39 protein-coding genes and 1 pseudogene are annotated in these 40,480 nt (G+C 73.0%); 20 read left to right on the plus strand and 20 right to left on the minus strand.

Going from position 1 to position 40,480, the window contains the following annotated elements:
* Together E4P40_RS09355 and E4P40_RS09360 are read left to right on the plus strand one after the other, a co-directional pair.
* Positions 1–639 (plus strand): biotin/lipoyl-containing protein (locus E4P40_RS09355; RefSeq protein ID WP_348519640.1); only part of this gene is annotated, 639 nt, incomplete at its 5' end.
* Entirely contained in the window at positions 639–1,793 is a 1,155-nt protein-coding gene (locus E4P40_RS09360; RefSeq protein WP_135158405.1) for an acyl-CoA dehydrogenase family protein, read from the plus strand. The genes E4P40_RS09355 and E4P40_RS09360, both read left to right, overlap by 1 nt.
* Positions 1,794–1,852: 59 nt before the next feature.
* On the opposite strand, the gene E4P40_RS09365 is transcribed toward E4P40_RS09360, so the two are convergent.
* Positions 1,853–2,209 (minus strand): LuxR family transcriptional regulator, encoded by a 357-nt coding sequence (locus E4P40_RS09365; protein ID WP_135158406.1) that lies wholly within the window; start codon positions 2,207–2,209, stop codon positions 1,853–1,855.
* 22 nt (positions 2,210–2,231) lie between these two features.
* Complete coding sequence (locus E4P40_RS09370) at positions 2,232–3,245, minus strand: NADPH:quinone reductase (protein ID WP_135158407.1); 1,014 nt, start codon at positions 3,243–3,245, stop codon at positions 2,232–2,234.
* A gap of 53 nt (positions 3,246–3,298) precedes the next feature.
* Here E4P40_RS09370 and E4P40_RS09375 point away from each other — a divergent pair, with 53 nt between their 5' ends.
* Positions 3,299–3,583 carry a DUF1905 domain-containing protein gene (locus E4P40_RS09375; RefSeq protein WP_135158408.1) on the plus strand — a complete coding sequence of 95 codons (285 nt, stop codon included), beginning with the start codon at positions 3,299–3,301 and terminating at the stop codon, positions 3,581–3,583.
* Between the two features lie 7 nt (positions 3,584–3,590).
* On the opposite strand, the gene E4P40_RS09380 is transcribed toward E4P40_RS09375, so the two are convergent.
* On the minus strand, positions 3,591–4,007 hold the full coding sequence (locus E4P40_RS09380; protein WP_135158409.1) for a hypothetical protein: 417 nt from the start codon (positions 4,005–4,007) through the stop codon (positions 3,591–3,593).
* Between the two features lie 57 nt (positions 4,008–4,064).
* On the opposite strand from E4P40_RS09380, the gene E4P40_RS09385 reads away from it, so the two are divergent.
* Positions 4,065–4,676, plus strand: coding sequence for a LysE family translocator (locus E4P40_RS09385; protein ID WP_135158410.1), 612 nt, complete (start codon positions 4,065–4,067; stop codon positions 4,674–4,676).
* A gap of 4 nt (positions 4,677–4,680) precedes the next feature.
* Here E4P40_RS09385 and E4P40_RS09390 read toward each other — a convergent pair whose 3' ends face one another.
* The gene (locus E4P40_RS09390) at positions 4,681–5,316 is read right to left on the minus strand and encodes an HAD family hydrolase (RefSeq protein WP_135158411.1); all 636 of its coding nucleotides are present in this window, start codon (positions 5,314–5,316) and stop codon (positions 4,681–4,683) included.
* Between the two features lie 37 nt (positions 5,317–5,353).
* The gene (locus E4P40_RS09395) at positions 5,354–6,175 is read right to left on the minus strand and encodes a helix-turn-helix domain-containing protein (protein WP_135158412.1); all 822 of its coding nucleotides are present in this window, start codon (positions 6,173–6,175) and stop codon (positions 5,354–5,356) included.
* 82 nt (positions 6,176–6,257) lie between these two features.
* Here E4P40_RS09395 and E4P40_RS09400 point away from each other — a divergent pair, with 82 nt between their 5' ends.
* The 9 genes from E4P40_RS09400 to E4P40_RS09440 all read left to right on the plus strand — a co-directional run bounded on the left by E4P40_RS09400 (position 6,258) and on the right by E4P40_RS09440 (position 17,124).
* Positions 6,258–8,270, plus strand: a complete 2,013-nt coding sequence (locus tag E4P40_RS09400; RefSeq protein WP_135158413.1) for an acetoacetate--CoA ligase — start codon at positions 6,258–6,260, stop codon at positions 8,268–8,270.
* Positions 8,271–8,296: 26 nt separating this feature from the next.
* Positions 8,297–10,105 (plus strand): PEP-utilizing enzyme, encoded by a 1,809-nt coding sequence (locus tag E4P40_RS09405; protein ID WP_135158414.1) that lies wholly within the window; start codon positions 8,297–8,299, stop codon positions 10,103–10,105.
* Between the two features lie 11 nt (positions 10,106–10,116).
* Positions 10,117–11,217 carry a PEP/pyruvate-binding domain-containing protein gene (locus tag E4P40_RS09410; protein ID WP_245160229.1) on the plus strand — a complete coding sequence of 367 codons (1,101 nt, stop codon included), beginning with the start codon at positions 10,117–10,119 and terminating at the stop codon, positions 11,215–11,217.
* A 5-nt stretch (positions 11,218–11,222) separates the two neighbouring features.
* Entirely contained in the window at positions 11,223–11,711 is a 489-nt protein-coding gene (locus tag E4P40_RS09415) for a biotin/lipoyl-containing protein (RefSeq protein ID WP_209305240.1), read from the plus strand.
* On the plus strand, positions 11,704–13,077 hold the full coding sequence (locus E4P40_RS09420) for a biotin carboxylase N-terminal domain-containing protein (RefSeq protein ID WP_245160230.1): 1,374 nt from the start codon (positions 11,704–11,706) through the stop codon (positions 13,075–13,077). The genes E4P40_RS09415 and E4P40_RS09420 overlap by 8 nt, the downstream gene beginning before the upstream one ends.
* Complete coding sequence (locus E4P40_RS09425; protein WP_245160231.1) at positions 13,077–14,555, plus strand: biotin carboxyl carrier protein; 1,479 nt, start codon at positions 13,077–13,079, stop codon at positions 14,553–14,555. The genes E4P40_RS09420 and E4P40_RS09425 overlap by 1 nt, the downstream gene beginning before the upstream one ends.
* A complete protein-coding gene (locus tag E4P40_RS09430; protein ID WP_135158417.1) occupies positions 14,548–15,390 on the plus strand; it encodes an HAD hydrolase-like protein in 843 nt (280 codons plus the stop codon). The genes E4P40_RS09425 and E4P40_RS09430 overlap by 8 nt, the downstream gene beginning before the upstream one ends.
* A gap of 73 nt (positions 15,391–15,463) precedes the next feature.
* Positions 15,464–16,309, plus strand: coding sequence for a formate/nitrite transporter family protein (locus E4P40_RS09435; protein WP_135158418.1), 846 nt, complete (start codon positions 15,464–15,466; stop codon positions 16,307–16,309).
* Positions 16,306–17,124 (plus strand): alpha/beta fold hydrolase, encoded by an 819-nt coding sequence (locus tag E4P40_RS09440; protein ID WP_135158419.1) that lies wholly within the window; start codon positions 16,306–16,308, stop codon positions 17,122–17,124. Before E4P40_RS09435 ends, E4P40_RS09440 begins: the two co-directional genes overlap by 4 nt.
* Position 17,125: 1 nt before the next feature.
* Here E4P40_RS09440 and E4P40_RS09445 read toward each other — a convergent pair whose 3' ends face one another.
* Positions 17,126–17,569, minus strand: coding sequence for a cupin domain-containing protein (locus tag E4P40_RS09445; RefSeq protein WP_135158420.1), 444 nt, complete (start codon positions 17,567–17,569; stop codon positions 17,126–17,128).
* A gap of 204 nt (positions 17,570–17,773) precedes the next feature.
* Here E4P40_RS09445 and E4P40_RS09450 point away from each other — a divergent pair.
* Positions 17,774–19,960, plus strand: a pseudogene (locus E4P40_RS09450) (patatin-like protein); the annotation flags it as partial.
* Here E4P40_RS09450 and E4P40_RS28865 read toward each other — a convergent pair.
* On the minus strand, positions 19,924–22,707 hold the full coding sequence (locus tag E4P40_RS28865; RefSeq protein WP_135158422.1) for a patatin-like protein: 2,784 nt from the start codon (positions 22,705–22,707) through the stop codon (positions 19,924–19,926). The pseudogene E4P40_RS09450 and the gene E4P40_RS28865 overlap by 37 nt on opposite strands.
* A 204-nt stretch (positions 22,708–22,911) precedes the next feature.
* On the opposite strand from E4P40_RS28865, the gene E4P40_RS09460 reads away from it, so the two are divergent.
* Positions 22,912–23,355 (plus strand): cupin domain-containing protein, encoded by a 444-nt coding sequence (locus tag E4P40_RS09460; RefSeq protein WP_135158420.1) that lies wholly within the window; start codon positions 22,912–22,914, stop codon positions 23,353–23,355.
* A gap of 1 nt (position 23,356) precedes the next feature.
* Here the strand turns inward: E4P40_RS09460 and E4P40_RS09465 are convergent, their stop codons facing one another.
* The 9 genes from E4P40_RS09465 to E4P40_RS09505 all read right to left on the minus strand — a co-directional run bounded on the left by E4P40_RS09465 (position 23,357) and on the right by E4P40_RS09505 (position 34,223).
* Positions 23,357–24,175, minus strand: a complete 819-nt coding sequence (locus E4P40_RS09465; RefSeq protein ID WP_135158419.1) for an alpha/beta fold hydrolase — start codon at positions 24,173–24,175, stop codon at positions 23,357–23,359.
* Positions 24,172–25,017 (minus strand): formate/nitrite transporter family protein, encoded by an 846-nt coding sequence (locus E4P40_RS09470; protein WP_135158418.1) that lies wholly within the window; start codon positions 25,015–25,017, stop codon positions 24,172–24,174. The genes E4P40_RS09465 and E4P40_RS09470 overlap by 4 nt, the downstream gene beginning before the upstream one ends.
* 73 nt (positions 25,018–25,090) lie before the next feature.
* Complete coding sequence (locus E4P40_RS09475) at positions 25,091–25,933, minus strand: HAD hydrolase-like protein (RefSeq protein WP_135158417.1); 843 nt, start codon at positions 25,931–25,933, stop codon at positions 25,091–25,093.
* Positions 25,926–27,404, minus strand: coding sequence for a biotin carboxyl carrier protein (locus tag E4P40_RS09480; protein ID WP_245160231.1), 1,479 nt, complete (start codon positions 27,402–27,404; stop codon positions 25,926–25,928). Before E4P40_RS09480 ends, E4P40_RS09475 begins: the two co-directional genes overlap by 8 nt.
* Positions 27,404–28,777, minus strand: coding sequence for a biotin carboxylase N-terminal domain-containing protein (locus E4P40_RS09485; protein ID WP_245160230.1), 1,374 nt, complete (start codon positions 28,775–28,777; stop codon positions 27,404–27,406). Before E4P40_RS09485 ends, E4P40_RS09480 begins: the two co-directional genes overlap by 1 nt.
* Positions 28,770–29,258, minus strand: a complete 489-nt coding sequence (locus tag E4P40_RS09490) for a biotin/lipoyl-containing protein (RefSeq protein ID WP_209305240.1) — start codon at positions 29,256–29,258, stop codon at positions 28,770–28,772. The genes E4P40_RS09485 and E4P40_RS09490 overlap by 8 nt, the downstream gene beginning before the upstream one ends.
* Positions 29,259–29,263: 5 nt before the next feature.
* Entirely contained in the window at positions 29,264–30,364 is a 1,101-nt protein-coding gene (locus E4P40_RS09495) for a PEP/pyruvate-binding domain-containing protein (protein ID WP_245160229.1), read from the minus strand.
* A gap of 11 nt (positions 30,365–30,375) precedes the next feature.
* Positions 30,376–32,184 (minus strand): PEP-utilizing enzyme, encoded by a 1,809-nt coding sequence (locus E4P40_RS09500; protein WP_135158414.1) that lies wholly within the window; start codon positions 32,182–32,184, stop codon positions 30,376–30,378.
* Between the two features lie 26 nt (positions 32,185–32,210).
* Positions 32,211–34,223: an acetoacetate--CoA ligase gene (locus E4P40_RS09505; protein WP_135158413.1), complete on the minus strand. Its 2,013-nt coding sequence runs from the start codon at positions 34,221–34,223 to the stop codon at positions 32,211–32,213.
* A gap of 82 nt (positions 34,224–34,305) precedes the next feature.
* Between E4P40_RS09505 and E4P40_RS09510 the strand changes: the two genes are divergently transcribed.
* Both E4P40_RS09510 and E4P40_RS09515 read left to right on the plus strand, forming a co-directional pair.
* Positions 34,306–35,127: a helix-turn-helix domain-containing protein gene (locus E4P40_RS09510; RefSeq protein WP_135158412.1), complete on the plus strand. Its 822-nt coding sequence runs from the start codon at positions 34,306–34,308 to the stop codon at positions 35,125–35,127.
* Between the two features lie 37 nt (positions 35,128–35,164).
* Positions 35,165–35,800 (plus strand): HAD family hydrolase, encoded by a 636-nt coding sequence (locus E4P40_RS09515; RefSeq protein ID WP_135158411.1) that lies wholly within the window; start codon positions 35,165–35,167, stop codon positions 35,798–35,800.
* 4 nt (positions 35,801–35,804) lie between these two features.
* On the opposite strand, the gene E4P40_RS09520 is transcribed toward E4P40_RS09515, so the two are convergent.
* Positions 35,805–36,416 carry a LysE family translocator gene (locus E4P40_RS09520; RefSeq protein ID WP_135158410.1) on the minus strand — a complete coding sequence of 204 codons (612 nt, stop codon included), beginning with the start codon at positions 36,414–36,416 and terminating at the stop codon, positions 35,805–35,807.
* 57 nt (positions 36,417–36,473) lie between these two features.
* Between E4P40_RS09520 and E4P40_RS09525 the strand changes: the two genes are divergently transcribed.
* Positions 36,474–36,890, plus strand: coding sequence for a hypothetical protein (locus tag E4P40_RS09525; RefSeq protein ID WP_135158409.1), 417 nt, complete (start codon positions 36,474–36,476; stop codon positions 36,888–36,890).
* A 7-nt stretch (positions 36,891–36,897) separates the two neighbouring features.
* On the opposite strand, the gene E4P40_RS09530 is transcribed toward E4P40_RS09525, so the two are convergent.
* Positions 36,898–37,182: a DUF1905 domain-containing protein gene (locus E4P40_RS09530; RefSeq protein WP_135158408.1), complete on the minus strand. Its 285-nt coding sequence runs from the start codon at positions 37,180–37,182 to the stop codon at positions 36,898–36,900.
* Positions 37,183–37,235: 53 nt separating this feature from the next.
* Here E4P40_RS09530 and E4P40_RS09535 point away from each other — a divergent pair, with 53 nt between their 5' ends.
* Complete coding sequence (locus E4P40_RS09535) at positions 37,236–38,249, plus strand: NADPH:quinone reductase (RefSeq protein ID WP_135158407.1); 1,014 nt, start codon at positions 37,236–37,238, stop codon at positions 38,247–38,249.
* Between the two features lie 22 nt (positions 38,250–38,271).
* Positions 38,272–38,628: a LuxR family transcriptional regulator gene (locus E4P40_RS09540; RefSeq protein WP_135158406.1), complete on the plus strand. Its 357-nt coding sequence runs from the start codon at positions 38,272–38,274 to the stop codon at positions 38,626–38,628.
* A 59-nt stretch (positions 38,629–38,687) separates the two neighbouring features.
* On the opposite strand, the gene E4P40_RS09545 is transcribed toward E4P40_RS09540, so the two are convergent.
* Positions 38,688–39,842: an acyl-CoA dehydrogenase family protein gene (locus E4P40_RS09545; RefSeq protein ID WP_135158405.1), complete on the minus strand. Its 1,155-nt coding sequence runs from the start codon at positions 39,840–39,842 to the stop codon at positions 38,688–38,690.
* Positions 39,842–40,480: biotin/lipoyl-containing protein (locus E4P40_RS09550; RefSeq protein WP_348519640.1), on the minus strand; the 639-nt coding region annotated here is incomplete at its 5' end. The genes E4P40_RS09545 and E4P40_RS09550, both read right to left, overlap by 1 nt.

Here is a 40,480-nt window from a genome sequence, read left to right on the forward strand (position 1 = left end):
CCGCCGCCGCACGTCTATGCGGCCGCGGCGCTGGCGCTGCTGATCGAGGCGGAGCCGGCCGGTCCGGTGGTGGACCGGTGGGACGTGCCCGACGGATGGCGGCTCGGCGAGCCGGCGTGGACGGTCCGGCGCCTGCAGGCCACCGGTGGCGACGTCGTGGAGGTGCGGCTGCGCGGCCGGTCGCCGGCGGCGGAGGTGCGCGTCGGGGACGGCGAGCCGGTGGCGGCCCGGGCGACCCGGGACGGCGACCGCCTGACCGTGAGCCTCGACGGGCTGACCATGTCGTACTTCCTCCAGCACGAGGGCGGCACGGTCTGGCTGGCCGCCGACGGCCGGGTGACCGCACTGCGCGAGCAGGAGCGGCTCACCGCCCACGCCGAGGGGGCGACCGCCGGAGGGGTGGTCACCTCGCCGATGCCCGGCACGGTGACGGTGGTGCGCGCAGCAGTCGGCGACGAGGTCGAGGCGGGGACCCCGCTGCTCGTCGTCGAGGCGATGAAGATGGAGCACGTGCTGACCGCCCCCCTCGCGGGGACGGTCACCGAGCTCGGAGCGACAGCGGGCCAGACGGTCGCGCTGGACGAGCGGCTGGCCGTGGTGACCCCGTCGGCGACCGCTCCTGAGCAGACGGAGAACTGATGTTGGACTACCGGCTCGACGCCGAGACCGAGGCCCTGCGCAAGACCGTGCAGGAGTTCGCGCACGAGGTGATCGCCCCGCAGATCGGCGGGTTCTACGAGCGCGACGAGTTCCCGACCGCGATCGTGCGGCAGATGGGGGAGCTCGGCCTGTTCGGCCTGCCGTTCCCGGAGGAGTACGGCGGCGCCGGCGGGACGTACTTCGACCTGTGCGTCGTCCTCGAGGAACTGGCCCGCGTGGACAGCTCGATGGCCATCACGGTCGAGGCCGGAGTCTCCCTCGGGGCGATGCCGATCTTCCGTTTCGGCACCGAGGAACAGAAGCAGGAGTGGCTGCCGCGGCTGTGCTCGGGCGAGGCGCTCGGCGCGTTCGGGCTGACCGAGCCGGGCGGCGGCTCGGACGCCGGCGCGACGAAGACGACGGCCCGGCTCGAGGACGGGCACTGGGTCATCAACGGGTCGAAGGCCTTCATCACGAATGCCGGCACAGACCTGACCCGACTGGTCACCGTCACCGCGGTGACCGGCACGCGGCCGGACGGGCACAAGGAGATCTCGGCGATCATCGTCCCGTCGGGGACGCCGGGCTTCGCGGTCGGGCAGCGGTACTCGAAGGTCGGCTGGAACGCCTCGGACACCCGCGAGCTGTCGTTCACCGACGTCCGCGTGCCGGAGGAGAACCTGGTGGGGGAGCGGGGCCGCGGCTACGCGCAGTTCCTCTCGATCCTCGACGAGGGCCGGATCGCGATCTCGGCGCTGTCGGTCGGGCTGGCACAGGGCTGCGTCGACGAGTCGGTCAAGTACGCGGCGCAGCGGGAGGCGTTCGGGCAGCCGATCGGCCGCAACCAGGCGATCCAGTTCATGATCGCCGACATGGAGGTGCGGGCCTCCACCGCGCGGCTGGCGTACTACCGGGCCGCCGAGAAGATGCTGCGCGGCGAGCCGTTCAAGCGCGAGGCGTCGATCGCGAAGCTGTACAGCTCCGAGGTCGCCATGGACAACGCCCGCTACGCCACCCAGGTGCACGGTGGGTACGGCTTCATGAACGAGTTCCCGGTCGCGCGCTTCTACCGCGACGCGAAGATCCTGGAGATCGGCGAGGGCACCAGCGAGGTGCAGCGGATGCTGATCGCCCGCGACCTCGGCGTCGGCTGAGAAGGGACCCCCTGCCCCCCGCCACTCGCACGCTCGCGTCGGGACCCTGCAGGGGGCCGCTAGGTCAGGGGCGCGCGGTCCGAGACGGCGATGCTGAGCAGGACGACGCTGTCCTCGTCGGCGTGCAGGCTGTGCCGCCGGTCCGGGAGCGGGGCGAACTCGTGAGTCCCCAGGGCGAAGACCTCCTCGCCGGCGACCAGCCGGACGCGGCCGCGCAGGACGAGCAGGCTCGCGGGGCCGGGGCTCTCGTGCTCGCCCAGCGCCGCGCCACCGCGGAGGGCGACCACCGTCTGCCGCAGCCCGTCGACCGGGTGCGGCAGCGTCCGGGCGGCACGTCCCGAGCGTTCGGTGCCGGCCCGCTGCGTCAGCTCCTCCTCGAGCGCCTGCACGTCCACCACACCCGGGTCGGGGCTCATGGCCGCAGCCTAGGCACCTCGCTCAGGCGGTGACGTCGATCAGCACCTTGCCGACGGCGCCGTCCTGCACCGCCTGGTGAGCCTGCGCAGTCTGCTCCAGCGGGAACACGTGCAGCGGGAGTCCCGCCTCCCGGCCGACCCGGATCGCGCCGTCCAGGACGGCTGCATTGACGTCCTCGACGGCGATCTCCTTGGCCCTCGCCGGCTCGGTGTAGATCAGCACGAACTGCCAGCGGGCGTTCGCGGTCATCTGCAGCCGCACCGGCACCGTCACCTCGGCGCCGCCGTCGTCGGCGTACATCGCGACGGAGCCGTGCAGGGCGATCACCCGGGCATCGACCGCGGCGTTCACCGCAGCGGAGACCTCGACGATCGCGTCCACCCCCTGGGGCGCGATCTTGCCGACCTCGGTGACGACGTCCTGCTGCCGGTAGTTCACGACGTGGTCCGCGCCGGCGGCCGCGGCGAGCTGCGCCTTCGCCGGGCTGCTGACCGTGGCGATGACCGTCGCGTCGGCCCAGCGCGCGAGCTGGATGGCGGCGTTGCCGACCGCGCCGGCACCGCCCTGCACGAGGACGGTCCGTCCGTTCAGGGAGCCGGGTCCCATGCGGTCGGGCAGCGACTCGGCGACGGTCAGGCAGCGGTGCGCGGTCAGGAACGGGATGGGCAGCGCCGCGCCGAGCTCGAAGGACGCCTCGGGCCCCAGCAGCACGGTCTGCCGCGCGGGGACGACGGTGTACTCGGCTGCCGTGCCGAAGGGCCGCTGCCAGGCCGCCTCCCAGATCCAGACGCGCTCGCCCACCGGCACCGGGTCGACGCCCTGGCCGACGGCGTCGACGGTCCCGGCGCCGTCCTGGTTGGGGATCTGCCCGTCGGGTCCGGGCGGATTCCGGGTGCGCGACTTCCAGTCGGTCGGGTTGACCCCCGAGAAGGCGACGCGGACGCGGACCTCCCCGGGCCCCGGCTCCGGCACGGGGCGGTCGACCAGCTGCAGGACGTCGGGGCCGCCGGGCTCGCGGTAGGAGATGGCTCGCACCCGCTCGTTCTACCCCCGGCGATGAGAACCGGCAGGCGGGGAGTCATCCCGACGTGACCACCTCGCCCCAGCAGCTGGATCTGACGTTCACCGCGCCGATCGAGAAGGACGGCGCGTTCGCCACCTTCCTGACCGTTCCCGACTCCGCCGAGGTCCTGGGCACCCAACGGGCGGTGAAGGTGGGCGGCACGATCGACGGCCACGAGTTCGCCGCGACGCTCATGCCGTCCGGCGCCGGGCCGCACTGGCTGCCGCTGCGCGCGGCGATCTGCCGGGCCATCGGCAAGGGCCTGGCCGGGGACGAGGTGACCGTGCAGCTGCGGCAGCGGTTGTCCTGACCCCCGCTCAGCCGGCGGGAGCGTCGTCGTCGGTGGGCCACTCGAGCGCGGGCAGTCCGGCGAGCGCGAGCAGCTTGTCGACCGTCTCCTCGACGACCTCGTCCGTCGGCGGCGCGCCGTCCGCGGCGGCCATCAGCTCCTGCACCTCGGCCGGGTCGACGTCCGTCTCCTGCGCCTCGCGCGCCCACCGGGCGAAACCCTCGGCCTCGGCCCGGGTGTCGACGGGGTCGGCGCCGTCGGGCTCGTCGAAGTAGATCCTGGGTTCGTAGCCGAGGAAGAAGCGACCTCCCGAGGCGTCGGCGAGGCGGTAGTCGACCGTGGCGATGTCGCTGTCGTGCACGTCGAGCAGCAGGAACGGGACGGCGGTCGGGCCTCCGCGGCTCCACCGGCCGGCGCTGTACGCGAACTTCCCGAAGCGCCCCACGGAGGCAGGCTATCGACGCCGCGTCAGTACGCTGCGCCACCACCGAGGGAGGACACCGTGAGCGTCGAGTTCCTGGTGACCACGCTGGTCGTGGTCGCGACTCCGGGCACGGGTGTCCTCTACACGGTCGCGACCGGACTGGGCCGCGGTCGGCGGGCGAGCGTCGTCGCCGCCGTGGGCTGCACGCTGGGGATCGTGCCCCACATGGTTGCGGCGCTCACCGGCCTGGCGGCACTCCTGCACACCAGCGCCCTGGCGTTCCAGCTCCTCAAGTACGCGGGTGTGGGATACCTGATCTACATGGCGTGGAGCACGCTGCGGGACAGGGGCGCCCTTCCGGTCGAGGAGGAGGCAACGCAGCGCTCGGCCCGCCGGCTCGTCGTCTCCGGCGTCCTGGTGAACATCCTCAACCCCAAGCTGACGATCTTCTTCTTCGCGTTCCTGCCGCAGTTCGTCCCTGTCGATGAACCCGGCGTGCTGGGCCGGATGCTCCTGCTCAGCGCCGTGTTCATGTTCGCCACGCTCGTGGTCTTCGTCGGGTACGGACTCTGCGCCGCCGCCGTCCGCGACAAGGTCGTGTCCCGGCCCAGGGTGATGGACTGGATCAGGCGGGGTTTCGCCGGCGCGTTCGTGGCGCTCGGCGCGCGGCTGGCGCTGACCGACCGCTGAGCCGTCACCGCCAGGTGATCGTCTCGGGACGGCGGCCCAGCGCCCGCTCGACCTTCCGCGCCGCCTTATCGTCGGCGTTGACCAGCACCGGCCGGGGCGTGCCGGCGAAGAGGGGCAGGTCGGATGCGCTGTCGCTGTAGACCGCGGCCCACGGCGGGGGGTAGCCGCGCTCCTCGAGCAGCGACACCTTCGACTCCCCGAGCGCGTGCTGGGGCGGCATCGCCCTGGAGCCGATCACGTCGAGGTCGCCGAGGCCGATCGCGGCCAGGAAGCCGCGGGCGAGGGTCTCCTCGCAGCCGGTCGCGATCACGACGGTGTCGCCGTCCCGGCGGTGCCGGGCGACGGCGGCCATCGCCTCCGCGACCGCCGCCTCCGGCTTCCGCGTCAGGGCCTCGCCATAGGCCTCGGCCACCACCTCGACGTCGGACGCCGAGCGGCCACCCACCGCGATCCGGGTCATGATGCGCGCCCCCAGGGGGCGCAGCCGCGGGAAGGCGGCGAGGACGGCGAGCAGCGGCATCGCCAGCAGCAGCGGGATTCCGCGGGCCGGGGCCTTCCGGAGGCGGCCGTGGAGGAAGAGCGTGGAGGCGTCCCCGCCGAGCAGGACCCTGTCGAGGTCGAAGACCACCGTCGGCGCCATCCCGCCTACTTACCGGCGCAGGGGTCGGGCGGAAACCTCAGCCGTGCCCGAGCCCGGCCGCCCTGGCCCGCTCCTCGACGGTGGCGACGGCGGTCCGCAGGTCCTCGAGGTGGCGCTGCACCGCCGTCCGCACCGACAGCGCCTGCCGGCGCCAGGTGAGGTTGATGCAGCCCACGACCCGGCCGTCCACGCGGACCGGCATCGCGATGGACTCCCGTCCGTCGTCGGCCTCGGACCGGGGCCGGTCGTGGTCGCCGCCGAAGTCCGGTGCGCGCACGCTGTAGCCCCGGCGGCGGGTCGTCTCGACCATCCGCCGGACGGCGTCGTCGTCGTGGGCCAGCCGGAACGCGGGGTCCTTCTTCAGGCGCAGGCGGGCCAGCACGGCCTCGAGCTCCTGGTCCGGGCAGAACGCCAGGTAGGCCCGTCCGGACGCCGAACCGAGCATGTTCACCCGGAAGCCGTGCGGCCGCGGCGGCAGGGCGTCGAAGTAGGTGCGCGAGCTGTTGGTCTCGAGCGTCTCCATGTAGTCCAGTCGTGGCACCGAGAAGACCGAGGGCCACTGGAGGCGCTCGGACAGCTCGCCGAGCACCGGCGAGGCGATCTCGACCAGCCATTCGTCGTCGTCGGTCTCGACCCGCCGCTGCAGCGTGTGGCTCGGGAGGAAGGCGCCGTCGACCATCCGCTGCCAGACCAGTCCGTGCTGGTGCGCGGTGTACAGGATGCGGGTCAGCGTGGGCTTCGGGATGCCGGTGGCCAGGTGCAGGTCGTGCAGGCTGGCCGCGCGCACGTCCTGGAGGATCCGGAGGACGTCGAGCCCGCGCGCCAGGGACTCGATCGTCTTGACCCGGTAATCCCGCACACTGCCACCTGCCGCTTTTCACCCCGTGAAATCCGCCGCGAACAGTGTTGCTCGTCACACTCGCCCTGCGCCACTGTTCCCCATGGCCTCGTCGCTGGCGGACGGCACCGCGACCTCCGGGGCGGTGCGGGAGGGCGACCTGCTGTGGACCCCGTCCCCCGAGCGCGCGCGGCAGACCCGCCTGGCCGACTTCACCCGTTTCGCGGAGCAGCGCACCGGCCGGCCCTTCCCCGAGTACGCGGATCTGTGGGCCTGGTCGACCACCGAGCTCGAGGCCTTCTGGCAGGCGGTCTGGGACTACTTCGACGTGCGCTCGTCGGCCCCGCACACCGCCGTCCTGGCGGACCGCGCCATGCCTGGTGCCCGCTGGTTCCCCGGTGCCCGGCTGAACTTCGCCGAACACGTGCTCCGCCAGGAGCGGCCCGGTCAGCCGGCGCTGCTGGCGGTCGGCGAGGCGACGCCGCTGCGCGAGCTGCCGTGGGAGGAGTTCACCCGACAGGTCCGCGCCGTCGCCACCCACCTGCGCGAACAGGGCGTCCGACCGGGGGAGCGGGTCGTCGCCTACCTGCCGAACGTGCCGGAGGCGGTCGTCGCGATGGTGGCGACGGCGAGCGTGGGCGGCGTCTGGGCCAGCGTGTCGCCCGACTTCGGCTCCCGGGGGGCCCTGGACCGGCTGGGCCAGCTCGAGCCCGCCGTCCTGTTCACGGCCGACGGCTACCGCTACGGCGGCCGGGACTTCGACCGCCGCGGTGAGGCCGCCGAGCTCGTCGCCGGTCTGCCGAGCCTGCGGGAGGTCGTGCAGGTCCCGGTCCTGGGCCTCGAGGCGCCCGGGACACCGTGGGAGGACGTGCTGGCCGGGCCGTCGGTGCCGGCCGGGGAGTTCGTCTGCGAGCAGGTGCCCTTCGACCACCCGCTGTGGGTGCTGTTCTCCTCCGGCACGACGGGCCTGCCGAAGGCGATCGTGCACGGCCACGGCGGGATCCTGCTCGAGCAGTTCAAGCTGCAGGCGTTCCACCTCGACCTCCGCGAGGGAGACCGCGCGTTCTTCTTCACCACCACCGGCTGGATGATGTGGAACTTCTGCGTCAGCATGCTGCTGCTCGGCGTCGTCCCGGTGCTCTACGACGGCAATCCGAGCCACCCCGACGTCGACATCCTCTGGCGCACGGCGCAGGACAGCCGCGCCCGCCTGTTCGGTGCGAGTCCCACCTTCGTCGAGCTGATGCAGAAGGCCGGCGTCGTGCCGAGGGAACGCTTCGACCTCGCCGCGCTGGAGATCGTCATGCCGGCCGGGTCGCCGGTCTCGCCGGCGATCACGACATGGTTCTACGACGACGTCAAGGCCGACCTCTGGATCGCCACCGGGAGCGGCGGCACCGACTGCTGCACCGGCTTCGTCGGCGGCGTGCCGACGCTGCCGGTCCGCGCCGGGGAGATCCAGGCCCGCTCGCTCGGCGTCGCTGCCGAGGCCTGGGACGACGCAGGGCAGCCCGTCGTCGGCCAGGTGGGTGAACTGGTGATCACCCAGCCGATGCCGTCGATGCCCCTGTTCTTCTGGGGGGACGACGACGGCTCGCGGTACCGCGGCAGCTACTTCGAGACCTTCCCGGGCGTCTGGCGGCACGGGGACTTCTTCGAGCTCAACGAGCGCGGCGGCTGCTTCGTGCGCGGCCGGTCCGACGCCGTGCTGAACCGGCAGGGCGTGCGGATCGGCACGGCGGAGATCTACCGCGTCGTCGAGGACGACCCCGCCGTCCTCGGCGCACTGATCGTCAACCTCGACCTGCCCGGCGGCGGCTTCTTCATGCCGCTGTTCGTCTCCCTCGCCCCGGGCGCGGTGCTGGACGAGGAGCTGACGGCGCGACTGCGCCGCAGGCTCCGGGAGGAGTACACGCCGCGGCACGTGCCCGACCGGATCGTCGCCGTCGGCAGCATCCCGCTGACCCGGAGCGGAAAGAAGATGGAGATCCCGGTCCGCCGGCTCCTGCTCGGCGCCGACCCCGCGGCCGTCGCCGATCCCAACGCCATGGCAGACCCCGCGGCGCTGGCCGACTTCGTCGAGTACGCCCGCACGCAGTCCGACTACACCCTCTGAGCTCCACCTCACCGTCGAGGAGAACCATGACCGACCGCTCGTTCCCCCTGCCGTCCCAGATCGAGCCCGTCCCCGGCGCCGAGGACTGGGAGGCGATGTACCCGTACTTCTCCCGCTTCCAGCCCGAGGACGACCAGCGCTTCTGGTTCTACAACTCGATGCACTTCCCGGAGGTCATCCCGGCCTTCGACGGCGTCACCTCCGAGATCCCCTACACCGCGATCGGCGCCAACACCGCGCGGCTGTTCTCGTTCCCGACGACCATGGGCATCGAGTACCGCATCCTCAACGGGCGGGTCTACATCACCGCCAACCCGGTGCTCGACGAGGCGGAGCAGGGGAAGCGGTTCGCGGCCTTCCAGGAGCGGGCCGGTCACTACTACGGGAACTGGGACCGGATCTACGGCGAGTGGCAGCAGCGCATCGAGGCGCTCATCGCCGACATCGAGGCCGTCGAGGTGCCCGAGCTCGGTGAGCTCGATCCCCTCGAGGTGGTCACCGGCGGGCGCGGGATCGCCTCCAACCACTACGTCCGCGAGAACTTCCACCGCTGCATCGACCTCTACTCGAAGATGTGGCACCACCACACCGAGCTCCTGATGCTCGGCTACGGCGCGTACGTCGTCTTCTTCGAGTTCTGCAAGCAGGCCTTCCCGGAGATGGGCGACCAGATGGTGGCCCGGATGGTCGCCGGCATGGACGTGACCATGTACCGGCCGGACGACGAGTTGAAGAAGCTCGCGGCGCTGGCCGTCGAGCTCGACCTCGCCGACCTGTTCGTCGAGGGCGCCGACCCGACCAAGGTGCTCTCCTCGCTCGGCGAGCGCGGTGCCGCCGGCGCCCGCTGGCTGGCCGCGCTCGAGGCGGCCAAGGACCCGTGGTTCAACGTCTCGGTCGGCGACGGCTTCTACCACCACCACCTGTCCTGGGCCGACGACCTGACCGTGCCCTTCGCGGCGCTGCCGCGCTACGTCGAGCAGATCGCGGCCGGCGAGGACCTCACCCGCCCGACCGAACGGCTGGCCGAGGAGCGCGACCGCATCGCCACCGAGTACCGGGGGCTGCTCGACACCGAGGACGAGCGGGCCGCGTTCGACCAGATGCTCGGCGTCTGCCGGATGGTCTTCCCCTACATCGAGTCGCACAAGTTCTACTGCGAGCACTGGTTCACCACCCGGTTCTTCCAGAAGATCCGCGCGTTCGGGGCGCTGCTGGCCGAGCGCGGCGTCCTGCTCGAGGCCGACGACGTCTTCCACCTGCGACACGTGGAGGTCGAGGACGCACTCGCCGACGTGATGCTGGCCTGGGCCTCTGGTGGCACCGAGCTCGGCGCCCGGCACTGGCAGCCGATCGTCGCCGAGCGCAAGCGGATCGTGGAGGCGCTGTCGGGCTGGTCGCCGCCGCCCGCGCTGGGCGCGGTCCCCGAGGCCCTCAACGACCCCGCGGTGAAGATGCTCTGGGGCATCACGCAGGAGACGATCGAGACGTGGCTCGGCGGTGAGGACGACGACGAGTCCACCGTGCGCGGCTACGCGGCCTCCCCCGGGGTGGTCGAGGGTGTGGCGCGGGTGCTGCTCAACGTCAACGACATCGGCCAGATCCGCGAGGGCGAGGTCCTGGTCTGCCCGGTCACCGCGCCCAGCTGGGGGCCGGTGTTCGGCAAGATCGCCGCGGCCGTCTCCGACATCGGCGGAACCATGTCGCACGCGGCGATCGTGGCCCGCGAGTACGGCATGCCGGCCGTCGTCGGCACCGGCATGGCCACCGCCCGGATCAAGACCGGTGACCGGGTCCGTGTCGACGGCGACCGCGGCGTCGTCACCGTGCTGAGCTGATGGGAACGCTCATGGCCACCCGCTCGGTCCTGCACTTCCGCGACGTCGGCCTGGGCGACGTCGCGACCGTCGGCGGGAAGGGAGCCAGCCTCGGCGAGCTCATGCGCGCCGGCATCCGCGTGCCGACGGGCTTCGCGGTGACGACGGCGGCCTTCCGGCAGACCGTCGAGCACCTGACCGTCGACGGCGAGCCGATCCCGGCCCGGGTGGCCGCGCTCGATCCGGCGGACGCCGACGGGCTGGCCGCCGCGACGGCGGAGATCCGGGCGGTCCTGGAGTCCGCGCCGCCGCCGGACGAGGTCGCGGAGGCCGTCGCGGCGGCGTATGCCGCGCTGTGCGACGAGTGCGGCGACCGCACCCTGCCGGTCGCCGTCCGCTCGAGCGCCACCAGCGAGGACAGCGCGGAGGCCAGCTTCGCCGGGCTCCAGGACACCTACCTGTGGGTGCGCGGCGCCGACTCGGTGCTGGAGCACGTGCGCCGGTGCTGGGCGAGCCTCTACAGCGTCGAGTCGGTGACCTACCGGCTGCGTCGCGGCATCCCGGAGACCGATCTCGGGATGGCCGTCGTCGTCCAGCGGATGGTGGGCGCCCGCAGCTCGGGGGTCATGTTCACCCGCAGCCCGTCGAGCGGTGACAAGTCCGTGGTCGCGATCGACGCCAGCTGGGGCCTGGGCTCGGCCGTCGTCAGCGGCGACGTCACGCCGGACTCGTTCGTGGTCAGCAAGGTGACCGGCGAGATCAAGCGGACCGTGGCGACGAAGACCCGCTGGCACCGGCCGGACCCGTCCGGCCACGGCGTGGTGGAGACGGACGTGCCGGGGGAGTTGCGGGACCAGCCCTCGATTTCCGACGAGGAGATCGCCGAGCTCGTCGCGGTCGCCCGGCAGGTCGAGTCGCACTACGGCTGCCCGCAGGACATCGAGTGGGCGGTTGCGGAGACCGCACCGGCCGGCGAGAACGTCTTCCTGCTGCAGAGCCGGCCGGAGACGGTCTGGGGGGAGAAGGAGGCAGCCGACAGGGACAAGGCCCGCACGGCCGCCCCGGCCGCGCGCCCGTTCGACCACGTGTTCAACCTGCTGGGTGGCAAGCGCCCGGGCGTCTCCGGGAGCTGAGCGGGATGGAGCTGACCCCCGACGACGTCCGCGACGTCCTGCGGGTCCTCGACTCCAGCGGCCTGGCCGAGCTGCACCTGGAGCTCGCGGACCTGACCCTCACCGTCCGCCGGGAGGGCGCCGCCGGATGGACCGCCGAGCAGCAGGTGCGGCGGGCGCCGCACGTGGAGCAGGCGGCGGCGCCTGCGGTGGCCGGGGAGGCTCCTGCTGCGGTCGCCGAGGTCGGCGAGGGGCTCGTCGCGGTGCACCCGCCCCTGCTCGGCACGTTCTACCGGGCGCCGCAGCCCGGTGCTCCGCCGTTCGTGGACGTCGGGGACCGGGTGGACGCCGAGACCGTCGTCGGGATCGTCGAGACCATGAAGATGATGACGCCCGTGCACGCAGGCGTCCGGGGCACCGTGGTGGAGTTCCGCCTCGGCAACGGCGAGTTCGCCGAGGCCGATGCGGTGCTGCTGGTCGTGGAGCCGGTCGGGGGTGGTGGGGCGGGTGGCTAGCAGGGTGCGGCGCATCCGGCGGCTGCTGATCGCCAACCGGGGCGAGATCGCCGCCCGGATCATCCGCACGTGCACGCGGCTGGGTGTCGAGTCGGTGCTGGCCGCCTCCGACGCCGACCTCGACTCGCTGCCCGCGCGACTGGCCGACCGGGTCGTCCGGCTCGGCCCGGCCGCCGCGGCGCAGAGCTACCTCGATCCGGCCGCCGTCGTGCGGGCGGCGCAGGCCGTGGACGCCGACGCCGTGCACCCCGGGTACGGCTTCCTCTCGGAGAACCCGTCGCTGGCGCGCGCGTGCGCCGCGGCGGGGATCGTCTTCGTGGGCCCGTCGCCGGAGTCGCTGGAGGCGGTGGGGGACAAGCTGACCGCCCGGTCGCACGCCCTGGCCGCCGGGCTGCCCGTCGTCCCCGGCGGCGAGGCGGCGGACCTCGCGCAGGCGCGGGCGGTGGCGGGCGAGGTCGGGTATCCACTGCTGGTGAAGGCCGTCGGCGGCGGTGGCGGCCGCGGCATGAAGCTGGTGCACGGGCCCGACGACCTCGCCCACACCCTCGACCTGGCCGTCTCCGAGGCCGCCGCCGCGTTCGGCGACCCCCGGGTCTACCTGGAGCGCTTCGTGTCGTCAGGTCGACATGTCGAGGTGCAGGTGCTGGGCGACGGCTCGCAGGCAGTCGCGCTCGGGGACCGCGACTGCTCCGTCCAGCGCCGGTACCAGAAGCTGTTCGAGGAGGCGCCGGCGCCGCTGCTGCCCGACCCGCTGCGTGCCGACATGGCCGCCGCGGCCCTCGCCCTCGCGGAGCACCTGCACTACCGCGGGCTGGGCACCGTCGAACTGCTGGTCGACCGCGAGCGGGGCACCTTCTACTTCCTGGAGATGAACGCCCGCATCCAGGTCGAGCACCCGGTCACCGAGCTGGTCACCGGCCTCGACCTGGTGGCCGAGCAGCTCGCCGTCGCCGAGGGGCTGCCGCTGCGGATACGGCAGGAGCACGTCGTCCTCACGGGGCACGCGGTGGAGTGCCGGATCAACGCCGAGGACTGGGCGCACGGCTTCCGGCCGTCCCCGGGCCGGATCGACCGCGTCGTCCTGCCGGTGGGCGAGGGCCTGCGCGTGGACACCCACGTGCAGGGCGGCTCCGTCGTCCCGCCCTACTACGACTCGCTGCTGGCGAAGCTGATCGTGCACGGCCGCGACCGGGACGACGCCCTGGCCCGCGCCCGCGCCGCTCTCGAGCTGCTGCGCATCGACGGGGTGACGACGACCGTGCCGGTGCACCAGGCGCTGCTGGCCGATCCGGAGTTCGCCGCCGGGGGAGTGGACACCGCGTTCTTCGAGCGGTTCCTCGAGGGCCGTCTCGTGGGGGTCTCCTGATGGACGTCGGACTGGTCGACGTCTCGCTGCGCGACGGCAACCAGAGCCTGTGGGGTGCCACCGGCCTGCGGACGGCGCACGTCGCGCAGGTCGCCCCGCTGCTGGAGCGCGTCGGCTTCCGCGCGCTGGACTACAGCTCGAGCACCGCGATGGGCGTCGCCGTCCGGAACCACCGCGAGGACCCGTGGGAACGGCTGCGGCTGACCCGGGCCGTGATGCCGACGACGAAGCTGCAGTTCATCGGCACCGGCTTCCGGTTCATCAGCTGGCAGAACTCCCACCCGGACACGATGCAGCTGGTCTACGACCGGCTGGTCGACAACGGCATCGACCGCGTCGTCGTCCTGGACCCCATGCACGACATGGACGCCGCCCGCGAGACCGCCCGGCGGCTGAAGCAGGCCGGCGTCGAGGAGGTCATCGGCGCGATGACCTTCACGATCAGCGTGGTGCACGACGACCCGTTCTACGCCGACCTCGCCCGGCAGATGGCGGAGTGGCCGCACTTCGACCGGGCCTACGTGAAGGACCCCGCGGGCATCCTCACCGCCGAGCGGGCCCGGACGCTGCTGCCGGCCATCGTCGCGCAGCTGGGCGGGAAGCCCCTGGAGCTCCACTCGCACGCGACCATCGGGCTCTCGCCCCTCACCTACTGCATCGCACCCGAACTGGGCGTCGAGGTCGTGCAGGTCGGCAGCGGTGCCCTGGGGAACGGCTCGTCGCTGCCGGAGGCGCGGCGGACGGTGGCCAACCTGCGGGAGATGGGGCACCGCGTCGACGTCGACGACCGCGCACTGGGCCTGGTCTGCGACTTCTTCGACGGGCTGGCAGCGGCCGACGAGCTGCCGGTGGGCCGGCCGCAGGACTTCGACGCCGCCTTCCTGCACCACCAGATCGCCGGCGGGGTCATGACGACCACCCGCCGGCAGCTGCAGGAGATCGGGATGGAGCACCGGTTCGACGCGCTGGTCGAGGAGGTCGGCGTCGTCCGGGCGGAGATGGGCCACCCGATCATGGTCACGCCGTTCCCGCAGATGGTGGTCTCGCAGGCGCTGTTCAACGTGATCGGCGAGCGGTACGCCACCGTGCCCGACCAGGTCATCCGGTACGTCCTGGGCAGCTTCGGCCGCCCCACCGCCCCGATCGACCCGACCGTGAAGGACCGCATCCTCGACCGGCCGCGGGCGCGGGAACTGGCCGCCGAACCGCCTCCGCCGTCGCCGGCCGAGCTGCGCACGCGGTTCCCGAGGGGGATCAGCGACGAGGAACTGCTGTTGCGGGCGCACATGCCGGAGGAGCAGGTCGACGCCATGCTGGCTGCCGGTCCCGCGCCGCGGCACTTCAACCCTGCGCTCGCCCCCGTGCTGACGCTGCTCGGGGAGCTGGGCTCCCGGCGCTCCGTGCACGACCTCGCCGTCACCAAGGCGGATCTGAGGATCACCGTCCGCCGCGCCGCCGAAGGGACCTCCGTTGCCTGACCCCGCCGTCGTCGACCGGCTGCATCGAGTGCGCGGATTCGTCCTCGACATGGACGGGACGCTGGTGCTGGGCGATCGCAACAACCAGGGGCTGAGACCGCTGCCGGGTGCGCTGGACCTCGTGCAGACGCTGCACGAGCGCTCGATCGCGTTCTGCGTCTTCACCAACGGCACGGTGAAGACGCCGGCACAGTGCGCGGACGCCCTGCAGCAGCTGGGCCTGCCGGTCCTCACCGACGACGCGCTGACGCCGGCGTCCAGCGCGGTGGACGTCTTCCTCGAGCGCGGTCACCGGCGGGTGATGGTCCTGGGCGGCAGGGGGATCACCGAGCCCCTCGAGGCGGCGGGCATCGAGACGCTGCCGCCGGTCCGCGGCGTCCGGTGCGACGCGGTGATGGCCGGCTGGTACCGGCAGGAGCTGACCTTCGAGGCACTGGAGGCCGCGGTGTTCGCGGTCCTCGACGGGGCGCAGTTCTACAGCGCCTCGCAGTCGCTGTTCTTCGCGACCGCGGAGGGGAGGTCGCTGGGCACGTCGCGGGCGATCAGCGCCGTCGTCCGCGACATCACCGGGTGCGAGGTGACCGTCGTCGGCAAGCCGTCGCTGAGCGCGCTGCAGACAGCGGGACGGCGGCTGGGAGTGCCGTCCGCGGAGCTGGCGGTGGTCGGCGACGACCCCGAGCTCGAGGTACCGATGGCGCACGCGGGCGGCGCGTTCGCCGTGGCCGTGCACACCGGCATCGGGCACGCGGAGTCCTACACCGACCTGCCGGCCGAGGTGCGCCCGCACCTGGACCTGCCCGACGTGGGCGAGCTGGCCCGGCTGCTCCGGAGCTGAAATCCCGGGCGTGGACCGGTCGCCTTGCGGGCACTACCGCCCTCGACCGTCAGTCCGACCCGGGGAGGACGCCGTGTCCGCACGTGAACCAGCAGAGATGGCCCAGGTCGCCGCCGAGACCGGGGCGAAGAAGACCCATCGCACCTGGGACCGGGTGCTGGTCAGCTCCTTCCTCGCCGGCGCCTACATCTCGTTCGGCGCCCTGGTGGCCATCACGGTGTCGTCGGGGCTGGACCCGGACACCTGGGGGACGTTGCCGACGCTCTTCATGGGGGCGGCGTTCACCCTCGGCCTGGTGCTCGTGCTGATCGCGGGTTCCGACCTCGCGACGGGCAACATGATGCTCGTACCCCTGAGCGCCATGCGCGGCAAGATCGACGTCGGCGACGTCGCCAAGAACCTGACGCTGGTCCTGCTGGGCAATCTCGTCGGCGCACTGTTCGTCGCCTTCTTCCTGGCCGTGCAGACCGACGTGATCGGCGACGCGGCGTCGGAAGGCAGCTCCCTGCTCACCTACGAGCGCCTGGTGTCGATCGACGAGGGCAAGACCGGCCACTCCGCGTGGGAGACGTTCCTGCGCGGCGTCGGCTGCAACTGGCTGGTCTGCCTGGCGGTGTGGATGTCGCTGGCGGCGACCACGGTGTCGGGGAAGATCCTGGCGGTCTTCTTCCCGGTGATGGCGTTCGTGGCGATGGGCTTCGACCACGTCGTCGCGAACATGTTCTTCATCCCGGCCGGCATCTGGGCCGGTGCGCCGGGCGTGGGCTGGGACGACGCCCTCGTGAACTGGCTGCTCGCCGGGGCCGGCAACCTGGTCGGGGCGGTCGTCTTCGTGGCGACGTCCTACTGGTACCTGTTCCTCAGGGACCAGCCGGATACGACTGCCGCGCCGGCCAAGGAGCCTGCCGAGCGCGCATGACCCGAACGGTGCTGAGGACGGCGGGGATCGTCCTCCTGCTGTTCGCTGTCCTCGTGGGTCTCCTGTGGGCGTTCCAACGCCGCCTGATCTACCTGCCCGACGCCGGTCCTCGAGCGACCGCGGACGCCGTTCTGCCGGGGGCGCGAGAGGTCACGCTCGAGACCGAGGACGGTCTGCGGCTCGCGGCCTGGTACCTGCCGGGCGCGGGCCCTGACGCCGCCGGAGTGCTGGTCGCCAACGGCAACGGCGGCCACCGCGGCATGCGCGTGCCGTTGGCCCGGTCGCTCGGCGAGGAAGGGCTCGCCGTGCTCCTCTTCGACTACCGCGGCTACGCCGGCAACCCCGGCGATCCGAGCGAGGACGGATTGGCGCTGGACGTCCGCGCGGCCCGGACCTTCCTCCTCGAGGAGGCCGGAGTCCCCGCCGATCGCCTCGTCTACTTCGGGGAGAGCCTGGGAGCGGCAGTGGTCACCGAGCTGGCGACGGAGCACCCGCCCGCCGGGATGGTGCTGCGGTCACCGTTCGTCGACCTCGCGTCGGTCGCGGAGGTGCACTACCCCTTCCTGCCGGTGCGGGCCCTGCTCCGCGAGCGGTACCCGGTGGCGGAGCACGTCGCCCGCGTGCGGGTGCCGACGACGGTCGTGTACGGCGGCCGGGACTCCATCGTCCCGCCGGAGCAGAGTCGCGCGGTCGCCGCCGCGGCCGCCGGCCTGCACGGGCTGGTCGAGGTGCCCGGAGCCGACCACAACGACGCGGTCCTGCTCGACGGCGAGGCCGTGGTCGCCGCGGTCGTCGAGCTGGCCCAACGGCCCTGAGTCAGGCCTGGTCGGTCAGCGACCCGGGCGGCAGGTTGACGACGATCGCCTCCTGGCTGCTGCGCGCGAGGACGACCACGGCCTCGTCGCTCCCGGGGTTCTCCTCCCGGTGCGGCGTCCAGGGCGGCACGAAGATGTAGTCGCCGGGCTCGGGGGTCAGGCGCACCTCCTGCCCGTCCTGCGCGAAGACGAAGACGGGATGCCCCGAGACGACGTAGATGGCCGTCTCGGAGTCGCCGTGGTGGTGGTTGCCGGAGTTCGTCCCGGGGCCGACGTGCGCCTGGCCCATCCACACCTTCTCCGAGCCGACGGTCTTCCCCGACACCGCCTCGAGACGTCGCATGCCGCTGCTCTGGGTGGTGTTCCCCGACAGGTCGGCGGCCGGGACGTGCCGCAGGGGCCGGTGCCATGCGTCGTGCTGGACCTCGGCGCCGTGCTCGGCCATGACTCTCCTCCACGACGGGACAGGATCGAAGGCTAGCGCTGGGGCCCCCCGGGCGTAGCCCGCAGCGGAACGGGTTACGTCGCCGCGCATTCAGGCGGACACTCCGCGCCACGGCTGCCTCCGCGCCGTGCGCGACGCCCTGACGGCAAGCCGCACCGTCCCCGTTGCGTCGTGCGAGCAGGGGCAGCTCCCAGGGGGACCGTCATGACCGAGCCGGTGACCAGCGCGCCGTCCCAGCCCGCTCCACCGGTCGGGCAGACCACCGCTGCCCGGGGGAGCCTCACGCACGAGCCGGTCGTGGTGCCGCCGGTGCGCGGGGAGCTGGTCGCGGAGGTCGACCACAAGCCGCCCGACCCGCGCCCCCGCACTCTGGCGACGCAGGAGGTGCGGCTGGCCCTCGCCTTCACCGGAGGGGTGAGCCTCGCGGTGTGGATGGGCGGCGTCGCCCGCGAGCTCAACCTCCTGGCCCAGGCCAGCGAGCGGCGCCGGACGCTCTCCGACGCGGCGGACCCGACCACCCCGGACCACGACCCGCTGCGCCGGAGCTACCGCCGGCTGCTCGACCTGGTCGACGCGGAGGTCGCCATCGACGTCCTCGCCGGCACGAGTGCCGGTGGGATCAACGCCGCCCTCCTGGGCCTGGCGAACGCGCGGAACCTCGACCTCGGTCCGCTGCGCGACATCTGGCTCACCGCCGGGGAGCTCGGTTCGCTTCTGCGCGATCCGGCGGAGCAGTCCCCGCCGTCGCTGCTCAAGGGCGACGGGCGGATGCTCGTCGCGCTCAACGAGGGGATCACCAGACTTCTCGGCTCCACGCCGTCGCCCGCACCCCCCCGGGCCACCGACGTCTTCATCACCACGACCCTGCTCTCGCCGGAGACCAGCCGGTTCACCGACGACTACGGCACCGAGATCGCCGACACCGATCACCAGGGGTTGTTCCACTTCGCGACCGGCGACCTCACCAGTGACGGTGCCGTCGCGCAGCTCTCCCTGGCGGCGCGCAGCAGCGCCTCCTTCCCCGGCGCGTTCGAACCCGCCTTCCTGCCCTTCGGTGCCGATGCCGGAGCCGACGGCCGGCACCCCGACATGGCGCCGTTCACGAACGCCACCTGCGCGCACTGGGCCGCCGACGGCGGACTGCTCGCCAACCGGCCGATCGCCCCGCTGCTGCAGCGCATCTTCGACCGCTCCTCGGACCGCGAGGTGCGCCGGGCACTGCTCTACATCGTGCCCTCGACCGGCGCGTCGACGGCAGCGGGCACGGACGACCTGGCCGTCCCGATGGGGCTGGCCGACGCGCTGAGGCTCGACCTGGGCGCCGCGCTGAACCAGTCCATCGCCGCGGACCTCGCCGCGATCAAGGAGCACAACGACCGGATCGAGTCGGTGGCCGACACCGGCCTCCGCATGGCCGCCCTCGGCAACCGGCTCCCGTCGGGCGAGTGGCTGGCCGACGCGGCCGCCTGGCGCGACTACCGGGCCCGGCAGGGCGACTGGCTGGTCGCGCCCCTGGTCACGGAGGTCGCCCGGCAGCTGACGACCCGTGGCGGGCAGCTGCCGGCCGACTGGGCTTCGGCCGGTGAGGACCGGGACGTCGCCCTGCGACTGGCTGCCCGCGACGTCGTGACGAAGGACTGGCCCACCGCGCCACCGGCTCCCGAGGCCGTCCTCGAGGCGGCCGTCTCCCTCGGCCGCCCGGCGTACGACAGCGCGAAGGCGACCCTGCTGCGCCTGCTCCGTCACGGTCGTGTGCTGGCCACCACCCTGGACCAGCGCAACTTCCTCGCCGAGCGCGGGCGGTATGCCACCCGTCCGCTGAGCGACACGGGCCGCAGTCCGCTGCGGTCCCTGGTCGGAGGCGGCCTCGACGACGCACTGCAGAAGGGCGCCGTCCCGCCGAGGGAGTTCCCGGAGCTGGTGACCGTCGTCCGCGCCCTGGCCAGGGAGTACGCGGACGCCCAGGGCGACGAGCAACAGCTGGCCGAGGCGTGGACGTCCCTCGCGGAGACGTACCGGAGGTCGGCCGGCCTGCTCCGCGAGCTGGTCGCCGCCTGCCCTGCGCCGACCGCGACCGAGCCGCGCCGGCAGCGCCGCCTCCCGCTGCGGGAGCGCCGGGCGCTCGTCGCCGCAGACGTGGGGGCCTACCTCGACTTCCTGGACGACGGCGACACCGTCGCCCGGTTCCTCGACCTCCACGTGGCCGTGCGCTCCGTGTTGCCGGTGCTGACCCAGGTGGCCCAGCCGGTCGAGCTGATCCAGGTCAGCGCCGACACCCGCAGCCTCCTCGCGCCGCACCACGGCACCGCGCTCACCAAGCTGACGGGGATGCAGGTGCACCACTTCGGTGCCTTCTACAAGCCGTCCTGGCGGGCCAACGACTGGATGTGGGGCCGGCTGGACGGCTGTGGCTGGCTGGTGCACGTGCTCCTCGACCCGCGCCGCATCCTCAGCGTCCTGGAGAACGACGGCGTGGCACCGGGTTCGCGGGCCGCGACGTTCGCCGACCTGCTCGGGGAGGCGGTCGAGCGCCCGGTGCCGCCGGGGTTCCTCGGTGACCTCGCCTTCCTCGACCGGGAGGACCTGCGTGTGCCCGTGAGCCTGCCGTCCACTGGTGCCCTCGGTCGCCTGGCGCCGCCGTCCCCCTGCCCGGCGCGGACGAGGCCGGCCACCACGGGCAGCTCCTCGTCGACGACGTGCCGCTGCAGGACCGCGGCGACCCACAGCGCCAGGTCCGGCAGGCTCACGGGCACACGCAGGTCCTCCCGGTCGAGGAAGGCGAGGTCACCGAGGAACCCCGGCGGCACCGGGCGCTCGACCGCCTCCCCGAGCAGGTCGGCGAACGTCGCGGCCCGCGAACCCGGTGCCACGCCGTCGTTCTCCAGGACGCTGAGGATGCGGCGCGGGTCGAGGAGCACGTGCACCAGCCAGCCACAGCCGTCCAGCCGGCCCCACATCCAGTCGTTGGCCCGCCAGGACGGCTTGTAGAAGGCACCGAAGTGGTGCACCTGCATCCCCGTCAGCTTGGTGAGCGCGGTGCCGTGGTGCGGCGCGAGGAGGCTGCGGGTGTCGGCGCTGACCTGGATCAGCTCGACCGGCTGGGCCACCTGGGTCAGCACCGGCAACACGGAGCGCACGGCCACGTGGAGGTCGAGGAACCGGGCGACGGTGTCGCCGTCGTCCAGGAAGTCGAGGTAGGCCCCCACGTCTGCGGCGACGAGCGCCCGGCGCTCCCGCAGCGGGAGGCGGCGCTGCCGGCGCGGCTCGGTCGCGGTCGGCGCAGGGCAGGCGGCGACCAGCTCGCGGAGCAGGCCGGCCGACCTCCGGTACGTCTCCGCGAGGGACGTCCACGCCTCGGCCAGCTGTTGCTCGTCGCCCTGGGCGTCCGCGTACTCCCTGGCCAGGGCGCGGACGACGGTCACCAGCTCCGGGAACTCCCTCGGCGGGACGGCGCCCTTCTGCAGTGCGTCGTCGAGGCCGCCTCCGACCAGGGACCGCAGCGGACTGCGGCCCGTGTCGCTCAGCGGACGGGTGGCATACCGCCCGCGCTCGGCGAGGAAGTTGCGCTGGTCCAGGGTGGTGGCCAGCACACGACCGTGACGGAGCAGGCGCAGCAGGGTCGCCTTCGCGCTGTCGTACGCCGGGCGGCCGAGGGAGACGGCCGCCTCGAGGACGGCCTCGGGAGCCGGTGGCGCGGTGGGCCAGTCCTTCGTCACGACGTCGCGGGCAGCCAGTCGCAGGGCGACGTCCCGGTCCTCACCGGCCGAAGCCCAGTCGGCCGGCAGCTGCCCGCCACGGGTCGTCAGCTGCCGGGCGACCTCCGTGACCAGGGGCGCGACCAGCCAGTCGCCCTGCCGGGCCCGGTAGTCGCGCCAGGCGGCCGCGTCGGCCAGCCACTCGCCCGACGGGAGCCGGTTGCCGAGGGCGGCCATGCGGAGGCCGGTGTCGGCCACCGACTCGATCCGGTCGTTGTGCTCCTTGATCGCGGCGAGGTCCGCGGCGATGGACTGGTTCAGCGCGGCGCCCAGGTCGAGCCTCAGCGCGTCGGCCAGCCCCATCGGGACGGCCAGGTCGTCCGTGCCCGCTGCCGTCGACGCGCCGGTCGAGGGCACGATGTAGAGCAGTGCCCGGCGCACCTCGCGGTCCGAGGAGCGGTCGAAGATGCGCTGCAGCAGCGGGGCGATCGGCCGGTTGGCGAGCAGTCCGCCGTCGGCGGCCCAGTGCGCGCAGGTGGCGTTCGTGAACGGCGCCATGTCGGGGTGCCGGCCGTCGGCTCCGGCATCGGCACCGAAGGGCAGGAAGGCGGGTTCGAACGCGCCGGGGAAGGAGGCGCTGCTGCGCGCCGCCAGGGAGAGCTGCGCGACGGCACCGTCACTGGTGAGGTCGCCGGTCGCGAAGTGGAACAACCCCTGGTGATCGGTGTCGGCGATCTCGGTGCCGTAGTCGTCGGTGAACCGGCTGGTCTCCGGCGAGAGCAGGGTCGTGGTGATGAAGACGTCGGTGGCCCGGGGGGGTGCGGGCGACGGCGTGGAGCCGAGAAGTCTGGTGATCCCCTCGTTGAGCGCGACGAGCATCCGCCCGTCGCCCTTGAGCAGCGACGGCGGGGACTGCTCCGCCGGATCGCGCAGAAGCGAACCGAGCTCCCCGGCGGTGAGCCAGATGTCGCGCAGCGGACCGAGGTCGAGGTTCCGCGCGTTCGCCAGGCCCAGGAGGGCGGCGTTGATCCCACCGGCACTCGTGCCGGCGAGGACGTCGATGGCGACCTCCGCGTCGACCAGGTCGAGCAGCCGGCGGTAGCTCCGGCGCAGCGGGTCGTGGTCCGGGGTGGTCGGGTCCGCCGCGTCGGAGAGCGTCCGGCGCCGCTCGCTGGCCTGGGCCAGGAGGTTGAGCTCGCGGGCGACGCCGCCCATCCACACCGCGAGGCTCACCCCTCCGGTGAAGGCGAGGGCCAGCCGCACCTCCTGCGTCGCCAGAGTGCGGGGGCGCGGGTCGGGCGGCTTGTGGTCGACCTCCGCGACCAGCTCCCCGCGCACCGGCGGCACCACGACCGGCTCGTGCGTGAGGCTCCCCCGGGCAGCGGTGGTCTGCCCGACCGGTGGAGCGGGCTGGGACGGCGCGCTGGTCACCGGCTCGGTCATGACGGTCCCCCTGGGAGCTGCCCCTGCTCGCACGACGCAACGGGGACGGTGCGGCTTGCCGTCAGGGCGTCGCGCACGGCGCGGAGGCAGCCGTGGCGCGGAGTGTCCGCCTGAATGCGCGGCGACGTAACCCGTTCCGCTGCGGGCTACGCCCGGGGGGCCCCAGCGCTAGCCTTCGATCCTGTCCCGTCGTGGAGGAGAGTCATGGCCGAGCACGGCGCCGAGGTCCAGCACGACGCATGGCACCGGCCCCTGCGGCACGTCCCGGCCGCCGACCTGTCGGGGAACACCACCCAGAGCAGCGGCATGCGACGTCTCGAGGCGGTGTCGGGGAAGACCGTCGGCTCGGAGAAGGTGTGGATGGGCCAGGCGCACGTCGGCCCCGGGACGAACTCCGGCAACCACCACCACGGCGACTCCGAGACGGCCATCTACGTCGTCTCGGGGCATCCCGTCTTCGTCTTCGCGCAGGACGGGCAGGAGGTGCGCCTGACCCCCGAGCCCGGCGACTACATCTTCGTGCCGCCCTGGACGCCGCACCGGGAGGAGAACCCCGGGAGCGACGAGGCCGTGGTCGTCCTCGCGCGCAGCAGCCAGGAGGCGATCGTCGTCAACCTGCCGCCCGGGTCGCTGACCGACCAGGCCTGACTCAGGGCCGTTGGGCCAGCTCGACGACCGCGGCGACCACGGCCTCGCCGTCGAGCAGGACCGCGTCGTTGTGGTCGGCTCCGGGCACCTCGACCAGCCCGTGCAGGCCGGCGGCCGCGGCGGCGACCGCGCGACTCTGCTCCGGCGGGACGATGGAGTCCCGGCCGCCGTACACGACCGTCGTCGGCACCCGCACGCGGGCGACGTGCTCCGCCACCGGGTACCGCTCGCGGAGCAGGGCCCGCACCGGCAGGAAGGGGTAGTGCACCTCCGCGACCGACGCGAGGTCGACGAACGGTGACCGCAGCACCATCCCGGCGGGCGGGTGCTCCGTCGCCAGCTCGGTGACCACTGCCGCTCCCAGGCTCTCCCCGAAGTAGACGAGGCGATCGGCGGGGACTCCGGCCTCCTCGAGGAGGAAGGTCCGGGCCGCGCGGACGTCCAGCGCCAATCCGTCCTCGCTCGGATCGCCGGGGTTGCCGGCGTAGCCGCGGTAGTCGAAGAGGAGCACGGCGAGCCCTTCCTCGCCGAGCGACCGGGCCAACGGCACGCGCATGCCGCGGTGGCCGCCGTTGCCGTTGGCGACCAGCACTCCGGCGGCGTCAGGGCCCGCGCCCGGCAGGTACCAGGCCGCGAGCCGCAGACCGTCCTCGGTCTCGAGCGTGACCTCTCGCGCCCCCGGCAGAACGGCGTCCGCGGTCGCTCGAGGACCGGCGTCGGGCAGGTAGATCAGGCGGCGTTGGAACGCCCACAGGAGACCCACGAGGACAGCGAACAGCAGGAGGACGATCCCCGCCGTCCTCAGCACCGTTCGGGTCATGCGCGCTCGGCAGGCTCCTTGGCCGGCGCGGCAGTCGTATCCGGCTGGTCCCTGAGGAACAGGTACCAGTAGGACGTCGCCACGAAGACGACCGCCCCGACCAGGTTGCCGGCCCCGGCGAGCAGCCAGTTCACGAGGGCGTCGTCCCAGCCCACGCCCGGCGCACCGGCCCAGATGCCGGCCGGGATGAAGAACATGTTCGCGACGACGTGGTCGAAGCCCATCGCCACGAACGCCATCACCGGGAAGAAGACCGCCAGGATCTTCCCCGACACCGTGGTCGCCGCCAGCGACATCCACACCGCCAGGCAGACCAGCCAGTTGCAGCCGACGCCGCGCAGGAACGTCTCCCACGCGGAGTGGCCGGTCTTGCCCTCGTCGATCGACACCAGGCGCTCGTAGGTGAGCAGGGAGCTGCCTTCCGACGCCGCGTCGCCGATCACGTCGGTCTGCACGGCCAGGAAGAAGGCGACGAACAGTGCGCCGACGAGATTGCCCAGCAGGACCAGCGTCAGGTTCTTGGCGACGTCGCCGACGTCGATCTTGCCGCGCATGGCGCTCAGGGGTACGAGCATCATGTTGCCCGTCGCGAGGTCGGAACCCGCGATCAGCACGAGCACCAGGCCGAGGGTGAACGCCGCCCCCATGAAGAGCGTCGGCAACGTCCCCCAGGTGTCCGGGTCCAGCCCCGACGACACCGTGATGGCCACCAGGGCGCCGAACGAGATGTAGGCGCCGGCGAGGAAGGAGCTGACCAGCACCCGGTCCCAGGTGCGATGGGTCTTCTTCGCCCCGGTCTCGGCGGCGACCTGGGCCATCTCTGCTGGTTCACGTGCGGACACGGCGTCCTCCCCGGGTCGGACTGACGGTCGAGGGCGGTAGTGCCCGCAAGGCGACCGGTCCACGCCCGGGATTTCAGCTCCGGAGCAGCCGGGCCAGCTCGCCCACGTCGGGCAGGTCCAGGTGCGGGCGCACCTCGGCCGGCAGGTCGGTGTAGGACTCCGCGTGCCCGATGCCGGTGTGCACGGCCACGGCGAACGCGCCGCCCGCGTGCGCCATCGGTACCTCGAGCTCGGGGTCGTCGCCGACCACCGCCAGCTCCGCGGACGGCACTCCCAGCCGCCGTCCCGCTGTCTGCAGCGCGCTCAGCGACGGCTTGCCGACGACGGTCACCTCGCACCCGGTGATGTCGCGGACGACGGCGCTGATCGCCCGCGACGTGCCCAGCGACCTCCCCTCCGCGGTCGCGAAGAACAGCGACTGCGAGGCGCTGTAGAACTGCGCCCCGTCGAGGACCGCGAACACCGCGGCCTCCAGTGCCTCGAAGGTCAGCTCCTGCCGGTACCAGCCGGCCATCACCGCGTCGCACCGGACGCCGCGGACCGGCGGCAGCGTCTCGATGCCCGCCGCCTCGAGGGGCTCGGTGATCCCCCTGCCGCCCAGGACCATCACCCGCCGGTGACCGCGCTCGAGGAAGACGTCCACCGCGCTGGACGCCGGCGTCAGCGCGTCGTCGGTGAGGACCGGCAGGCCCAGCTGCTGCAGGGCGTCCGCGCACTGTGCCGGCGTCTTCACCGTGCCGTTGGTGAAGACGCAGAACGCGATCGAGCGCTCGTGCAGCGTCTGCACGAGGTCCAGCGCACCCGGCAGCGGTCTCAGCCCCTGGTTGTTGCGATCGCCCAGCACCAGCGTCCCGTCCATGTCGAGGACGAATCCGCGCACTCGATGCAGCCGGTCGACGACGGCGGGGTCAGGCAACGGAGGTCCCTTCGGCGGCGCGGCGGACGGTGATCCTCAGATCCGCCTTGGTGACGGCGAGGTCGTGCACGGAGCGCCGGGAGCCCAGCTCCCCGAGCAGCGTCAGCACGGGGGCGAGCGCAGGGTTGAAGTGCCGCGGCGCGGGACCGGCAGCCAGCATGGCGTCGACCTGCTCCTCCGGCATGTGCGCCCGCAACAGCAGTTCCTCGTCGCTGATCCCCCTCGGGAACCGCGTGCGCAGCTCGGCCGGCGACGGCGGAGGCGGTTCGGCGGCCAGTTCCCGCGCCCGCGGCCGGTCGAGGATGCGGTCCTTCACGGTCGGGTCGATCGGGGCGGTGGGGCGGCCGAAGCTGCCCAGGACGTACCGGATGACCTGGTCGGGCACGGTGGCGTACCGCTCGCCGATCACGTTGAACAGCGCCTGCGAGACCACCATCTGCGGGAACGGCGTGACCATGATCGGGTGGCCCATCTCCGCCCGGACGACGCCGACCTCCTCGACCAGCGCGTCGAACCGGTGCTCCATCCCGATCTCCTGCAGCTGCCGGCGGGTGGTCGTCATGACCCCGCCGGCGATCTGGTGGTGCAGGAAGGCGGCGTCGAAGTCCTGCGGCCGGCCCACCGGCAGCTCGTCGGCCGCTGCCAGCCCGTCGAAGAAGTCGCAGACCAGGCCCAGTGCGCGGTCGTCGACGTCGACGCGGTGCCCCATCTCCCGCAGGTTGGCCACCGTCCGCCGCGCCTCCGGCAGCGACGAGCCGTTCCCCAGGGCACCGCTGCCGACCTGCACGACCTCGACGCCCAGTTCGGGTGCGATGCAGTAGGTGAGGGGCGAGAGCCCGATGGTCGCGTGCGAGTGGAGCTCCAGGGGCTTCCCGCCCAGCTGCGCGACGATGGCCGGCAGCAGCGTCCGGGCCCGCTCGGCGGTGAGGATGCCCGCGGGGTCCTTCACGTAGGCCCGGTCGAAGTGCGGCCACTCCGCCATCTGCCGGGCGAGGTCGGCGTAGAACGGGTCGTCGTGCACCACGCTGATCGTGAAGGTCATCGCGCCGATGACCTCCTCGACGCCGGCCTGCTTCAGCCGCCGGGCGGTCTCGCGGGCGGCGTCCATGTCGTGCATGGGGTCCAGGACGACGACGCGGTCGATGCCGTTGTCGACCAGCCGGTCGTAGACCAGCTGCATCGTGTCCGGGTGGGAGTTCTGCCAGCTGATGAACCGGAAGCCGGTGCCGATGAACTGCAGCTTCGTCGTCGGCATCACGGCCCGGGTCAGCCGCAGCCGTTCCCACGGGTCCTCGCGGTGGTTCCGGACGGCGACGCCCATCGCGGTGCTCGAGCTGTAGTCCAGCGCGCGGAAGCCGACGCGCTCCAGCAGCGGGGCGACCTGCGCGACGTGCGCCGTCCGCAGGCCGGTGGCACCCCACAGGCTCTGGTTGCCGTCGCGCAGCGAGACGTCGACCAGTCCGACGTCCATCAGGAGACCCCCACGAGACGGCCCTCGAGGAACCGCTCGAAGAACGCGGTGTCCACTCCCCCGGCGGCGAACTCCGGATCGGCCAGCAGCGCCTGGTGCACCGGCACGGTCGTCGTCACCCCGTCGATGCGCAGCAGCTCGAGAGCGGCGCGGGCGCGGGCCAGGGCGTCGTCCCGGTCGCGGCCGTGCACGATCAGCTTCGCCAGCAGCGAGTCGTAGTAGGGCGGGACGACGGAGCCGCCCTGCACGTGGGTGTCCACGCGCAGGCCCTCGCCCACCGGCAGGACGACGCGGTCGATCCGGCCCGGGGACGGCCGGAAGCCGTGCGCCCAGTCCTCGGCGTTGATCCGGCACTCCACCGCGTGCCCCGTGAGGACGACGTGCTCCTGCCGTATCCGCAGCGGCAGCCCCTCGGCGACGGCGAGCTGCTCGGCCACCAGGTCGAGGCCGGTGACCAGCTCGGTGACCGGGTGCTCGACCTGGATGCGGGCGTTCATCTCCAGGAAGTAGAAGGTGCCCCGCTCGCGGTCGACCAGCAGTTCGACGGTGCCCAGCCCGCGGTAGTGCAGGTGCTCCGCGAGGGCGAGGGCCGCGGCGGCCATGTCGGCACGCAGCGGGTCGGGCAGCAGCGGCGCCGGCGCCTCCTCGAACAGCTTCTGGTACCGGCGCTGGACGGAGCAGTCGCGGTCCCCGAGCGCGACTGCCTGCGAGCCGTCGCCCAGCACCTGCACCTCGACATGTCGACCTGACGACACGAAGCGCTCCAGGTAGACCCGGGGGTCGCCGAACGCGGCGGCGGCCTCGGAGACGGCCAGGTCGAGGGTGTGGGCGAGGTCGTCGGGCCCGTGCACCAGCTTCATGCCGCGGCCGCCACCGCCGCCGACGGCCTTCACCAGCAGTGGATACCCGACCTCGCCCGCCACCGCCCGCGCCTGCGCGAGGTCCGCCGCCTCGCCGCCGGGGACGACGGGCAGCCCGGCGGCCAGGGCGTGCGACCGGGCGGTCAGCTTGTCCCCCACCGCCTCCAGCGACTCCGGCGACGGGCCCACGAAGACGATCCCCGCCGCGGCGCACGCGCGCGCCAGCGACGGGTTCTCCGAGAGGAAGCCGTACCCGGGGTGCACGGCGTCGGCGTCCACGGCCTGCGCCGCCCGCACGACGGCGGCCGGATCGAGGTAGCTCTGCGCCGCGGCGGCCGGGCCGAGCCGGACGACCCGGTCGGCCAGTCGCGCGGGCAGCGAGTCGAGGTCGGCGTCGGAGGCGGCCAGCACCGACTCGACACCCAGCCGCGTGCACGTGCGGATGATCCGGGCGGCGATCTCGCCCCGGTTGGCGATCAGCAGCCGCCGGATGCGCCGCACCCTGCTAGCCACCCGCCCCACCACCCCCGACCGGCTCCACGACCAGCAGCACCGCATCGGCCTCGGCGAACTCGCCGTTGCCGAGGCGGAACTCCACCACGGTGCCCCGGACGCCTGCGTGCACGGGCGTCATCATCTTCATGGTCTCGACGATCCCGACGACGGTCTCGGCGTCCACCCGGTCCCCGACGTCCACGAACGGCGGAGCACCGGGCTGCGGCGCCCGGTAGAACGTGCCGAGCAGGGGCGGGTGCACCGCGACGAGCCCCTCGCCGACCTCGGCGACCGCAGCAGGAGCCTCCCCGGCCACCGCAGGCGCCGCCGCCTGCTCCACGTGCGGCGCCCGCCGCACCTGCTGCTCGGCGGTCCATCCGGCGGCGCCCTCCCGGCGGACGGTGAGGGTCAGGTCCGCGAGCTCCAGGTGCAGCTCGGCCAGGCCGCTGGAGTCGAGGACCCGCAGGACGTCGCGGACGTCGTCGGGGGTCAGCTCCATCCCGCTCAGCTCCCGGAGACGCCCGGGCGCTTGCCACCCAGCAGGTTGAACACGTGGTCGAACGGGCGCGCGGCCGGGGCGGCCGTGCGGGCCTTGTCCCTGTCGGCTGCCTCCTTCTCCCCCCAGACCGTCTCCGGCCGGCTCTGCAGCAGGAAGACGTTCTCGCCGGCCGGTGCGGTCTCCGCAACCGCCCACTCGATGTCCTGCGGGCAGCCGTAGTGCGACTCGACCTGCCGGGCGACCGCGACGAGCTCGGCGATCTCCTCGTCGGAAATCGAGGGCTGGTCCCGCAACTCCCCCGGCACGTCCGTCTCCACCACGCCGTGGCCGGACGGGTCCGGCCGGTGCCAGCGGGTCTTCGTCGCCACGGTCCGCTTGATCTCGCCGGTCACCTTGCTGACCACGAACGAGTCCGGCGTGACGTCGCCGCTGACGACGGCCGAGCCCAGGCCCCAGCTGGCGTCGATCGCGACCACGGACTTGTCACCGCTCGACGGGCTGCGGGTGAACATGACCCCCGAGCTGCGGGCGCCCACCATCCGCTGGACGACGACGGCCATCCCGAGATCGGTCTCCGGGATGCCGCGACGCAGCCGGTAGGTCACCGACTCGACGCTGTAGAGGCTCGCCCAGCACCGGCGCACGTGCTCCAGCACCGAGTCGGCGCCGCGCACCCACAGGTAGGTGTCCTGGAGCCCGGCGAAGCTGGCCTCCGCGCTGTCCTCGCTGGTGGCGCTCGAGCGGACGGCGACCGGCAGGGTGCGGTCGCCGCACTCGTCGCACAGCGCGGCATACGCCGCCGCGACGGCCTCCGCGACCTCGTCCGGCGGCGGCGCGGACTCCAGGACCGCCCGGATCTCCGCCGTCGCGGCGGCCAGCCCGTCGGCGTCCGCCGGATCGAGCGCGGCCACCCGGGCCGGGATCGGCTCGCCGTCGACGGTCAGGTGCTCGACGGTCTGCCGGAAGGCCGCCGTCGTCACCGCGAAGCCCGTCGGCACGCGGATGCCGGCGCGCATGAGCTCGCCGAGGCTGGCTCCCTTCCCGCCGACGGTCGCGACGTCGCCCAGGCCGACGTCGCGGAAGTGCAGGACCGAGCGGGTGGCCATGAGCGTTCCCATCAGCTCAGCACGGTGACGACGCCGCGGTCGCCGTCGACACGGACCCGGTCACCGGTCTTGATCCGGGCGGTGGCCATGCCGGTGCCGACGACGGCCGGCATGCCGTACTCGCGGGCCACGATCGCCGCGTGCGACATGGTTCCGCCGATGTCGGAGACGGCCGCGGCGATCTTGCCGAACACCGGCCCCCAGCTGGGCGCGGTGACCGGGCAGACCAGGACCTCGCCCTCGCGGATCTGGCCGATGTCGTTGACGTTGAGCAGCACCCGCGCCACACCCTCGACCACCCCGGGGGAGGCCGCGTAGCCGCGCACGGTGGACTCGTCGTCGTCCTCACCGCCGAGCCACGTCTCGATCGTCTCCTGCGTGATGCCCCAGAGCATCTTCACCGCGGGGTCGTTGAGGGCCTCGGGGACCGCGCCCAGCGCGGGCGGCGGCGACCAGCCCGACAGCGCCTCCACGATCCGCTTGCGCTCGGCGACGATCGGCTGCCAGTGCCGGGCGCCGAGCTCGGTGCCACCAGAGGCCCAGGCCAGCATCACGTCGGCGAGTGCGTCCTCGACCTCCACGTGTCGCAGGTGGAAGACGTCGTCGGCCTCGAGCAGGACGCCGCGCTCGGCCAGCAGCGCCCCGAACGCGCGGATCTTCTGGAAGAACCGGGTGGTGAACCAGTGCTCGCAGTAGAACTTGTGCGACTCGATGTAGGGGAAGACCATCCGGCAGACGCCGAGCATCTGGTCGAACGCGGCCCGCTCGTCCTCGGTGTCGAGCAGCCCCCGGTACTCGGTGGCGATGCGGTCGCGCTCCTCGGCCAGCCGTTCGGTCGGGCGGGTGAGGTCCTCGCCGGCCGCGATCTGCTCGACGTAGCGCGGCAGCGCCGCGAAGGGCACGGTCAGGTCGTCGGCCCAGGACAGGTGGTGGTGGTAGAAGCCGTCGCCGACCGAGACGTTGAACCACGGGTCCTTGGCCGCCTCGAGCGCGGCCAGCCAGCGGGCGCCGGCGGCACCGCGCTCGCCGAGCGAGGAGAGCACCTTGGTCGGGTCGGCGCCCTCGACGAACAGGTCGGCGAGGTCGAGCTCGACGGCCAGCGCCGCGAGCTTCTTCAACTCGTCGTCCGGCCGGTACATGGTCACGTCCATGCCGGCGACCATCCGGGCCACCATCTGGTCGCCCATCTCCGGGAAGGCCTGCTTGCAGAACTCGAAGAAGACGACGTACGCGCCGTAGCCGAGCATCAGGAGCTCGGTGTGGTGGTGCCACATCTTCGAGTAGAGGTCGATGCAGCGGTGGAAGTTCTCGCGGACGTAGTGGTTGGAGGCGATCCCGCGCCCGCCGGTGACCACCTCGAGGGGATCGAGCTCACCGAGCTCGGGCACCTCGACGGCCTCGATGTCGGCGATGAGCGCCTCGATGCGCTGCTGCCACTCGCCGTAGATCCGGTCCCAGTTCCCGTAGTAGTGACCGGCCCGCTCCTGGAAGGCCGCGAACCGCTTCCCCTGCTCCGCCTCGTCGAGCACCGGGTTGGCGGTGATGTAGACCCGCCCGTTGAGGATGCGGTACTCGATGCCCATGGTCGTCGGGAACGAGAACAGCCGCGCGGTGTTGGCGCCGATCGCGGTGTAGGGGATCTCGGAGGTGACGCCGTCGAAGGCCGGGATGACCTCCGGGAAGTGCATCGAGTTGTAGAACCAGAAGCGCTGGTCGTCCTCGGGCTGGAAGCGGGAGAAGTACGGGTACATCGCCTCCCAGTCCTCGGCGCCGGGGACGGGCTCGATCTGGGACGGCAGGGGGAACGAGCGGTCGGTCATGGTTCTCCTCGACGGTGAGGTGGAGCTCAGAGGGTGTAGTCGGACTGCGTGCGGGCGTACTCGACGAAGTCGGCCAGCGCCGCGGGGTCTGCCATGGCGTTGGGATCGGCGACGGCCGCGGGGTCGGCGCCGAGCAGGAGCCGGCGGACCGGGATCTCCATCTTCTTTCCGCTCCGGGTCAGCGGGATGCTGCCGACGGCGACGATCCGGTCGGGCACGTGCCGCGGCGTGTACTCCTCCCGGAGCCTGCGGCGCAGTCGCGCCGTCAGCTCCTCGTCCAGCACCGCGCCCGGGGCGAGGGAGACGAACAGCGGCATGAAGAAGCCGCCGCCGGGCAGGTCGAGGTTGACGATCAGTGCGCCGAGGACGGCGGGGTCGTCCTCGACGACGCGGTAGATCTCCGCCGTGCCGATCCGCACGCCCTGCCGGTTCAGCACGGCGTCGGACCGGCCGCGCACGAAGCAGCCGCCGCGCTCGTTGAGCTCGAAGAAGTCCCCGTGCCGCCAGACGCCCGGGAAGGTCTCGAAGTAGCTGCCGCGGTACCGCGAGCCGTCGTCGTCCCCCCAGAAGAACAGGGGCATCGACGGCATCGGCTGGGTGATCACCAGTTCACCCACCTGGCCGACGACGGGCTGCCCTGCGTCGTCCCAGGCCTCGGCAGCGACGCCGAGCGAGCGGGCCTGGATCTCCCCGGCGCGGACCGGCAGCGTCGGCACGCCGCCGACGAAGCCGGTGCAGCAGTCGGTGCCGCCGCTCCCGGTGGCGATCCAGAGGTCGGCCTTGACGTCGTCGTAGAACCATGTCGTGATCGCCGGCGAGACCGGCGACCCGGCCGGCATGACGATCTCCAGCGCGGCGAGGTCGAAGCGTTCCCTCGGCACGACGCCGGCCTTCTGCATCAGCTCGACGAAGGTGGGACTCGCACCGAACAGGCGGGCGCGGCTGTCCTGCGCCGTGCGCCAGAGGATGTCGACGTCGGGGTGGCTCGGATTGCCGTCGTAGAGCACCGGGACGACGCCGAGCAGCAGCATGCTGACGCAGAAGTTCCACATCATCCAGCCGGTGGTGGTGAAGAAGAACGCGCGGTCTCCCTCGCGGAGGTCGAGGTGGAACGCCTGCAGCTTGAACTGCTCGAGCAGGATCCCGCCGTGGCCGTGCACGATCGCCTTCGGCAGGCCCGTCGTGCCGGAGGAGAACAGCACCCACAGCGGGTGGTCGAAGGGCACCTGCTCGCAGACGAACTCCCCGGCCGGCACCGACGGCCCGGCCAGCACGTCCTCCCACGGTGTCCCGGGCGCCTCGAGGCCCAGGACCGGGACCTGCACGACCTCCCGCAGGCTCGGCAGACCGGCGACGAGCTCGGCGGCCTCACCGCGGCGGTCGAAGTCCCGGCCGCCGTAGCGGTAGCCGTCGGCCGTGAACAGGACGGCGGGCTCGAGCTGGCCCAGCCGGTCCAGGGCCCCCCGGGAGCCGAAGTCGGGCGACACGCTGGCCCAGACGCCGCCCACGCTCGCCGTCGCCACCATCGCGACGACCGCCTCCGGCACGTTCGGCAGGTAGGCGACGACCCGCTCCCCCGGTCGGACGCCCTGTTCGCGCAGGTGGGTGGCGACGGCGCGGACCTGTCGGGTGAACTCCTCCCACGGCAGCTCGCGCAGCGGCGTCGCCTCGCCGACCGCCAGCAGCGCCGGCTGACCGGGCCGCTCCTGGCGGAGCACGTGTTCGGCGAAGTTCAGCCGGGCACCGGGGAACCAGCGGGCACCAGGCATGGCGCGGTCCGCCAGGACGGCGGTGTGCGGGGCCGACGAGCGCACGTCGAAGTAGTCCCAGACCGCCTGCCAGAAGGCCTCGAGCTCGGTGGTCGACCAGGCCCACAGATCCGCGTACTCGGGGAAGGGCCGGCCGGTGCGCTGCTCCGCGAAACGGGTGAAGTCGGCCAGGCGGGTCTGCCGCGCGCGCTCGGGGGACGGGGTCCACAGCAGGTCGCCCTCCCGCACCGCCCCGGAGGTCGCGGTGCCGTCCGCCAGCGACGAGGCCATGGGGAACAGTGGCGCAGGGCGAGTGTGACGAGCAACACTGTTCGCGGCGGATTTCACGGGGTGAAAAGCGGCAGGTGGCAGTGTGCGGGATTACCGGGTCAAGACGATCGAGTCCCTGGCGCGCGGGCTCGACGTCCTCCGGATCCTCCAGGACGTGCGCGCGGCCAGCCTGCACGACCTGCACCTGGCCACCGGCATCCCGAAGCCCACGCTGACCCGCATCCTGTACACCGCGCACCAGCACGGACTGGTCTGGCAGCGGATGGTCGACGGCGCCTTCCTCCCGAGCCACACGCTGCAGCGGCGGGTCGAGACCGACGACGACGAATGGCTGGTCGAGATCGCCTCGCCGGTGCTCGGCGAGCTGTCCGAGCGCCTCCAGTGGCCCTCGGTCTTCTCGGTGCCACGACTGGACTACATGGAGACGCTCGAGACCAACAGCTCGCGCACCTACTTCGACGCCCTGCCGCCGCGGCCGCACGGCTTCCGGGTGAACATGCTCGGTTCGGCGTCCGGACGGGCCTACCTGGCGTTCTGCCCGGACCAGGAGCTCGAGGCCGTGCTGGCCCGCCTGCGCCTGAAGAAGGACCCCGCGTTCCGGCTGGCCCACGACGACGACGCCGTCCGGCGGATGGTCGAGACGACCCGCCGCCGGGGCTACAGCGTGCGCGCACCGGACTTCGGCGGCGACCACGACCGGCCCCGGTCCGAGGCCGACGACGGACGGGAGTCCATCGCGATGCCGGTCCGCGTGGACGGCCGGGTCGTGGGCTGCATCAACCTCACCTGGCGCCGGCAGGCGCTGTCGGTGCGGACGGCGGTGCAGCGCCACCTCGAGGACCTGCGGACCGCCGTCGCCACCGTCGAGGAGCGGGCCAGGGCGGCCGGGCTCGGGCACGGCTGAGGTTTCCGCCCGACCCCTGCGCCGGTAAGTAGGCGGGATGGCGCCGACGGTGGTCTTCGACCTCGACAGGGTCCTGCTCGGCGGGGACGCCTCCACGCTCTTCCTCCACGGCCGCCTCCGGAAGGCCCCGGCCCGCGGAATCCCGCTGCTGCTGGCGATGCCGCTGCTCGCCGTCCTCGCCGCCTTCCCGCGGCTGCGCCCCCTGGGGGCGCGCATCATGACCCGGATCGCGGTGGGTGGCCGCTCGGCGTCCGACGTCGAGGTGGTGGCCGAGGCCTATGGCGAGGCCCTGACGCGGAAGCCGGAGGCGGCGGTCGCGGAGGCGATGGCCGCCGTCGCCCGGCACCGCCGGGACGGCGACACCGTCGTGATCGCGACCGGCTGCGAGGAGACCCTCGCCCGCGGCTTCCTGGCCGCGATCGGCCTCGGCGACCTCGACGTGATCGGCTCCAGGGCGATGCCGCCCCAGCACGCGCTCGGGGAGTCGAAGGTGTCGCTGCTCGAGGAGCGCGGCTACCCCCCGCCGTGGGCCGCGGTCTACAGCGACAGCGCATCCGACCTGCCCCTCTTCGCCGGCACGCCCCGGCCGGTGCTGGTCAACGCCGACGATAAGGCGGCGCGGAAGGTCGAGCGGGCGCTGGGCCGCCGTCCCGAGACGATCACCTGGCGGTGACGGCTCAGCGGTCGGTCAGCGCCAGCCGCGCGCCGAGCGCCACGAACGCGCCGGCGAAACCCCGCCTGATCCAGTCCATCACCCTGGGCCGGGACACGACCTTGTCGCGGACGGCGGCGGCGCAGAGTCCGTACCCGACGAAGACCACGAGCGTGGCGAACATGAACACGGCGCTGAGCAGGAGCATCCGGCCCAGCACGCCGGGTTCATCGACAGGGACGAACTGCGGCAGGAACGCGAAGAAGAAGATCGTCAGCTTGGGGTTGAGGATGTTCACCAGGACGCCGGAGACGACGAGCCGGCGGGCCGAGCGCTGCGTTGCCTCCTCCTCGACCGGAAGGGCGCCCCTGTCCCGCAGCGTGCTCCACGCCATGTAGATCAGGTATCCCACACCCGCGTACTTGAGGAGCTGGAACGCCAGGGCGCTGGTGTGCAGGAGTGCCGCCAGGCCGGTGAGCGCCGCAACCATGTGGGGCACGATCCCCAGCGTGCAGCCCACGGCGGCGACGACGCTCGCCCGCCGACCGCGGCCCAGTCCGGTCGCGACCGTGTAGAGGACACCCGTGCCCGGAGTCGCGACCACGACCAGCGTGGTCACCAGGAACTCGACGCTCACGGTGTCCTCCCTCGGTGGTGGCGCAGCGTACTGACGCGGCGTCGATAGCCTGCCTCCGTGGGGCGCTTCGGGAAGTTCGCGTACAGCGCCGGCCGGTGGAGCCGCGGAGGCCCGACCGCCGTCCCGTTCCTGCTGCTCGACGTGCACGACAGCGACATCGCCACGGTCGACTACCGCCTCGCCGACGCCTCGGGAGGTCGCTTCTTCCTCGGCTACGAACCCAGGATCTACTTCGACGAGCCCGACGGCGCCGACCCCGTCGACACCCGGGCCGAGGCCGAGGGTTTCGCCCGGTGGGCGCGCGAGGCGCAGGAGACGGACGTCGACCCGGCCGAGGTGCAGGAGCTGATGGCCGCCGCGGACGGCGCGCCGCCGACGGACGAGGTCGTCGAGGAGACGGTCGACAAGCTGCTCGCGCTCGCCGGACTGCCCGCGCTCGAGTGGCCCACCGACGACGACGCTCCCGCCGGCTGAGCGGGGGTCAGGACAACCGCTGCCGCAGCTGCACGGTCACCTCGTCCCCGGCCAGGCCCTTGCCGATGGCCCGGCAGATCGCCGCGCGCAGCGGCAGCCAGTGCGGCCCGGCGCCGGACGGCATGAGCGTCGCGGCGAACTCGTGGCCGTCGATCGTGCCGCCCACCTTCACCGCCCGTTGGGTGCCCAGGACCTCGGCGGAGTCGGGAACGGTCAGGAAGGTGGCGAACGCGCCGTCCTTCTCGATCGGCGCGGTGAACGTCAGATCCAGCTGCTGGGGCGAGGTGGTCACGTCGGGATGACTCCCCGCCTGCCGGTTCTCATCGCCGGGGGTAGAACGAGCGGGTGCGAGCCATCTCCTACCGCGAGCCCGGCGGCCCCGACGTCCTGCAGCTGGTCGACCGCCCCGTGCCGGAGCCGGGGCCCGGGGAGGTCCGCGTCCGCGTCGCCTTCTCGGGGGTCAACCCGACCGACTGGAAGTCGCGCACCCGGAATCCGCCCGGACCCGACGGGCAGATCCCCAACCAGGACGGCGCCGGGACCGTCGACGCCGTCGGCCAGGGCGTCGACCCGGTGCCGGTGGGCGAGCGCGTCTGGATCTGGGAGGCGGCCTGGCAGCGGCCCTTCGGCACGGCAGCCGAGTACACCGTCGTCCCCGCGCGGCAGACCGTGCTGCTGGGGCCCGAGGCGTCCTTCGAGCTCGGCGCGGCGCTGCCCATCCCGTTCCTGACCGCGCACCGCTGCCTGACCGTCGCCGAGTCGCTGCCCGACCGCATGGGACCCGGCTCCCTGAACGGACGGACCGTCCTCGTGCAGGGCGGTGCCGGCGCGGTCGGCAACGCCGCCATCCAGCTCGCGCGCTGGGCCGACGCGACGGTCATCGCCACGGTCAGCAGCCCGGCGAAGGCGCAGCTCGCCGCGGCCGCCGGCGCGGACCACGTCGTGAACTACCGGCAGCAGGACGTCGTCACCGAGGTCGGCAAGATCGCGCCCCAGGGGGTGGACGCGATCGTCGAGGTCTCCGCTGCGGTGAACGCCGCGGTCGATGCCCGGGTGATCGCCCTGCACGGCTCCGTCGCGATGTACGCCGACGACGGCGGCGCCGAGGTGACGGTGCCGGTGCGGCTGCAGATGACCGCGAACGCCCGCTGGCAGTTCGTGCTGATCTACACCGAGCCGGCGAGGGCCAAGGAGATCGCCGTCGAGGACGTCAATGCAGCCGTCCTGGACGGCGCGATCCGGGTCGGCCGGGAGGCGGGACTCCCGCTGCACGTGTTCCCGCTGGAGCAGACTGCGCAGGCTCACCAGGCGGTGCAGGACGGCGCCGTCGGCAAGGTGCTGATCGACGTCACCGCCTGAGCGAGGTGCCTAGGCTGCGGCCATGAGCCCCGACCCGGGTGTGGTGGACGTGCAGGCGCTCGAGGAGGAGCTGACGCAGCGGGCCGGCACCGAACGCTCGGGACGTGCCGCCCGGACGCTGCCGCACCCGGTCGACGGGCTGCGGCAGACGGTGGTCGCCCTCCGCGGTGGCGCGGCGCTGGGCGAGCACGAGAGCCCCGGCCCCGCGAGCCTGCTCGTCCTGCGCGGCCGCGTCCGGCTGGTCGCCGGCGAGGAGGTCTTCGCCCTGGGGACTCACGAGTTCGCCCCGCTCCCGGACCGGCGGCACAGCCTGCACGCCGACGAGGACAGCGTCGTCCTGCTCAGCATCGCCGTCTCGGACCGCGCGCCCCTGACCTAGCGGCCCCCTGCAGGGTCCCGACGCGAGCGTGCGAGTGGCGGGGGGCAGGGGGTCCCTTCTCAGCCGACGCCGAGGTCGCGGGCGATCAGCATCCGCTGCACCTCGCTGGTGCCCTCGCCGATCTCCAGGATCTTCGCGTCGCGGTAGAAGCGCGCGACCGGGAACTCGTTCATGAAGCCGTACCCACCGTGCACCTGGGTGGCGTAGCGGGCGTTGTCCATGGCGACCTCGGAGCTGTACAGCTTCGCGATCGACGCCTCGCGCTTGAACGGCTCGCCGCGCAGCATCTTCTCGGCGGCCCGGTAGTACGCCAGCCGCGCGGTGGAGGCCCGCACCTCCATGTCGGCGATCATGAACTGGATCGCCTGGTTGCGGCCGATCGGCTGCCCGAACGCCTCCCGCTGCGCCGCGTACTTGACCGACTCGTCGACGCAGCCCTGTGCCAGCCCGACCGACAGCGCCGAGATCGCGATCCGGCCCTCGTCGAGGATCGAGAGGAACTGCGCGTAGCCGCGGCCCCGCTCCCCCACCAGGTTCTCCTCCGGCACGCGGACGTCGGTGAACGACAGCTCGCGGGTGTCCGAGGCGTTCCAGCCGACCTTCGAGTACCGCTGCCCGACCGCGAAGCCCGGCGTCCCCGACGGGACGATGATCGCCGAGATCTCCTTGTGCCCGTCCGGCCGCGTGCCGGTCACCGCGGTGACGGTGACCAGTCGGGTCAGGTCTGTGCCGGCATTCGTGATGAAGGCCTTCGACCCGTTGATGACCCAGTGCCCGTCCTCGAGCCGGGCCGTCGTCTTCGTCGCGCCGGCGTCCGAGCCGCCGCCCGGCTCGGTCAGCCCGAACGCGCCGAGCGCCTCGCCCGAGCACAGCCGCGGCAGCCACTCCTGCTTCTGTTCCTCGGTGCCGAAACGGAAGATCGGCATCGCCCCGAGGGAGACTCCGGCCTCGACCGTGATGGCCATCGAGCTGTCCACGCGGGCCAGTTCCTCGAGGACGACGCACAGGTCGAAGTACGTCCCGCCGGCGCCGCCGTACTCCTCCGGGAACGGCAGGCCGAACAGGCCGAGCTCCCCCATCTGCCGCACGATCGCGGTCGGGAACTCGTCGCGCTCGTAGAACCCGCCGATCTGCGGGGCGATCACCTCGTGCGCGAACTCCTGCACGGTCTTGCGCAGGGCCTCGGTCTCGGCGTCGAGCCGGTAGTCCAACATCAGTTCTCCGTCTGCTCAGGAGCGGTCGCCGACGGGGTCACCACGGCCAGCCGCTCGTCCAGCGCGACCGTCTGGCCCGCTGTCGCTCCGAGCTCGGTGACCGTCCCCGCGAGGGGGGCGGTCAGCACGTGCTCCATCTTCATCGCCTCGACGACGAGCAGCGGGGTCCCCGCCTCGACCTCGTCGCCGACTGCTGCGCGCACCACCGTCACCGTGCCGGGCATCGGCGAGGTGACCACCCCTCCGGCGGTCGCCCCCTCGGCGTGGGCGGTGAGCCGCTCCTGCTCGCGCAGTGCGGTCACCCGGCCGTCGGCGGCCAGCCAGACCGTGCCGCCCTCGTGCTGGAGGAAGTACGACATGGTCAGCCCGTCGAGGCTCACGGTCAGGCGGTCGCCGTCCCGGGTCGCCCGGGCCGCCACCGGCTCGCCGTCCCCGACGCGCACCTCCGCCGCCGGCGACCGGCCGCGCAGCCGCACCTCCACGACGTCGCCACCGGTGGCCTGCAGGCGCCGGACCGTCCACGCCGGCTCGCCGAGCCGCCATCCGTCGGGCACGTCCCACCGGTCCACCACCGGACCGGCCGGCTCCGCCTCGATCAGCAGCGCCAGCGCCGCGGCCGCATAGACGTGCGGCGGCGG

It is taken from the genome of Blastococcus sp. CT_GayMR20 (assembly GCF_004570345.1).

Excerpts from the sequence above, each read along its gene's own strand:
- E4P40_RS09505 (WP_135158413.1), bottom strand. The coding sequence starts at position 34,223 with ATGGCCTCGTCGCTGGCGGACGGCACCGCGACCTCCGGGGCGGTGCGG.
- E4P40_RS09500 (WP_135158414.1), bottom strand. The coding sequence starts at position 32,184 with ATGACCGACCGCTCGTTCCCCCTGCCGTCCCAGATCGAGCCCGTCCCC.
- E4P40_RS09405 (WP_135158414.1), top strand. The coding sequence starts at position 8,297 with ATGACCGACCGCTCGTTCCCCCTGCCGTCCCAGATCGAGCCCGTCCCC.
- E4P40_RS09495 (WP_245160229.1), bottom strand. The coding sequence starts at position 30,364 with ATGGCCACCCGCTCGGTCCTGCACTTCCGCGACGTCGGCCTGGGCGAC.
- E4P40_RS09545 (WP_135158405.1), bottom strand. The coding sequence starts at position 39,842 with ATGTTGGACTACCGGCTCGACGCCGAGACCGAGGCCCTGCGCAAGACC.
- E4P40_RS09390 (WP_135158411.1), bottom strand. The coding sequence starts at position 5,316 with ATGGCGCCGACGGTGGTCTTCGACCTCGACAGGGTCCTGCTCGGCGGG.
- E4P40_RS09515 (WP_135158411.1), top strand. The coding sequence starts at position 35,165 with ATGGCGCCGACGGTGGTCTTCGACCTCGACAGGGTCCTGCTCGGCGGG.
- E4P40_RS09425 (WP_245160231.1), top strand. The coding sequence starts at position 13,077 with ATGGACGTCGGACTGGTCGACGTCTCGCTGCGCGACGGCAACCAGAGC.
- E4P40_RS09480 (WP_245160231.1), bottom strand. The coding sequence starts at position 27,404 with ATGGACGTCGGACTGGTCGACGTCTCGCTGCGCGACGGCAACCAGAGC.
- E4P40_RS09360 (WP_135158405.1), top strand. The coding sequence starts at position 639 with ATGTTGGACTACCGGCTCGACGCCGAGACCGAGGCCCTGCGCAAGACC.
- E4P40_RS09540 (WP_135158406.1), top strand. The coding sequence starts at position 38,272 with ATGAGCCCCGACCCGGGTGTGGTGGACGTGCAGGCGCTCGAGGAGGAG.
- E4P40_RS09460 (WP_135158420.1), top strand. The coding sequence starts at position 22,912 with ATGGCCGAGCACGGCGCCGAGGTCCAGCACGACGCATGGCACCGGCCC.
- E4P40_RS09465 (WP_135158419.1), bottom strand. The coding sequence starts at position 24,175 with ATGACCCGAACGGTGCTGAGGACGGCGGGGATCGTCCTCCTGCTGTTC.
- E4P40_RS09445 (WP_135158420.1), bottom strand. The coding sequence starts at position 17,569 with ATGGCCGAGCACGGCGCCGAGGTCCAGCACGACGCATGGCACCGGCCC.
- E4P40_RS28865 (WP_135158422.1), bottom strand. The coding sequence starts at position 22,707 with ATGACCGAGCCGGTGACCAGCGCGCCGTCCCAGCCCGCTCCACCGGTC.
- E4P40_RS09410 (WP_245160229.1), top strand. The coding sequence starts at position 10,117 with ATGGCCACCCGCTCGGTCCTGCACTTCCGCGACGTCGGCCTGGGCGAC.
- E4P40_RS09440 (WP_135158419.1), top strand. The coding sequence starts at position 16,306 with ATGACCCGAACGGTGCTGAGGACGGCGGGGATCGTCCTCCTGCTGTTC.
- E4P40_RS09415 (WP_209305240.1), top strand. The coding sequence starts at position 11,223 with ATGGAGCTGACCCCCGACGACGTCCGCGACGTCCTGCGGGTCCTCGAC.
- E4P40_RS09490 (WP_209305240.1), bottom strand. The coding sequence starts at position 29,258 with ATGGAGCTGACCCCCGACGACGTCCGCGACGTCCTGCGGGTCCTCGAC.
- E4P40_RS09400 (WP_135158413.1), top strand. The coding sequence starts at position 6,258 with ATGGCCTCGTCGCTGGCGGACGGCACCGCGACCTCCGGGGCGGTGCGG.
- E4P40_RS09365 (WP_135158406.1), bottom strand. The coding sequence starts at position 2,209 with ATGAGCCCCGACCCGGGTGTGGTGGACGTGCAGGCGCTCGAGGAGGAG.